We start from the raw sequence: 48,020 nt of genomic DNA, 5'->3' as shown, positions 1-48,020 counted from the left end.
GTGCGACACGAGATCTCGTGCTGAACGTGATCATTTCGACGAGGGTGGTGGGGGTTCAGACGGGGTGAGGGCGGCGAGTTCCTTCAGTGCGGAGGTGAAGCACTCGGGTGGCGGTTTGACGAGGCCGGCGCCGACCTGGCCGGTTCCGGCGACCCGGCCGGCGATCCCGGTGTTGATCTGCGGCAGGATTCCGGTCCGCGCCACGAGCGTCGCGTCGATGGCCGTCGGCGCGCCGCGGAACTCCAGGATGGGGAAGGCGTAGGCGGGGTTCTCGGCGAGCGTGATCTCGTACATGAGGCGGCTGGTGGCCAGCGCGTCGGGGACCGTGCCGCCGACGAAGCGGACGATGGCGGGCGCGGCCGCCATGGCGAACCCGCCCAGGCCGATGGTCTCGGTGATCGCGGAGTCGCCGATGTCGGGGTTGGCGTCGTCCGGGCCGTACGCGCCGAGGTAGAGGCCGGACGGGGTGTCGGCCGCCGCGGTGAACCACCGCGGGCCGGTGCCGGACAGCTGAATGCCGAAGTCGGTGCCGTTGCGGGCCATGACGGTGACGACGCTGGAGCCCGGGATAGCGGCGGCGGCCGCCGTCTGCAGCTTGCCGGCCGGCATGACGAGGTTGAGGAAGAAGTGGTCGTTGCCGGCGACGAACCGTGCCACGTCCGCGACCTGCGACGACGGTGTCCCGCTGTCCACCAGGTCGGGCAGGAGGTCGCGCAGCAGCATGAGGGTTCCGGCGCGGTTGCGGTTGTGGCCCTCGTCGCCCATCTGCACCATCTGCGCGACGATGCCCTTGACGTCGATACGTCCGCGCCGGCGCACCGCGGCCTGCAGCGCCGGCCCCAGCACGTCGGCCATCCAGCGCAGCCGCTCGATGACCTCCGGGCCATAGGCGCCGTAGCGAAGCACCGTCCCGAGGCCCTCGTTGAGCGAGCACCACGACGTGCCGCCGTGGACGTCGTCGCACAGTTCGAACAGCCACATGGACGGTGACACGACGCCGGCCATGGGGCCGACACCGCCGCGGTCGTGGCACGGCGTCAGCTCGATCCCGGTACCCGCCGCCAGCGCGGCCTCCGCCTCCGACGGCGAGCCGGCCAGGCCCTCGAACAGCATCGCCCCGATCAGCGCGCCGCGCATCGGACCGGACGCGCGCTCCCAGGTCAGCGGTGGTCCGGCGTGGAGGAACTCACCCGGGCGCAGGCCGAGCACCTCGCGGGCCGGCCGGACGTCGACGAGGTCGGCGGTGGCGGCGAGCATCCGCGACACCACCAGCGCGTTGGCGGCCGGCCGGCGTGGGTCGGCCAGGATCCGGGCCAGGTCGTGCTCGGTGCCGGGCAGCGGCGGGCGCCACTCCACCGTCGTGACCGGCACCGCCTGCGCTGCGAGCGCCGTAGCGAACAGGTCGACGCCGGCGGTGACGACCCGTGGCGGCGTCCCGAGCAGGTCAGTCATCGGTACCTCGCACGAGGTCGACGGCGGTCCGCGCGGCGTGTGCGTTGGACAGGTGGACCGACGCGCCGGCCTCGCGCAGCGCCTTCGCCTGCCGGGGGAGGTCCTGCGGGTCGTCGGCGGTGCCGATGAGTGCGACGACGACGGCGAGGTCGCGGCCGCGCGCCCCGGCGAGGTTGCGGGCCCGGACGATGGCCGGCGCCAGCTCGGCGGCCGGGTCGGGGTGGGCGGCGTGCCCCAGGACGACGTCGAGCAGGACGACGCCGCAGGTCGGGTCGGCGGCCTCGACGAACAGCCGCTCGATGCGCAGCGAGTTGTCGATCATGGGGTGCGGGCGGCCCTGGGTCAGGGTGTCGTCGCCGAAGTCGATCATCTGGTGGCCGGAGCCGCTGAGGTCTGGCTCGAGCACCCACGACGGGCGCAGCGGGATGTTGGACCGCACCGGCCCGAGCGCGGCGCTGGCGATGAGCATCGCCTCGTCGCAGAGGGTGCCGCCGGCGAACAGCCCGCGGACGGTCGGGTACGACCCGGTGCGCGGGACAGGGGCGGGCCACCAGCGCGGCGGCCGCCACGGCGCGCCAGCCGCGGTGACGACGGTCTCGGCGACGGCGGTGAGGTCCGGCTCGCCCGGGCCCAGCAGCGCCCGCACTACCGGCTTGTCCAGCTTGTCCGCCCGCAGCCGGACCGCCTCGGCCACCTCCGGCGCCGGCGGCTTGCTCACGACGACGATGACCTCGGTGGCCTCGTCGTCGGCCAGCAGGTCCAGCGCCGCCAGCGTGGACGCGCCGCCGACGACGGAGCTCAGGTCGCGGCCGCCGACCCCAAGGCAGTGGCTGATGCCGACCCCGGCGCCGTCGACCAGGCTCATCAGTTGCTGGGCGCCGGTGCCGGACGCGGCGACGATACCGACCGGGCCCGGCCGCACGACGTTGGCGAACCCGAAGCCGACGCCGCCCACCACGGCGGTGCCGCAGTCGGGTCCCATCACCAGCAGGGCGTGCTCGCGGGCCTCCTGCTTGAGCCGGACCTCCTGCTCGACCGGGACGTTGTCGGAGAACACGACGACATGGAGGTCGCTGTGCAGGGCGTCCATGGCCTCGGTGAAGGCATGCGGCCCGGGCGTGGAGATCAGCGCTACGGTGGCGCCGGCGCGCCGGGCTGCGGTGCCGACGGTGCGCGGCGCCGGCTCGGCGCCAGCACCGGCGGCTGGACCGGACCCGGACGGCGTGCGGTCGGTGAGCGCCGCCTCCAGCCGCGCCAGCGCCCGGGTCAGCGCGTCGTCGTCGCTGGCCTCGATGCCGACCAGCAGGTCGCCGGGGCCGGCGCCGTCCGGCCGGTCGAAGCCCATGCCGGTGAGCAGGTCGAGGTTGAGCTCCGTGGCCATCGCGACCAGCGCCGAGACCACCCCCGGTTCGGTCGCCACGGTGCGGCTGACCTGCATCAGCGTCACCGAGTCGTGGTAGGCGCCGGGACGGAGCTCGACGTGACGCGTCATGGCGCCCGGCCGGCTAGGGACAGGGCGGTCAGCACGCCGAGGTACAGCGCCGCACCCGAGGTGTGTCCGACGGCGAACAGCGCGCGCCGGGCGCCGTCGACATCGGCATCCGCGGTGCCGAGCGCGCGGACCAGGTCGGCGAGCTCGGGGACGGCCAGGCCGCGGGCGGCATGCGCGAACAGCCCGGCGGAGACCGCCGTCGTGCGGTCGAAAGGACGGGCGGCGCGGACGGCGGTGTCCAGCCGCTGCGCCTCGCCGAGCGCCGCCAGCGTCACCAGTGCCCCGGCCAGGACGTCGTCGCCGGCGGGGGTGAGGCCCGGGCCGAGCCCGAGCAGCCCGCGGACGGCGTGGTCGAGGTCACCGGCTGCCGACAGCGCTGTGCCCAGTCGGTCGGCGGCCGCGCCGACGACGGGGTCCAGGTGCGGGCGGCGCGCCCGCACGGCCCGTCCGGCGGCCAGCCAGGCGTCCGGGAGCCGAGCCGGCCGCGGCCGCCACCAGCGCACGGCGGTGACGATGACGCCGTCGTCGACGACGATCGACCCACCGCCGGCCGTGACCGGCGCGCCCACGCGGGCCGGCGGCGGCGGGGACACGGTTACGACCGAACAGGGCAGGCGGGCGGCCTCGGTACCGGTTACACTCACCAGCTCGCCGCCGACCACGGCGGCGAGCAGGCCGCGGGTGGAGGCCACGACCTCCCCGGCGAGCCGTGGCCCACCCACGAGCGAGGCGACGGCGGTGCTGGCCGCACCTGGCATCGGCGTCCGAACCGCTGGCGCGAGGTCCGGTGCCGTCGAGACCGGCACGGGTCACCTCCGTTCCACCAAGATCGTCGAACTGGGACTGCCACGAACGTAGTCCGGACGCTACGGTCTTCGCATGGGCAAACTTGCCAACGATCGGCCCCCGGCTTCGCTGGAGTTGCCAGCGACGGCTGACGGCAAGTGGCCGACGCACGCGGTGCCCGGGCTGACCGTGCGCAAGGCCATGGAGATCCCGGCGATGACCGGGGCGCGGCTGCTGGCCGGTGAGAAGGGCCTCGGCCGGGTGGTGCAGCGGGCCAACATCATGGAGGTCCCCGACATCCTGCCCTGGGTGAAGCCGCACGAGCTGCTGCTGACCACCGGATATCCGCTGCGCAACACACCGCAGGGGCTGCCGGAGCTGGTGACGGAGCTGGACGCGCGCGGGCTGGCCGCTCTGGGCGTGAAGCTGCACCGGTACCTTGACGCGCTGCCGGACGAGATGGTCGCCGAGGCCGACCGGCTCGGCATGCCGTTGCTGCTGCTGCCGGACGCGGTCGGGTTCGACGACATCCTCAACCAGGTGCTCACCGGGGTACTCAACCGGCAGGCCGCGGTGCTGGAGCGGTCGTGGGAGGTCCACCACGCGCTGCTGTCGGTGGTGCTGGAGGGCGGCGGGCTGACCGAGCTGGCTACCAAGACGTCGGCCGTGCTGGGCGTCGCGGTCTTCGTCACCACCGCCGACGGACGGGTGCTGGCCGAGGGCGGCAACGCCGACGACCTCGGGGCCTGGCGCCACACGCCGTCGTTCGACACCTCGGGCCGGTTTCGCACCGAGTACGAGCCCGGCGGCGTCCACCAGCACGCCGACGTGCCGGGCTGCCACGCCGTCGTCCCCATCGTCGCCGGGCGCGTCGATCACGGACGCATCGTGGCCTTCGCCCGGCACCGAGCCCTCGACGATGCCGACGTCAACGTCCTGGAGCGGGCCGCGACCGTGGCCGCGCTCGCCGTGAACAAGCAGCTCGCGGTGACCGCGGTCGAGGGCAAGTACCGCGGCGACTTCCTGCGCGACGTGTTGGCCGGCCGGGCCGGCGACCGGGCTCGGGTCGTCGCTCACTGCGAGTCGCTCGGCTGGGACGTCGACCGCCCGGTCGTCGTCGTGGTCGCCGAGCTCGACCCGGAGACCGGGCCGGCGCAGGTCACCGGGCTGCAGCTGCGGCCGGTGCAAGAGAGGTTCAGCGTCGCCTGGCACAGCGTCGTGACGCGCCGCGACAGCGCGGCCGCCGTCGTCGGCTTCACCCAGGAGGTCGTCGCGCTGGTGCCGGTGCCCGACGGGCAGGAGGTCGACGCCGTCGTGCACGAGCTGGTCCGCCAGGTGGCCGGGGACGGGGGCGGTGGCCGGCGGTCGTTCTCCTCCGGGGTGAGCCGGCTGGTCGACGATCCCGAACGGCTGCCGGTCGCCTACGAGCAGGCCCGCCGCGCCGTCGACGTCGGTCGGCAGATGAACGGATCGGGGTCGGTGGCGCACTTCGACAGCCTCGGGTCGTTTCGGCTGCTCAGCCAGATCGAAGACCGCCAGGAGCTGCGCGGCTTCGTCCGCGAGACGCTGCACGGCCTGGCCGCCGAGGACGACCCGGAGATGGAGGACCTGCGGCACACGCTCAAAGTGCTGCTGGACACCAACCTCAACGTCGCCGAGGCCGCCCGGCAGCTGCACTTCCACTACAACACGCTGCGGTACCGGATCACCAAGCTGGAACGCATCCTGGGCCCGTTCACCACCGACCCCGAGCTGCGCCTCGACCTCGCGCTGGCGCTCAAGGTGCTGCAGATGCGGGGCCTGAGCTGACGCTCCGGCGTGGTGATCCCGAAATGATCACGTTCAGCACGAGATCTCGTGTCACATCATGCTCGCAATCATGGTGACGCTCGGGGAATCCTGCTGAATCATTGCTGAATGGGGTGCTTGGATCGGGGCATGCCGAAACCTCCACTCCCCGACGACATCAGCGCCTTCCTCACCAAGCCCAACCCCGCGGTCATGGGGACCATCGGACCGGCCGGGCCGGTCACCGTCGCCACCTGGTACCTGTGGATCGACGGACGCATCCTGGTCAACCTCGACGAGTCGCGCAAGCGGCTGGAGCATCTGAGAGCCGACCCCCGCGTCAGCCTGACCGTCCTCGACGAGCGCAGCTGGTACACCCACGTGAGCCTGCAGGGCGGGGTCGCCGAGCTGGCGGACGACACCGACCTCGCCGACATCGACCGGCTCGCCCGGCACTACACCGGCAAGCCGTACCGCACCCGCGACCGCCGCCGCGTCAGCGCCTGGATCGACGTCGACCGCTGGCACGGTTGGGGCCGCCTGGCGAACACCGACGTGGACCACCACCGGTAGGCAACGGTGGCGCGGCCGGCCGGTCTCAGCGCAGGCCGACGGCGTCGTGCCGCCAGAAGATCTCGGTGTAGACGAGCGTGCCGGTCATCCACGGGCGGTACGCCGGCAACCGGTGCACCTGGAACGCCGCGTCCGGGATGCGCTGCGACGGCTTGCAGAACCCGAGCTCGCCGCCGGGCTCGAACCCGAGGCGGGAGTAGTAGCCGGGGTGCCCCTCAAGGAACACCAGCGGCACCCCGGTGCCGCGGAGGAGCTCGAGGCCGCGCCGCACCAGCGCCGTCCCGACGCCGCGCCCCTGCCGGCCGGGAAGCACCCCGAGCGGACTCAGCACGAGCACGTCGACCAGCCGCTTGGGCGCATCCAGCAGCGAGCGCGTGAACATCACGTGCCCCACGACGCGTCCGCCGTCGACCGCGACCAGCGACAACCCGGCCGCGGCGCCGCCGTCTGACAGTTCGCCCGGCGCGCCGTGCCGTGCCTCGTCCGCGCTGCCCGGCATGGGCGAGCCGGCCGGCGGGAGGAGTGACCGGAGATCGTCGGTGAGGTCGGCGACCAGGCGCCCGGTGTCGCCGAAGGCGGCGAGATGCACGTCTCGCACGGCGTCGTGGTCGGTCGGCAGCTCGGGTCGCAGCTCCATGCCCGCACCGTAGGTGGGCTCTGCGATGCGTCGCACTCCAATTTCGCCCGCCGTCCGGGGCCGGATCGATCAATCGCCGGAGGCGCCGGCCCAGCACTCAGCCGGGGTGAGGATGGCCCACGAAGGCACGGACTCGCTGGTACGATCATCGCCGATCAGGTTTTGGTACTCAAAACTCTTGATTCGAGTGGCGACACCACTCACAATGATGTCTATACGTAGCCGCCGAGGGGAGACCGATGCACGCCGCCGAGCCGATCATCACGCCGGAGCACATCCGCGACCTGTGGGACGCCGGCCTCAACCGCGGCCAGCGCCCGGACCAGCCGGCACTCTGCCTCACCGCCGAAGGGCGCGTGGTCGTGTCCGACCGGGCCGCGGTACAGGCGTCCGGGACGGTGGTCATCACCGCGGCCGAGCTGCGCAACTTCACCCGCGGCCGGTTCACCGCGCAGGACGCCCGGGAGGTCGCGTGGGCGCTCACCGAGGAGCTGCGCCTCGGCCTGCCCGCGTGACGGTTCCGCCGGCCACCAGCCACCAGCGCCGGGACCCGCCACGGGTCCGTCACGACCCCACCGCCACACAGGCATGTCCAGACACGACCCCAGCGCCCTCAACAGGCCCACGACCTCGCGACCCCAGAGGTTGCCGATGATCGAGTGATCACCTCGGCACTTCGTGCCCATGCTCCCAGCGCGCCGGGTGCCTAAGTTGCCCCCATCGTGTCCCCCGGGGTGATCACAGGTCACCGCCGTCCTCGAGGAGGCGTTCGTGGCACTGGGCTGGAAGGTGGTCTACGAAGGGAAGACGCCGCCACCGGGTGAGGTGGTCCGACCGGACGAGCGGTTGTCGTGGGGGCGCACGGTCGGGCTCGGCGCGCAGCACGTCGTGGCGATGTTCGGCGCCACGTTCGTGTTCCCGCTGATCATGGGGCTGAACGCACAGCTGGCCATCATGATGAGCGGCATCGCCACCATCTGCTTCCTGCTCATCGTGCGTGGCGTGGTCCCGAGCTACCTGGGCACCAGCGCGTCGTTCGTCGGCGGCGTGGTCGCGATCCGGGAGCAGGGCGGCGACTCGCCCGACGTCACCGGCGCGATCCTGGTGGCCGGCGCGGTGCTGGCGGCTGTCGGTGTCGTCATCCACTACCTGGGCGCCGGGGTGCTGCACCGGGTGCTGCCGCCGGTGGTCACCGGTGCGGTGGTCATGCTCATCGGATTCAACCTGGCGCCCGTGGTGGCGGACACGTACTGGCCGCAGGACCAGTGGATCGCGCTGATCGTGATGACGCTGGTCATCGTCATGGCGGTGGGGCTGCGCGGGTTCCTCGGCCGCATCGCCATCTTCGTCGGGCTCGTGATCGGTTACGCGCTGTCGTGGGTGTTCGACCGGGTGTTCGGCCAGATCACGTCGTTCGACGCGGCAGCAGGCGAGGTCACCACGCACGACCGCGTGAACTTCGACGGTGTCCGCGAGGCGGACTGGTTCGGGTTCCCCGACGAGACGTTCGTCGACGCCCAGGGGCTCGAGGTCCCGGGCTGGCACCTGCCGAGCTTCAGCGTCACGTTCATCCTGCTGGTGCTGCCGGCCGTCATCGCGCTGATCGCCGAGAACGCCGGCCACGTCAAGGCCGTTGCCGAGATCACCGAGCGCGACCTCGACCCCGTCATGGGCAAGGCGATCGCGGCCGACGGCGTCGGCACGGTCATCGCGTCCTCGGTCGGCGGCTCGCCCACCACGACGTACGCGGAGAACATCGGCGTCATGGCGGCTACCAGGGTGTACTCGACGGCGGCGTACTACGTGGCCGCGGTGGTGGCCATCCTGTTCGGGTTCTCGCCGAAGTTCGGCGCGCTGATCTCGGCCACCCCGGGCGGCGTGCTCGGCGGCATCACCGTCGTGCTGTACGGCATGATCGGCCTGCTCGGCGCCCGAATCTGGATCGAGAACCGGGTCGACTTCGCGAATCCGGTCAACCTGGTGCCGGTGTCGGCCGGCATCATCATCGCCATCGGCGACACGTCGCTGGAGATCACCGACGACTTCGTGCTCTCCGGCATCGCGCTCGGCACGCTGGTCACGATCATCGCCTACCATCTGGCCCGCGCGGTCGCCCCGGCGCACCTGCGCCAGGGCGCCGTCCTCACCGTCGGGCCGCCGGGGGTGCACCGAACCGACGGCGACGAAGCCGATCCGGCGGCCGAACCACCCGACGCGGCGCCGCCGGGCGAGAGAGGATGAGCGGGTGAAGCCATCGGGGTTCGCCTACCACCGGCCGTCCACCGTCGCCGAGGCGGTCGACGTGCTGGCCGAGGTGAGCCCCGCGGGCAAGGTGCTGGCCGGCGGCCAGAGCCTGGTGCCGATGCTCAACATGCGGCTGGCCGCGCCGGCCCACCTCGTCGACGTCAACCGGCTCACCGAGCTCGCCTACGTCCGCGTCGACGACGACGGCGGCCGGCGCACCGTCGTCGTCGGTGCGCTGGCCCGGCACACCGACGTCGAGCACGACGCCGCGGCCCACGCGGCACTGCCGCTGCTGCGCGAGGCGCTGCGCACGGTCGCGCACCCGACCATCCGCAACCGCGGCACCACCGTTGGCAGCATCGCGCACGCCGACCCGTCCGGTGAGATGGGCGCGGTGCTCGCGCTGCTGGGCGGCACGGTCGAGCTGAGGTCGGCCCGCGGCACCAGGACGGTCGCCGCCGCCGAGTTCACGACGGGGCCGATGGAGACGTCCGCCGCTCCGGACGAGCTGGTCACGTCCGTGGCGTTCCCGGTGCCGGAGGGCCGTACCGGGACCGCCTGGACGGAGTTGGCTCGCCGGAACGGCGACTATGCGGTGTGCGGGGTCGGGGTCCTGGTCAGGCTCGGCGACGACCATCGGGTGGTCGCCGCGCGGGCGGTCTACGTGTCGATGGGGCCGGTGCCGACGGTGCTCGACCTCACCGAGCCGGTGGCCGGCCAGGACCCCAGGGCCGACGACGACGGCTGGGCGGCCGCGGGGCGGCTGGCGGCCTGGCGCCTGGACCCCGACGACGACATCCACGCGACGGCCGGCTACCGTCGGCAGCTCGCGGCCGTGCTCACCGAGCGGGCCCTGCGCACCGCGGCGCGCCGCGCCACGGAGGTGGCTGTGTGAGCGAGCAGCTCTACGAGGTTACGCTGCTGGTCAACGGCGTGCACCGGTCGGCGACGGTGCCGGCGCGCCGGCTGCTGTCGGACTTCCTCCGGCACGACCTCGAACTGACCGGCACCCACGTCGGCTGCGAGCACGGAGTCTGCGGCGCCTGTACGGTGCTCGTCGGCGGCCGGCCAATCCGCTCCTGCCTGCAGTTCGCCGTCACCGTCGACGGCGAGGAGGTCACCACCGTGGAGGGCTGCACCCGGCCCGACGGCGAGCTCGGCCCGGTCCAGCAGGCGTTCCGCGACTGCCACGGCCTGCAGTGCGGCTTCTGCACGCCCGGTTTCGTCACCACCATCACGGCCTACCTGCACGAGAACCCGGAGCCGACGGCCGACGAGGCGCGCGAGGCCATCGCCGGCAACCTGTGCCGCTGCACCGGCTACCAGAACATCGTGGCCTCGGTGCTGCGGGCGGCGCAGCTCCGCACTGGCAGCACGGAAGCCGCCGCGGAGGCCGCGCCGTGACGACGTCCATGCTCGGTGAGCCGATCGCCCGACGCGAGGACCCCCGGCTGCTGACCGGACAGGGTCGCTACCTCGACGACATCGGGCACCGCGCGCTGGCCGCGGCGTTCGTGCGCAGCCCGCACGCGCACGCCCGGATCGTCGACGTCGACGTCACCGAGGCACTCGACGTGGACGGCCTGGTCGCCATCTACACGCACGACGACCTGGAGGGGCGGGTCGGTGAGCCGTTGCCGCTGCTCATCCCGCACGAGGCGCTCACGCACGGCCGCACGCCGTACGCGCTGGCCAAGGACGAGGTGAACCACGTCGGCGAGGCCGTCGTCATGGTGGTGGCCACCGACAGGTACGTCGCGGAGGACGCCTGCGAGCGCATCCGGGTCCGGTACGACTTCCTGCCCCCGGTGGTCGGGATCGAGGCGGCCCGCGACGCGGCACTGCTGGTCCACGACGACGTCCCCGGCAACGTCTCCGCCCACCTGGTGCAGGAGAACGGCGACGCCCGCTCGGCCATCGATGCCGCACCGAACGTCCTGGAGCTCGATCTGGCCATCGAGCGCAGCGCGTCCACGCCGCTGGAGGGCCGCGGCGTGCACGCGCGGTGGGACGCCGACGACCACAGCCTGCGCGTATACACGTCCACCCAGGCCTCTACCTCGGTCCGGGCGGCGCTGGCGGCCAAGCTCGGCCTCCCGCCGGACCGCGTCGAGGTCATCGCGCCCGACGTCGGCGGCGGCTTCGGGGTGAAGATCATGCACCCGTGGCCGGAGGAGGTGCTGGTGCCGTGGGCGGCGATCCGCCTCGGCCGCGAGGTCAAGTGGACCGAGGACCGTCGCGAGCACTTCGTCTCGGCCACCCACGAGCGCGGCCAGCTCCAGCACGTCCGGGTCGGGTTCGACGACGAAGGGCGGCTGCTCGGCCTCGACGTCACGGTGTGGCACGACAACGGCGCCTACACGCCGTACGGCATCATCGTCCCGATCATCACGACGACGCAGCTGCTCGGGCCGTACAAGCCCGGGGCGTACCGTGCCGAGTTCTTCAGCCTCTACACCAACACCGTCACGGTCACGCCGTACCGCGGCGCCGGCCGGCCGCAGGGCTGTTTCGCGATGGAGCGGACCATGGACGCCATCGCCGAGCACCTCGGCGTGGACCGCACGGTGGTGCGCGAGCGCAACTTCATCCAGCCCGACGAGATGCCTTTCGACCACGGCCTGACCTTCCAGGACGGCCGGCCGCTCATCTACGACTCCGGCGACTACCCGGCCACGCTGGAGAAGATCAAGAAGCTGGTCGGCTGGGACGACTTCGCGGCGTTCCGGTCCGAGGCGCGGGCCGCCGGCCGGCGGGTCGGCATCGGCATCGGCTGCTATGTCGAGGGCACCGGCGTCGGTCCGTACGAGGGTGGCTTCGTCAAGGTCGAGACCGACGGCACGGTCGTCGTCGCCACCGGGCTGACCACCCAGGGCCAGGGCCACCAGACGGTGTTCGCGCAGGTCGTGGCGGCCGAACTGGGGGTGCCGATCGAGCGGGTCGCAGTGACCACCGGCGACACCCGGCGCTTCGGCTACGCCGTGGGCACCTTCGCCTCCCGCGCGGCGGTCATGAGCGGCAACGCCATCGCCATCGCCGCGCGCAAGGTGCGCGACAAGGCGCTGCGGGTGGCTGGCGAGGCGCTGGAGGCCGACGCGCGCGACCTGGAGATCGTCGACGGGACGGTGCGCGTGGTGGGCTCGCCGCCGGGCGCGCCCGGCACGAGCATCCCGCTGGCCACCGTCGCCGTCCTCGCCAACCCGCTGCGCTACGCCTTCGACCGCGAGGCCGAGCGGGCCACCCAGTTCGGCGGGCCGGTCGACGTCAGCAAGCCGCCGGTGGCCGAGGGCGACTCGCCGGGGCTGGAGGAGACGGGGTACTACTCGCCGCCGCGTTCGACATTCGCCAACGGCATGCACGCCGCGATCGTCGAGACCGACCCGGACACCGCCGAGATCTCCATCCTGCGTTACTGCGTCGTGCACGACTGCGGCACGCTGATCAACCCGCGCATCGTCGAGGGGCAGATCCACGGCGGGGTCGCCCAGGGCGTCGGGGGAGCACTGTACGAGCGGATGGTCTACGACGACGCCGGCCAGCTGCTCAACGCGTCGTTCATGGACTTCCTGATGCCGTACTCGACCGAGGTCCCGGTCGTCGAGACCGATCACCAACAGACTCCGTCGCCGCTCAACCCGCTGGGCATCAAGGGCGCCGGCGAGGCGGGCGTGATCCCGGTGTCCGCGGTGATCGCGTCGGCCGTCTCCGACGCCGAGGGGTTCGCGGTCACGCGCATGCCGATCTCGCCGTCGGACCTGCACGAGCTGCGTCTGCGGCACTCGAGTGAGGGAGGTCCCGCCCGATGAAGGTGACCGGTTCCGCCGTCCTGCACGCGCCGCGCGACGCGGTGTGGGAGGCGCTCAACGATCCCGCGATCCTGGTGCGGACCATCCCCGGCTGCCAGCGGCTCGACGCGGACGGCCCGGACCGCTACCGGATGACGGTCACCGCGGGCGTCGGCTCGATCAAGGGCACCTACGCCGGGGACGTCGCCCTGCACGACCGGCACGAGCCGGCGTCGTTCGTCATGTCGGCGTCGGGCTCCGGCGCGCCCGGGACGGTGAGCGCGGACGTCCTGGTCCGGCTCTCCGACGACGGCGACGGCGCCACCCGCCTGGAGTACGACGCGGACGCGATCGTCGGCGGGATGATCGGCGGGGTCGGGCAGCGCATGCTCGCCGGGGTGGCCAAGAAGACCGCGGGGGAGTTTTTCGCCGCCGTCGACGACATCCTGACCGGCCGCGTCGCAGAGGCGGTGCCCGCCGAGCCGGTCGAAGCGGCTGGTCGTGCCGCGATGCCCGGCGTCTACTACGACGCCCCGCCCGCGGCGGCGACGTCGTCGGGCGACTTCGTCCGCGGCGTGCTCGTCGGTGCCGCCGTCGCGCTGGCCGGCGTCGCCGTCGGCGGCTGGCTGGGGGCGCGTTCGCGGAGGTGAGGTCGGAACTGGCGGACTAAGCTAACTTAGCTAAACTGGTGCCATGGGAGAGCAGGCAGCGGTGCAGTACAACATCCACGAGGCCAAGACCCAGCTGTCGCGGATCATCGAGCGGGTCGAACGGGGCGAGCAGGTGGTCATCAGCCGGGCCGGAGTTCCGGTGGCCAAGGTGGTGCCGCTGCCCGCCAATGCGCGGCGGCGGCAGCGCGGTTCGCTGGCCGGCCGGATCGAGCTGGCCGACGACTGGGACTCCGACGAGGTCAATGACGCCATCGGCGCCGACTTCGGGCCGCGGCCATGACAGCACGCGCCAGGCTATTGCTCGACACCCACGTGGTGCTGTGGTGGCTGGCTGACGATCCGACCCTCGCCGACGACCTCAAAGCGGCGATCGACGAGGAGCTCGAGGTCTACGTGAGCGCGGTGACCGGGTGGGAGGTCGCGATCAAGCAGAGCATCGGCAAGCTGACGTCTCCGGTCGACCTCGCCGAAGAGATTCGCGACAGTGACCTGCACCAGCTGCCCGTCAGATTCGACCACGCGATCGAGGCGGGGCGACTCCCACCGCACCATCGTGACCCGTTCGACCGGATGCTGGTCGCTCAGGCGCGGGTGGAACGCCTGACCCTGGTAAGCCGCGACACCGCCATACACGGCTACGACGTGCCCGTTCTCAAGGCCTAACGCCGGACTGGGAGCCGATCGCCGCTGGCGGCGGCACGACGAACCCGGCTAGAATTGGACTAAGTCCTATGACTTAGTCCAATCGGAGGGGTAGCCAGATGAGCCCGGTCGTCAACGTTCACGAGGCCAAGACCAACTTCTCCAAGTTGCTGGAGCAGGCGCATGCTGGGCAGGAGATCATCGTCGCCAAGGCCGGTAAGCCGTACGCCCGGCTCATGCCGCTCGCAACAGCGCCGGCGAATCGTCAGCCCGGGCGACTCTCCGGACGCGTCGGCGATGAGTTCTTCGAACCGCTCCCCGCCGATGAACTCGACGCCTGGGATCACGCCTGATGCAGCTTCTTCTCGACACACATACCTTGTTGTGGTGGTTCACCGACGACGACCGATTGTCGCCGAAGGCTCGTGCGGCCATCGGTGACGAAGTGAACGAGGTCTTCGTCAGCGCGGCATCGGCCTGGGAGATTGCCACGAAGCAGCGGCTGGGCAAGCTCGACGACGTGCCGCAAGCGGCCGCGCGGTACGTGGAGCTGGTCGCGGCCGACGGTTTCGCCAACCTGCCGGTCACGCATCTGCACAGTCTGCGCGCTGGCGGGTACGAGGTCGCTCATCGCGACCCGTTCGACCGTATGCTGGCCGCCCAGAGTGAGCTCGAGATTCTGCGGCTGGTGACGCTGGACGACGCTTTCGAGCAGTTCGGTGTGGCTACCTTGTGGTAAGGCGCGTTGCGTCGACACGGGAGGACTGATCATGCGGAGCTTCACCGCGGCGGCGGTCCAGGTGCGGCCGCTGGCCGAGCCCCTGACCGCGCAGAGCGTCAAGGCGAACATCGAGCACGCCATCGACTACGTCGAACGCTGCGTCGCCGACACCGGCGCGGAGCTGGTGGTGCTGCCGGAGTCCGTCACGACCGGATTCACACCCGGCGGCCTCGACCCCGCGCGCCTGTGGGACCTGGTCGACGACGTGCCTGGCCCGCTGAACGAGCCGTTCCGGGAGGTCGCCCGCCGACTCGGCGTGCACCTGGTCTGGGGCACGTACGAACGCGGCGCCGAGCGGGGGATCGTTTACAACTGCGCCGTGCTGGCCGGCCCGGACGGCGAGGTCCGCGGGGTCTATCGCAAGACCCACCCGTTCTGTACCGAGCTGGCCTCGAAAGGCGGCTGGGTGACCCCGGGCACCGACCCGTGCGTCGTCGACACCGAGCTCGGCCGCGTCGGCATGATCATCTGCTTCGACGGCGACTTCCCGGAGCTCTCGCGCATCACGGCCGTGCGCGGCGCGGAGGTCATCGTGCGACCGTCGGCGCTGCTGCGCTCGGCGGACCTGTGGGAGCTGACCAACCGGGCCCGCGCGTACGACAACCACGTGTACGTCGTCGGCGCCAACTGCACCGGCACCGACCCGGCCGGCGTGCTGTACTTCGGTAACTCGATGATCGTCACCCCGGTGGCCGAGGTGGTCGCACGGGCGGCCAGCCACGAGTGTTGGGTCTCCGCGCGCCTGGACCCCGACGCGGCACTGCGCTCACTCACCCCCGGGTCGAGCGTCGAGCAGCGTTTCGACCACCTCGCCGACCGCAACCTCGAGCTGATCAGCCGGTACGCCGACGACCTCGCGGCACCCGCCCGGACCACCTTCCCCCACGCCTGACGAGCTGAGAGCCAGATGATCATGGGACTGGCTGGCGGTCGGTGTGGTGTATATTGTGGTGTATGCACCGCACCAACCTCTACCTGACCGAGCAGCAGACGTCAGCGCTCGACCGACTGGCGGCCCAGGAAGGTACGTCGCGGGCCGAGATCGTCCGGCGGCTGCTCGACCGGGCGCTGGCCGGGGAGGACGACGATCTGGTCGCCGACCTGGCAGCTATCGACTCGGCCTTCGGGGCGTACCGCGACGCGGAAGTCGCCCCGCGAGAGCCCGGCCAGCGTGAGGACCACCTGGCTGGGCTGTGGGAGCGCACCGGGTGATCCTCGTCGACACCGACGTTCTCATCGCCCACCTTCGAGGAGTCGTGCCGGCGCGCGACTGGCTGCGCCACATGCGGACGAACGGTCCGCTCCTCGTCAGCGCGGTTACGGTGACCGAGCTCACCGGTGGCATGCTGTCGGCCGAGCGTCGCGAGGTGTGGGGCTTGCTGTCGGCACTGCGGGTCGAGCCGGTCACCGAAGTGATCGCCAGGGTGGCCGGCGAGCTGATGCGCCGGTACCGCCGCAGCCACAGCGGAATCGGCCTCGGCGACTACCTCGTCGCCGCGACCGCGGGTGTCCGGGGTGTGCCGCTCGCCACCTTGAACGTGCGGCACTTCCCGATGTTCGACGGTCTGGCCGCGCCCTTCGAGCTTCCTCGGTGAGGGCGCGTCCAGGTGGCGACTACGCAGACCGGACCGGCCAGATGATCTCGGTCTCGAGCTTGGACGGGTCGTTCACCTGGGCAGGGTCGTTGAGGTAGACGTCGTACGGCGCGCCGGCCGACGTCAACCCGTGCGCGTCGAGCCACGACTCGACCTCGCGGTAGGCGATGCCCAGCTCCTCGTACGGGCCGATGTGGCGGGTGACCGCGGCCCGGCCGCCGTCGATGCGGTGCAGGCTGAACCCGCCGGGTGCCGCGGACAGCCCGGCCACCGGTACACACGCCTCGATCGTCCAGGTGTCGTCGGCCAGGTCCAGGTAGACCATGCGCGGCGGGCCGGCCGGGGTCGCACCGGCCGCCGTGATCGCCTCGTACAGCCGGTGGTAGGCGACCTGGCTGGTCTCCGACAGCGAGTCCAGCGTCGCCGGATAGGTGGTGCCGAGGACGTCGGCGGGTGCGATGTCGCGGGTGGTGATCTCGTAGGCCATGACGGCTCCCTTCCGGATGAAGGTCTCGACACGCTGGAGCATGTGCCGATGACGGTCGATGCGCTGCTCGAGCACCAGCCGGTAGGAGTCGAGGAGGTCGCGGACGCGGTCCGGATCGGACTGCGTCACCACCTCCTGGATCGACGCCAGCGGCATGTCGAGCGAGCGCAGGGTGGCGATGACGCGAGCCGTGGCCGCTTGCGACGGGCGGTAGTACCGATAGCCCGACGCCGGGTCGACGTAGGCCGGGTGCAGCAGGCCGGTTTCGTCGTAGATGCGCAGTGCCTTGATGCTCAGCCAGCACATCCGCGAGAACCGGCCGATCGGCATCAGCTCGTTCATCGCCACCTCCTCTCGGAAGGGAGCCTCCAGTCTTCCCCAGGGGACGAGTCAACCGCGAGACGTCAGCGAAGTTTGGGGATGATCGTCGTGGCGAGATGTTCGAACCGACCGTAGTCCTCGTCCCGGTCCGGCCAGCAGATCACGAACTCGTCGATCCCGACAGCCGTGTAGCGCTCGACCAGCTCCTCCAGCGGGGTCGAGCCCGTGACGGCGTCGGTGTTCGCCCACAGCAACACCGACCGGCGCAGCGTGCCCGGATCGCGTCCGCCTTGTTCGGTCAGCACGTCCAGGCGGCGGTTGTGCTCGGCGGCCAGCGCCACGTTCTCCTCGACGCTGGCATCGGGGCGGCCGTTGGTGTTCCACACGTCGGCCCGTCGCGCCGTCACCCGCAGGATGGTGGGCGCCTGGCCCCCGACGACGATGGGCGGGCGCGGGCGCTGGAGGGTCGCCGGACCGGTCGGCAGGTCGCGGACGGCATACCACTCGCCGTCGAACGAGTACGGCGTGCCGTCGGCGCGCAGCACCTCGTCGAGGACCTGGACGTACTCGCCGAAGCGGGCCACCCGCTCCTTCACCGACCACGGCGCCGTGCCGGTGCCGTGATGGTCGGACTCCACGATGCCGGCGCCGATGCCGAGCTCCAGCCGGCCGCCGGAGAGCCGGTCGATGGTGAGCGCCTCCTTGGCCAGCACTGCCGGCGGCCGCAGGATCGGGTTGCTGACCAGAGTGCCGACGGTGATTCGCGACGTGGCCATGACCGCGGCCGTCGTCATGGTCCAGCCGTCCAGCCAGGGCGGTTCGGTGGCGAAGATGTTGGCGATGTGGTCGGGCAGGAAGAGCTGGTCGAAGCCGAACTCCTCGACCCGGCGGAAGCGCTCCAGCAGCGCCGGCGCGTCGGCATCGGGCAGGACCAGCACGCCGAACCGGCGGTCGTGCGCGTTCATGCGTCACCTCTCGTCGTCCAGGGGGGTGTCTCCTCGATCCTCGGTTGGTACTTGCGCATGATCAAGTACTGACAATAAAGTCAGGTACTCACCAATTGGTAAGGGAAGGGGCTCGGACATGGCCCGCAACCGGCCATACACCTGCGGTCTCGACGCCGCCATCGACGTGGTCGGCGGCAAGTGGAAGGCGGTGCTCGTCTGGACGCTGGAGGACCAGGGGCCGCTGCGCTTCGGCGAGCTGAAACGGCGCATCCCGGCCGTCACCGAGAAGATGCTCATCCAGCAGCTGCGCGAGCTGGAGGCCGACGGCGTCGTGCATCGGGAGGTCTTCCAGCAGGTGCCACCGAAGGTGGAGTACTCGCTCACCGACTTCGGCCGGTCGCTGGAGGTCGCGCTGCGGCCGCTGGGCGACTGGGGCCACGAGAACATGACGCGCATCGAGGAGACCCGGCCCGCCTGACCGCGGCGCGGCGCGCCGCACAAGCCCGGCGCGGAACCGTTGGCAGCAGTTGCCGACGCCGGACGCCGTCGCCGGCGGGTTGAATCGGCGGCACAGCCCCCAGCGCGAGGAGCCGCATGCCCGCCACGTCGCCAGGCATCCGAATCGGCATCGACACCGGCGGGACGTTCACCGACGTCGTCGCGGTCGACCAGCGGACCGGCCGGGTCGTCACGACGAAGACGCCGTCCACGCCCCCCGACCCGGCCGAGGGGTTCATGACCGGCGTGCACAAGGTGCTCGGCGCGATCGGCGCCGAGCCGGACGCCGTCGCCGCCGTCTGCCACGGCACCACGGTGGCGACGAACCGGCTGCTGGAGGGCAAGGTCGACGACCTCGGCTTCATCACCACCGAGGGCTACGAGCACGTCCTGGAGATCGCCAGGCAGTCGGTGCCCGACGGCTACGGGAACAGCTACTTCTGGGTGAAGCCGCCGCGCATCGTCCCGGCCGACCGGGTCCGCACCGTCCGCGGCCGGCTCGCGTTCGACGGCGGTGAGATCCGGCCGTTCGACGATGACGACGCGGTCGCCGCGGCCCGCTTCTTCCGCGACCGCGGCATCACCACCATCGGCGTCTGCTTCCTGCACTCCTACGCCAACCCCGAGCACGAGCTGCGGATGCGTGACGTGCTCAGGCGCGAGCACCCGGACGCCGTGGTCTCGATCTCGGCGGAGGTGCTGCGGGAGTACCGCGAGTACGAGCGCAGCGTCACGACGCTCGTCGACGCCGCGGTGAAGCCCAGCATCGGTCGCTATGTACGCACCATCGCCGCCCGGCTGGCCGCGCTCGCCGGGGGAGAGCCGCCGCCGTTCTACGTCATGAAGTCCAACGGCGGGGTGCTGTCGGCCGACGAGGTGGTGCACCAGCCGATCTCGACGGTGCTGTCCGGGCCCGCGGCCGGTGCGCTCGGTGCCGCCGTCGTGGCGGGAGCGGCCGGGTTCGACAGCGTCCTCACCCTTGACGGCGGCGGCACCTCGACCGACGTCACCGTCGTCGTCGACGGCCACCCGGCGCTGACGACGGAGGGCAGCGTCGGCGCCTACCCGAGCAAGATCCCGATGATCGACGTCGTCACGGTCGGTGCCGGCGGCGGGTCGATCGCCTGGCTCAGCCCGGAAGGCACCCTCAAGGTCGGGCCGCGCTCGGCCGGCGCCGACCCGGGCCCGCTGTGCTACGGCACCGGCGGCACCGAGCCGACCGTCACCGACGCGCACCTGCTGCTCGGGCGCATCCCGCCGCATCTGCTGGGCGGCGAGATCCCGCTGGACGCCAACGCCGCCCGCGCCGGCATCGCGCGGCTGGCCGGGGAGCTCGGCCTGTCGATGCGGCGCTGTGCGGCCGGCATCCTGGAGATCTCCGCCTGGAACCAGGCCAACGCGTTGCGCCGCATCACCGTCAGCCGGGGCCTGGACGTGCGCGACTTCCACCTCGTCTCGTTCGGCGGCTCGGGTCCGCTGCTGGCCTGCCGGCTGGTGGACGTGCTGGGACTGTCCGGGGTGCTCGTGCCGCCCAACCCGGGCAACCTGTCCGCGTACGGGCTGCTCACCGTCGACGTCCGCAACGACTACGTCCGCACCGCGGTGGCCCGGCACGCGGGGTTCGACCTCGACGCCGTCGCCAAGACGCTCGACGACCTCACGGCCGAAGCGGACGCGGCGCTGACTCGCGAGGGGTTCGAGCGGTCGGTTCGGCAATTCACCAGGACCGCGGACCTCCGCTACGTCGGGCAGGCCTACGAGGTGCGGGTCGAGGTGCCGGCCGGTCCGGTGACGGTGCAACTGGCCGACGCCGTCGCCGCGGCCTTCCACGCCGAGCACCGCCGGCTCTACGGCTACGACTTCGCCCTGGACGGCCGGCAGGAGGTCGAGTGGGTGAATCTGCGCGTCACCGGGATCGGCCCGATCGAACGCCCGCCGGTGGAACGCGTGCGCGCCGGCGACGGTGCTCGGCCGTGCGACTCGCGGCCGGTGTGCTTCGACGACTGGGCCGACACGCCGGTGTACGACCGATCGGCGCTGGGCGCCGGCGACGTCGTCGACGGGCCGGCGGTCGTCGAGGAGTTCGGCTCGACCGTCCCGGTCCATCCAGGCTTCCGCGCCGTCGTCGACCCGTTCGGCAACCTGCTGATCACCCGGGAGGTGGCCGCATGAGCGTCGACCCGGTGCTCGTCGAGATCGTCCAGGGGTACCTCGCGTCGGTGGAGAAAGAGGTCGAGACGGCGATCGGCCGGACCGCCCGCTCGCCGATGATCCGCGATGCTCACGACTACCGCGCCGGCATCCACGACCGGCGGCTGCGCAAGCTCACCGGGCGGTCGTACTCGGCGCTGGTGCACCCGGTGGTGCGCGACCACCCGATCGAGTCGATGCGGCCCGGCGACGTGTTCTTCCACAACGACGTCTACCTCTCCGAGGGCGGCATCGGGCACCTGCCGGACCTGTGCGTCACCGCGCCGGTCTTCATCGAAGACACAGCCGGTGACCCCGAGGTTGTTGCTTTTGTCCAGGCGTTCGGCCACCACGACGACATCGGCGGCACCGTCCCCGGCTCCATGCCCTCGCACGCGACCAGCGTGTTCGAGGAGGGTCTGATGGTCCCGCCGATCAAGCTGTGGGACCAGGGCGTCCCGAACGAGGCGGCGCTCACGATCATGACGCGCAACTCGCGGATGCCGGAGTCGCTCGCCGCCGACCTGGACGCCGAGTGCGCGGCCTGCCTCATGGGGGCGCGCCGGCTGGCCGAGCTGTTCCAGCGCTACGGCCGCGCCGATGTCGAGGCGTGCTTCGACGCGATCCTGGACCAGACCACCGAGACGTTCCGGCGCGAGGTGCTGGCGAAGATCCCGCCCGGCACCTACACGTGGGAGGACTACGCCGAGCACGACGGCGTCGACGAACCGAGGCTGCACACCCAGCGCATCACGCTCGTTCGCCAGACCGATCCGGACCGGCTGGTCATCGACTTCACCGGCACGGGACCACAGGCCAGAGGCCCGATCAACCACTGCGGCGACTACGCCGACGGCGTGTTCCTCAAGAAGTGGCTTGCGCCGATCCTGCGTAACCTCGCCGACTCGCCGGAACGGATGGCCGAGCTGGACGTCAACGAGGGCGTCGTACCGCTGATCGAGCTGCGCTTCCCGCCGCCGGGCACATTGCTCACCCCGGTCTTCCCGGCGCCGACCAACGCCCGCACGTTCGTCATCCTGCGGCTGCTCGGCGTGCTCGCGGGTGCGGTCGCGAAGGCCGTCGACGGCTACATGCCCGCGGACCAGGAGACCATCCGCTACACCGGCGTGTACGGGCAGGGCCTGGACGGCCGGCCGTACCTGATGCGCGAGGTGCTCGGCGGCGGCTCCGGCGGGCGGTACTACGCCGACGGCGAGGACACCATCCACGTCGTGCCGGACTCGCGCAACCTGCCGACGGAGTTCAGCGAGGCGCGGTTCCCGTTCGTCGTCGAGCGGCTGGGCCTGGCCGTCGACTCCGGCGGCCCCGGCCGGTTCCGCGGTGGTCTCGGCTACGAGAAGCACCTGCGGATGCTGCGCGACGGGCACTTCATGTCCATCGCGGACCGGTCGATCCTGTCGTGCTGGGGAGTGCGCGGCGGTCGCGCCGGGCGGCCGTTCTCGGTGACCATCGACCCCGGTGGACCGAGCGAGCGAAAGGTCGACGCGCTGGCCGACGCCGAGCCGGTGCGCGCCGGCGAGGTCGTCCGCATCCGCACCACCGGCGGCGGAGGCTGGGGCGACCCGCTGGACCGCCCGGTCGACGAGGTGGTGCGCGACCTGCGCTGGCGGAAGGTGTCCTTCGACGGCGCCCGCACGGACTACGGCGTGGTGGCGACGGGGACGCCGGACGAGCCGGCCGTGGACGAGGTGGCGACGGCGGCCCTGCGCGACTCGATGCGTGCTTCCCGAGGCGGCGACGAACCGTTCTTCGACCGCGGCCCCGGCTACGCCCGGCTGGCCGGCGGCCGGGCGGCGGCGGACGTCGACTGGCTCTGATGGTCGCGTTCGCGCAGGTCAGAGATGTTCCCCGGCGTGGCGGATCAGAGGCGGGTCACTCGGGCGGACGCGAGGTCATAGACCGCCGCGACGACGCTCGTGCGGCCGGCGGCGACCGCCTCGTGCACGATCGGCGACGCCTCGGCCAGCGCGTCCGCGGCCGCCTGGGCTTGCGCCGCGACGCAGGCGGCCAGGTAGGCGTCGTCATCGATGGTGGTGGCTACGGCGCGAACGGCCGGCTCGATGGCCGTCACCAGGGCGGCGATGCTGCCGTCCGGGGTCGGCGCGCCGCGCACGACGTCGACGGTGGCCTGGACCGCGCCGCAGCCGGCGTGGCCCAGCACCACCACCAGCGGCACCGCGACGTGCTCGACGGCGTACTCGATGCTGCCGACGACGGCGTCGTCGAGCACCTCGCCGGCGGAGCGGACGGTGAACAGGTCGCCCAGGCCCTGGTCGAAGACGAGCTCCGGGGCGACCCGCGAGTCCGCGCAGCTCAGGACGCAGGCGATAGGGTGCTGACCGGCCACCAGCGACGCCCGGTGGTCCTCGTCCTCGTGCGGGTGCCGGGGCGTGCCGGCGGCGAACCGGTCGTTGCCGTCGACCAGCCGGGCCCAGGCGTCCTCGGCGGAGGTCAGCGCGGGGTCCTGGGTTGCGCTCGACGACGGAGCGCCGCGCGGCTCGCCGTCGTCGGGCGAGCCGCCGGCCGAGGACGAACAGCCGGCGACGACCGCCGCCGCGACACCGAACAGGCCGAGGGCACTACGCCGGGACAGCCGGCGGTCGTTGATCACGAAGCCCACCGTACGTCGGGCCGAGGACGGGACGGGGGCGGACTCCGGAACTCGCGAGGCCGTAACCTGCCCACAACGGGCAATCCGCGGACGACACCTGGAGGTGACGGTGACCGACACCGATGAGTCCGCCGTGAGCGCGCCGCTGACCGGCTACGTCGTCGTCGATCTGAGCCGCGCGCTGGCCGGGCCGCACGCCGGCATGATGCTCGGCGACCTGGGCGCGCGCGTCATCAAGGTCGAGGTTCCCGAGCACGGTGACGAGTCCCGCGGCTGGGGCCCGCCGTTCATCGGCCCACCGGAGCAGGCGGTGTCCACGTACTTCCTGTCCGCCAACCGCAACAAGGAGTCGGTCACCGCTGACCTGAAGTCCCCGGACGGCGGCCACCTGTTGACCCGGCTGGTGCGCCACGCCGACGTGCTCATCGAGAACTTCCGCAGCGGCGTGCTCGACCGCCTCGGCTTCGGCATGGAGCGGCTGCACGAGCTCAACCCGCGGCTGGTCGTGCTGTCCATCACCGGGTTCGGCCCGGACGGACCCGAGGCGGGCCGGGCCGGCTACGACCAGATCGCCCAGGGAGAGGCCGGCCTGATGAGCCTCACCGGCGAACCGGACGAGCCGACGAAGGTGGGCGTGCCGATCGCGGACCTGCTCGCCGGCGTCCACGGCGTGGCGGGAGTGCTGGCCGCGCTGCTCGAGCGCGAGCGCACCGGCCGCGGCCGGGTGGTGCGCACGTCGCTGCTGTCGTCGGTCGTCGGCGTACACGCGTTCCAGGGGACCCGGTGGACGGTGGCCGGCGAGGTGCCGCACGGCATCGGCAACCACCATCCGTCCATCGCGCCGTACGGGCTGTTCCATGCCGCCGACGGTTTCCTGCAGGTCGCGGTCGGCAGCGAGGGGCAGTGGCGCGGCTTCGCCGCCGTCGTCGGCCTCGACCCGGACGAGCCGCGGTTCGCGTCCAACCGGCTGCGGGTCCAGCACCGCGCGGAGCTCGTCGTCGCGGTGGAGGAGGTGCTCACCACGCGGCCGCGCGACCACTGGCTGGCCCGGCTGGACGAGGTGGGCATCGCCAGTGGCAAGGTGCGCACCCTCGACGAGGTGTACACGTGGGAGCAGACAAGGTCGCAGGGGCTGCTCGTGGAGGTCGAGCATCCGGTGCTGGGCACCGTCCAGCTGCCCGGCCCGGCGGTCCGCTTCGACGGCGCGGCGCCGCGGGAGCACGCCGCGCCGCCGTTGCTCGGCGAGCACGACAAGTCCGTGCGGGCCTGGCTCGACGAGCTGGACGGAACCGACGACGGCGACGGCGGGTGACCGCCGGCGGCTGACCGCTCAGCGGGGTGACCGTCAGCGTTCCGCGAGCGCCCGCGAGAGGCCGGCCAGCTGCTCCAGCCGCGACGGCAGCGACGGGTGCGTGGCCAGCACCCGGTCCACGGCGCCGGGCGGGCGCGGCTTGCCGTCCTGGTCGACGTAGCGGGGCAGCGCGACGATGGACACCGCCGACAGTGCGGACAGCTCACGCAGGTCCTTGCGCGGAATGGCCGTGCCCTCCCCGCCGAGCGCGGTCAGCGCGGCCGCGAGCGCCGCCGGCCGACCGGTCAACGCGGACGCGGCCCGGTCCGCGGCCAGCTCGCGGTATCGGCCGAGCCGGGCCGCCGTCGCGGCGCCGGGGATCATCAGCGCCAGCATGATCGGGACGAGGAAGATGGCCAGGCCGAACAGCACCACGTAGAGCGCCACCCGCAGCACCGTCACCACGGGCATGACGGTCGCGGTGAGCAGTACGCGTCGACCGGCAGGCGCCGAGCGGACCTCGACGGCGTCGGCGTCCTCGCCGCTGCTGGCCGGCACCCACCGCCAGCCGCACTGCCGGGCCACCCAGCACAGTGGCGACTCGATCGCCATCAGCGGGGCCAGGACCAGGACTGGTACCAGCGCGACCGACGTCGACAGGTACGCCGCGACCGTCATCGCGCTGGCGTCACGATGCGCCAGGTGCGCCAGCTCGTGTGCGAGGACGGCGTCGAGCTGCTCGCCGTCGCAGCGCTCCAGCAACCCGCGGGTGACCGCGACGGTGGGTCGGCGCCAGGGCAGCTTGAACGCCAGGGCGTTGGCCCACTGCGCCTCGATGACCTTGAGCTTGGGCGGCCGGATTCCGGCCAGCGCGCACAGGCGGTCCATGGCGGCGTGCAGGTCCGGCTCGCGGCCGGCGTCGACGTCGACGACCTCGAGCCCTTTCGGCAGCACCATGGAGCGCCCGTCGAGGGCGTAGACCAGCACCGCCGCCAGCAGTGGTGCGCCCAGCCCCACCCACCACGGCCAGCCCAGGACGCCGTAGAGGACCAGCCCGACCGCCAGCCCCGATCCCACCGTGATGACGAGCAGCAGCAGCCAGGTCTCGGTCACGCGCAGGGTGAGCCGGTGGTCCGCGGGGAACCCGTCGTCGGCCATGGCCGAACTCTACGAGGTCGGGCAACCCGTGGGCGATTGCTGCTGAACGCGGCCCGCCGATTGGGCGAAGATCACCGTCGTCGGAGCCCGCGGGGGTCCGTAGGCTCACTCGCATCGAGCGCGGTTCAGGGGAGGACGTCGACGGCGTGAGGGTGCTCATCGCGTTGGGCGGCAACGCCATGACGTCGGCCGACGGGAAGGCGCGACCGGCCGACCAGATCGCCGCGGTCGCCACCGCCATGGAGCCGGTGGCCGACCTCGTGGCCGTCGGGCTCGACGTCGTCATCACTCACGGCAACGGCCCGCAGGTGGGCAACCTCCTGGTCAAGAACGAGCTGGCCGCGTCGGTCGTGCCGCCGGTGACGATTGACTGGTGCGGCGCGCAGACCCAGGGGACCATCGGGTTCATCGTGCTCAACGCGCTCGAGCGAGCGCTGGCCGCGCGTGGCGTGCGGCGCCGGGTGGCCGCCGTCGTCACCCGGACGCTGGTCGACGCGTCCGACCCCGGGTTCGGCCGGCCCACCAAGCCGATCGGGCGCTACCTGCCGCCGCCGGAGGCGAAGGTGCTGATCGAGCACGGCCAGGTCTGGGAGGACCGCGGCCCGCGCGGCTGGCGGCGCGTGGTCGCCAGCCCGGAGCCGGTGGAGGTGCTCGACGCGGCGGCGGTCGCCGCCCTGCTCGCGGCCGGGTTCGTCGTCGTGGCCAACGGCGGTGGCGGCATCCCGGTGGTGCGCCAGCCCGACGGGTCCGTCGTCGGCGTCGAGGCCGTCGTCGACAAGGACCTCGGCGCCGCTCTGCTCGGCCGGGCGCTCGGCGTCGAGATGCTCGTCATCGCCACCGACGTCGACGGCGCCGTCCTCGGCTTCGGCACCCCCGGCGAGCGTCCGGTCGGCACCGTCGACGCCGCCACCCTGCGCGGCTACGCGGCACAGGGCCACTTCGCCGGCGGCAGCATGGGGCCGAAGGTCGAGGCCGCCTGCCAGTTCGTCGAGCACGGTGGGCGGCGCGCCGTCATCACCACCCTCGGCCGCATCGCCGAGGCCGTCCGCGACGACGTCGGGACGACCGTTCTGCCAGTAGACATCACACGAGAGGTGGCCGGGCATGGCTGAGCCGATCGAGGTACGCAAGGTGCCGATCAAGCACGTCAGCGACGCGTCCGGGCTCGCGGAGCTGATCGACGCCGGCGTCGTGGAGGCGGACCGGGTGATCGCCGTCGTCGGCAAGACCGAGGGCAACGGCGGGGTCAACGACTACACCCGCATCATCGCCGACCGCGCGTTCCGCGAGGTGCTGGTCGCCAGGGGCACCCGCACCGACGACGAGGTGCGCCAGGTCCCGATCGTGTGGTCCGGCGGCACCGACGGCGTCATCAGCCCGCACGCGACGGTGTTCGCGACGCTGCCCGCGTCGGACGTCGAGGCCGTCGACGAGCCACGGCTGACGGTGGGGTTCGCCATGAGCGACGCGATCCTGCCGGAGGAGATCGGCCGCCGCGGCATGATCGAGAAGGTCGCGGCCGCGGTCGGGGTCGGCATGGAGCGCGCCGGCATCGCCGACCCCGCCGACGTGCACTACGTGCAGACCAAGACGCCGCTGCTGACCATCCACACGATCCGCGACGCCAAGGCCCGGGGCAAGACCGTCTGGACCGAGAACACGCACGAGTCGATGGACCTGTCCAACGGCTGCACCGCGCTGGGCGTGGCGGTGGCGCTCGGCGAGATCGGGATGCCCTCCGACGACGACGTCATGCATCGCCGCGAACTGTACTCGTCGGTCGCCTCCTGCTCGTCCGGCGTCGAGCTGGACCGGGCGCAGGTGGTGGTGGTCGGCAACGCCCGCGGCGTCGGCGGCCGCTACCGCATCGGCCACGCCGTCATGGAGGATGCCATCGACGCCGACGGCATCTGGGCCGCCGTCCGCGACGCCGGCCTCAAGCTGCCCGACCGTCCGCACCACAGCGACCTCGACGGGCGCCTGGTCAACGTGTTCCTCAAGTGCGAGGCCAGCCAGGACGGTATGGTCCGCGGCCGCCGCAACGCCATGCTCGACGACTCCGACGTCCACTGGCACCGCCAGATCAAGGCCGCGGTCGGCGGCGTGACCGCGGCGGTGACCGGCGACCCGGCGGTGTTCGTCTCGGTGTCGGCGGCCCACCAAGGCCCCGACGGCGGCGGCCCGGTCGCCGCGATCGTCGACCTCGGCCCCTGACGACACCCGCGCCGCCAACCGCCCGTCGCTCTGGGACTGTGGATCTCCCACACCACCAGGCGTTCCCGCGCTTCACCATGCCTACGAGCATGGTGAAGCACACACGATCCTCGTGATGTCAGCGATCGTTGGTGAAAGGGGGAGTGTCACTGTTTGACGGCTCCGGCGACGGCGTCGACGAAGTAGCGCTGCAGGAAGACGAAGACGACGATGATGGGCACGAGGCTGATGGTGGCCGCGGCCGCCATGCCGGACCAGTCGTTGAAGTACTGGCCCTGGAACGCCGTCATGCCCACTGAGAGCGTGCGCAGCTCCGGGCGCGAGAGCGTCAGCACCAGCGGCAGCAGGTAGGCGTTCCACGCCTGCATGAACTGCAGGATGATCGCCGTCGCGATCACCGGCTTGGCCAGCGGCAGCATGACCTTCCAGAAGACCCGCACGAAGCCGGCGCCGTCGATGACGGCGGCCTCCTCCAGCTCCTTGGGCAGCTGGTTGAAGAACCCGGCGAACAGCAGCACGACGATCACGTTGGCGCCGCCGCTGACGGCGAGGGTGACGCCGAGCAGCGACTCGGCCAGGCCGAGGGTGTTGACCAGGTCGAAGATCGGGATGACGGTGTAGCCCTCGGGCACGAACACGGTGGCGATGTAGGCGACCAGGATGATCCGCTTGCCGGGGAAGCTGTAGCGGCCCAGGGCGTAGCCGATCATCGCCGCGGACATCACCACCAGCGCGATCGAGCCGCCGGTGATGAGCACCGTGTTGACGAAGTACTGACCCATGTTGGCGTCGTTCCACGCCCGGGCGAAGTTGTCCCACTGCGGGTCCGACGGGATCAGCCCGAGCCCGGAGAAGATCTCCGCGTCGGTCTTCAGCGCCGCGGACACCATCCAGAGGAACGGGTAGATCCAGATCACGCAGATCGGCAGCAGTAGGATCGTGGTGACCTTGCCGCGGGAGTTGCGCCGCAGCAGCCTGGTGAGCCGCGAGGCCCTGGGCGGCCGGGACTGACCTGCGCCACCCGCCGCCGCGTCCGGCCGACGTGTCGTCGTGGTGGTGGACGTACTCGTCACGATCGCGCACCCCCGCCCTGCAGGTCGCGGCGCATCGCGGCCACCCGTCGGGCGGCCAGGCCCTGCAGGAGGGCGATCAGCATGACGCAGATGCCGAACCACACACCGGCCGCGGAGGCGTAACCCAGCCGGGGCGCGGTGGCACCTTCGACGCCGAACGCCGTGCGGTAGATGTAGATCTCCATCACCTCCGTGGCGAAGAACGGGCCGCCGCCGGTCAGCGTCTGGATCAGCGGGAAGACGTTGAGCGCGCCGATGGCGCCGATCAGCGTGATGATGGCCGCGAACGGCATGATCAGCGGCATCGTGATCCGCCAGTGGGTCTGCCAGCGGTTGGCGCCGTCGACCCGGGCGGCCTCGTAGACGTCGGCGGGCACGACCTGAAGGGCGGCCAGCCAGTAGATCATGGTCAGGCCCATCCACTTCCACACGAACACCCCGATGACCGTCGGCAGGGCGAGGTCGGGGTTGCCGAGGAAGTCCACCGGCTGATCGATGAGGCCGAGGTCCATAAGGGCGGTGTTGACCGGGCCGTTGTGCTGCGCGAGCACGAAGGTCATGACGATGCCGACGATGGCGGCCGTCGTCACCACCGGGATGAAGAACATGGTGCGGAAGAACGGCGCCATGCGCAGCTTGCTGTCGTTGAGCACGATCGCGACGATCAGCGAGATGCCCAACTGCAGCGGCACCGCGGCGAACATGAAGATGAACGAGCGGCGGAACGCGCCCCAGAAGTACTCGTCGCCGAGGACCTCGCGGAAGTTGTCCAGGCCGGTGTAGACCGGCACCGACGAGAAGCCGGACCAGTCCAGCAGCGAGATCCACCACGACGCCACGGCCGGATAGAACGTGAACAGGATCGACAGGGTCAGGCTCGGCAGCACGAACAGGTAGCACCAGCGGGCGCGCACGATGCGCCGCCCCAGCGAGCCGGCCGCGGCGGACCGCGCCGACCTTGCCAGCTCCTGGTACCGATCAGACTGCAACGTCACGATGGGGTCTCCCGTCGCCCGGCGCGGGGCCGGCGTCCGCCGCGCGGGCGCCTAGAGCTGGGCGTAGTCGTCGGTGGTGTAGTCACGCGTGGGGTCCCAGTTGGAGAAGACGAAGTCGTCACGGGACACCTCGGCGGCGGCCGAGCTGGCCGCCTCGATGGCCCGGTCCAGCTCGGCGTTGTAGCGGTCCTGCGCCTCCTGGAGGGCCTGGCGGGGGTCGTCGAGCTGGCCGGTGAAGATGCCCTGGAGGGTCTCCCCGAACGTCGGGGTGAGGCCCTGCCCCCACTGCGTCAAGACATCGGCCGCCCCGATGTTGCGGACCACCGGCTCCGGTCCCACCCGCAGCTGCTCGCCGAACAGGTCCCAGGCGCGCTGGGAGCGCTCGTCGAGCTCGGCGTCGTCCATCGCGCTGCTCAGCGCCGGCGGGTCGGAGACGCCGACGATGCGGGCCCACTCCCGCTGGCCCTCCTCGCTGCCGAGGTAGGCGAACATGTCACCGGCGACGCGCTGGTACTCGCTGCCGGCGAAGACCCACAGCGTGTTGCCGTCGTCGTTGTTGATCTGCATGGGCGTCGGCGACCCGCCGTCGGGCACCGGCTGGCTGGCCACGCCGAAGTCGAAGTCGGGGTACGTGTCCTGCCAGATCGGGATGTTCCAGGGCCCCTGCAGGATCATCGCGGCGACGCCCTGCGGCACCATCTCGCGGGCCTGCGGCGCGGTGATGCCCGCGGAGTCGGGGAAGATGCTGCCGTCGGCCTTCATCGCCAGCAGCAGCTCGATCGCGCCGATGTGCTGGTCGGTGGTGAAGACGAACTCGCCGGTGGTCCAGTCGAACGGGACCACCTGCCAGGTGCCGGTGCCCGAGCCGGCCATCTCCGCCAGCCCGCTGACGACGTAGGCCCACCGCTCCACCTGGCCGCCGCCGATGACGTACCCGTAGTAGTCGCCGCCACCGGCCTGGGTGACCCGGCGCGCCGCGTCGCGGAAGGTCTCCCAGGTCAGCGGCTCGCTCTCGGGGTCGTACCCGGCGGCGTCGAGGTACTGCCGGTTGTAGAGCAGCATGGTGCCGTAGCGGCGTCCCGAGCCGAGCCGGAACCCGTAGAGCTTGCCGTCGACCTCGTGGCTGCCCTGGAGGAAGTGGCCCTCCGGGAACCGCGACTTCCAGGTCTCGAAGTCGGGGACGATGTCGTTCAGCGGCGCGACCCAGTTCTCGCGGATGGCTTGGGCGCCGGTGACGCCGGGAGGCAGCTGGAACACGTCGTGCGCGTTGCCGTTCTGCACGCCCAGCGGCACCACCTGGGCGATCTCGTCGCGGGGGAGCGGGTCGTACTGGATGGTGATGTTGGGGTGTTCCTGGCTGTACCGCTCGAAGTACTGCTCGAGATAGGTCGCCTTCTGGTCACCGCTGTCGACCCAGCGGAACGTGACGTCGCCGGTCGGGAAGTCGCCCGGACTGGACGCGCCGGACTGGTTCGGCTCGCTGTGGCCGCCGCAGCCGCCGAGCAGCACCGCGGCACCGCTGCCGCCGAGCATGGCCAGGAGGGTGCGGCGGGAGAGCTGCGGCCCGCCTCGCGGTGCGGATTCGGTCATTGTCCCTGCTCCTTTGCATGGCGACGGGGCGATGAGGCGATGCGGTGGTGACGATTGGCGCCAGTGTGGTGGCGGCGCCAGATTCTGTCAATAGGTTGAACAAAATGATCGGCAAGTGCCCCTCTGGCATGGGCTCTCTTACTGAAAGAGCAACAATAAGTTGGAACGTTGACAAAAAAAATCGGCCATGCCACAGTCATCGCGTGGTCGAGACCCCGCGCAATGCCCTCCGGCTGCTCCGTGAACGTCACGAGGACCGTGTCATCGAGCTGCTGCGTTCGCACGGCGCCCTGAGCCGGGCCGAGCTGGCGCGCCGCACCGGGCTGTCCCGCGCCACGCTGTCGTCGATCATCGAGCGGCTGCTGTCCGCCGGCGCCGTCGTCGAGACGACGGGGGAGCCGGCCACCGGCACCCGCCGGCGAGGCCGCCCGCCCACGCTGCTCAACCTCAACCCGGCCGGCGGGCTGGCCCTCGGCATCGACGTGGGACGCCGACGCATCCACGTCAGCGTCGCCAACGTCGCACACGACGTCATCGCCGCCACCAGCGCGAGCTGCTCGGAGACGGCGTCGTGGCAGGAGCGCACGTCCGCGGCGCTCGAGCTGGTCGAGTCGCTGTGCGCGCGGTACCACATCTCCCTCGCCGCGCTCGAGGCCGTGGGCGTCGGCGTCGTCGGGCCGGTGGCCGAGACCGGCTTCGTCGCCGAGGCCGGGGTCGCGCCGAGGACGGACGACGACGGCGCGCCGGACCCCGCGCGCGTCGTCCACGAGCTCGTCGAGGAGCGCTTCGGCGTGCCGGCCTACGTCGACAACAACACCCGCCTCGCGGCGCTGGCCGAGGCCATCTGGGGCAGCGGCGCGGGCTCGGACAACGTGCTCTACGTCCACCTGTCCTACGGCGTCGGCGGCGGGCTCGTCCTGGGCGGGCACCTGTTCTCCGGCGCGTTCGGCGGCGCGGCCGAGTTCGGCCACGTGTCGGTCGACCCGGACGGCCCGGAGTGCCCCTGCGGCGGCCGCGGCTGCCTGGAGCGCTACGTCTGCATGGACGCCATCCTGGACTGCTGCGGCGCCGACGATCTCGACCACCTGATCGAGCAGCTCCAGCGCGCCGACGCCGACCCGGACGGCCGCGCGCACCAGGCGGTGCGCGAGGCCGGCCAACGGCTGGGCCGGGTGGTCGCCGCGGCCTGCAACGTCGTGAACCCCGAGGTGGTCGTGGTCGGCGGGCCGGTGGCGCGGATCGGCGAGCCGCTGCTGGCCTCGGTGCGCGAGACCATCGCCGCCTACTCGCACCGCAGCGTGCACCGCGCGCTCACCGTCCGTGGCGCGCACTTCACCGAGGACGCCGCGGCCCTGGGCGGCATCGCCCTGGTCCTGCGCCGATCCGCACTGCTGGCCGGCTACCCGGCCACGCACGTGGGCCCGCCCGCCGGCGGCCGCACGTCGACCGTCAACGAGGAGGAAGAGTGGCGGACCGGCTCCGACCAGTGACCGCACCCGAGGGCGACCTGGATGCCGTGCTCGCCGACGACGGCGCCGCCGGGTTGAGCCTGCTGGTGCGGCACCGGCAGCGCGAGGTGCTCCGGATGGGCCCGGTGGGGATCATCTTGACCGGCACGGCGCCGCCAGGTGCGGTCCCGGTGGTCGCCGGGCGAACCGACCGCGTCGTCGACGAGTCCTACACCACGCCCACCGGTAAGCGGCTCGCTCACCGCCATCACGCCGCCGAGGCGACGTTCACGCTGGCCGTGGGGGAGCACGAGGTCGAGCTCGATGTCCGGGTCGCCCGCGACGGGGTCGCCTACCGCCACCGCCTGGCCGCGCCCGACGGCCCGGCCGACGCCGTGACCATCACCGGCGAGCCCGCCGTCTTCACCCCGGCGCACGGTGGTGGGGACGACGGCGATCGATTGGGTGAGGCGCGGGTGTGGCTGGCGCCGTACCGCGACAACTACGAGGGGTTGTGGCGTGGCGGGCTCCCACTGCGCGACCTGGCCGGCGGCGGCAGCTACGGCTTCCCGGTGCTGGTCGGGTGGGGCGACGACCTGTGGTGCCTGCTGACCGAGGCCGCCGTCGACGGTTCCTATGCGGCGTCGCGGATGACCTGGTCGCCGCCGGGCGTGACCGGCTTCCGGCTGACGTTGCCGCAGGAGAGCGTCTTGTCGAGCCTGCCGTTGACCACGCCGTGGCGGGTGGCGGTCGTCGGCGACCTCGCCGCCGTCGTCGAGTCCGATCTCGTCACCGACCTCAACCCGCCCTCCCGCGTCGACGACACGTCGTGGATCCGGCCAGGCCGGGTGGCGTGGTCGTGGTGGGCGGAGAAGTTCAGCCCCACCGACCCGGAGCGCCAGCGCGCCCACGTCGACTACGCCGCCAAGCACGGCTGGGAGTTCGTGCTGGTCGACGCGCGGTGGGACCCCTCGTGGCTGCCCGAGCTGGTGCGCTACGCGTCCGGCCTGGGCGTCGGGGTGCTGATCTGGTCGCACTGGACCGGCCTGGAGACGCAGGAGCAGCGTGACGAGCTGCTGCCGCGGTGGCGCGACTGGGGCATCGCGGGCATCAAGGTCGACTTCATGGACTCCGACACGCAAGAGCGGATGGCTTGGTACGAGGCGCTCGCCCGTGACGCCGCCGAGCACCGGCTCATGGTCAACTTCCACGGCTCGACGGTGCCGAAGGGCCGCGGCCGCACCTGGCCGCACGTCATGACGTACGAGGCCGTCCTGGGCGCCGAGCACTACGTGCGCCGGGCCGAGCGCGACGGCGGCTACCTCGTCATGCCCGACCACGGCCCGGACTCCGAGCACAACACCGTCGTCCCGTTCACGCGCAACGTTGTCGGCCCGATGGACTACACCCCGGTCACCTGGTCCCACGAGCGCCGCACCACCAGCCTCGCCCATGAGCTCGCGCTCTCCGTCGTCTTCGAGTCCGGCTGGCAGCACTTCGCCGACAGCATCGAGACCTACGCCGGCGAGCCGCTCGCCGAGGCGTTCCTCGACCTGGTGCCCACGGTGTGGGACGAGACGCGGCTGGTGACCGGGTTCCCGGGCCGGCTGGTCGTCATCGCGCGGCGGACCGGTGCGCGGTGGTTCGTCGGTGGCATCGCGTCCGGGCCGCCGCGACGGGTCCGGTTCGGTCTCGACGTCCTGGGTGCCGGCCAGCGCTATGACGCGCGGCTGCTCGTCGACGGCGCCGGCGGACGCCCGGCCGAGAGGTCGCTGCAGCTCGCCACGGGCGACGAGGTCGCCGTCGACCTCGCCGCCGACGGTGGTTTCGTCGCCGAGCTCGTGCCCACCACGCCGGCCGAGTGAGGGCGGGACCACGGTGAACTTCCTCTTCCTGATGACCGACCAGCACCGGGTCGACACTTTGGGCTGCTACGGCAACCCGCACGTGGAGACCCCGCACCTGGACCGGCTCGCCGCTACCGGGACGCGGTTCGACCGCTTCTACACCCCGACGGCAATCTGCACCCCGGCCAGGGCCAGCCTGCTCACCGGGTACGCCCCGTTCCGGCACCGCCTGCTGGCCAACTACGAGCGCAACGTCGGCTACATCGAGGACCTCCACGACGAGCAGTTCACGTTCGCCCGGTCACTGCGCGACGAGGGATACGCGCTGGGGCTCATCGGCAAGTGGCATGTCGGCACCCACAAGACCGCGGGCGACTTCGGCTTCGAGGGCCCGCACCTGCCCGGCTGGCACAATCCCGTCGACCATCCCGACTACCTGGAGTTCCTGCGCGAGAAGGACCTGCCCCCGTACGCCATCACCGACCTGATCCGGGGCACCACGCCCAACGGCAACCCGGGCAACCTGCTGGCGGCCAGGCTCGCGCAGCCGGTCGAGGCGACGTTCGAGCACTACCTGGCCACCCGGACCGTCGAGGCGCTCGAGCGCTACGCCGAACGCCAGCGCGGTAGCGGCGCACCGTTCTACCTGGCCACCCACTTCTTCGGCCCGCACCTACCGTACCTGCTGCCCGACGAGTACTTCGACCGCTACGACCCCGAGCTGGTCGAGCTGCCGCCGTCGGTGATGGAGACGTTCGCGGGCAAGCCGCCGGTGCAGCGCAACTACAGCGCGCACTGGGGCTTCGACACGATGCCCATCGAGACCACCCGCAAGCTGATCGCCGTCTACTGGGGCTACGTCACGCTCATCGACGAGCAGATCGGGCGCATCCTCGGTGCCCTGGACGACCTCGGCCTGTCCGACCGCACGTCGGTCTTCTTCACCGCCGACCACGGGGAGTTCACCGGCGCGCACCGGCTGCACGACAAGGGGCCGGCCATGTACGAGGACGTGTACCGCATCCCGGGGATCGCGCGGGTTCCCGGCGGCCCGGCCGGCCAGGTGCGCGACGAGTTCGTCAGCCTCACCGACTGCACAGCCACCATCCTCGACCTCGCCGGTGCCGACACCGCACCCGCCGTCGACAGCCGCAGCCTGGTGCCGCTGCTGCGCGGCGAGCGGCCGGAGTGGCCGGCGGAGCTGGTCGCGGAGTTCCACGGCCACCACTTCCCGCACGCACAGCGCATGATCCGCGACGAGCGGTACAAGCTGGTCGTCAACCCCGAGTCGTGCAACGAGCTCTACGACCTCGTCACCGACCCGCACGAGCTGCACAACCGCCACCAGCAGCCCGAGATGGCACCGGTGCGGGCCCGGCTCAGCAAGCGGCTCTACGACCTGCTCCGCGCGCGGGGTGACAACTTCTACCACTGGATGACGCCGATGTACGACGTCGGCGTGAGCGACTACGACCCTACCCTGAGCGCCTTCGAGACGTGACCCCAGCGCGTCCGGGGAGTCGGATATGGTCGCGTGCATGCGCGTGCTGTTCGCCGGAACCCCTGACGTCGCCGTCCCGTCGCTGCGGGCGGTGCTGGAGTCCCGGCACGAAGTGGTGGCGGTCCTGACCCGCCCGGACGCGCCGGCCGGGCGGGGCCGCAGGCTGACCCCGTCGCCGGTGGCGCGGCTGGCCGAGGAAGCCGGGGTCGAGACCTTCAAGCCGGTGCGCCCGCGCGACCCGGACTTTCTGGCCCGGCTGGGCGAGCTCGCGCCGGACTGCGCGCCCATCGTGGCCTACGGCGGGCTGATCCCGCCGACCGCGCTCGACGTGCCCAAGCACGGCTGGGTCAACCTGCACTTCTCGCTGCTGCCGGCCTGGCGAGGCGCGGCACCGGTGCAGCACGCGGTCATGGCCGGCGACGACGTCACCGGTGCCTGCACGTTCAAGCTCGAGGAGGGCCTCGACACCGGTCCGGTGTACGGCCTGGTCACCGAGGAGATCCGAGCCAGCGACACCAGCGGCGACCTGCTGCACCGACTCTCGCTCTCCGGCGCCGAGCTGCTGGTGCGCACCCTCGACGGCATCGAGGACGGCAGCCTGAGCGCCCAGCCGCAGCCGGCCGCCGGGGTCTCGCTCGCGCCGAAGATCACCGTCGACGACGCCCGGGTCGACTGGGCCGCCCCCGCCATCCGGGTCGACCGGGTGGTGCGCGCCTGCACGCCCGCGCCGGGCGCGTGGACGACGTTCCGCGGCGAACGGCTCAAGCTGCGACCGATCACCCTCGAACGCGGCCGCGGCGACCTCGCGCCCGGCGAGATCGCGGTGGAGAAGTCCGGGGTCCGGATCGGCACCGGCAGCCACGCCGTCGTCCTCGGCGAGGTCCAGCCGCAGGGCAAGAAGGCGATGCCGGCCACCGACTGGGCTCGCGGCGTGCGCCCGGCCGCGGGGGAGCGGCTCGGCACGTGACCGACCGGTCTCCCGACGATCGACGGGGCCGGCGCCGCGCCCCGCGCCGAACCGACCCGCCCGGACGGCGCCGCGACGCCCGGGCGCCCAGCCGCCAGACGCCGCCGCGCCGCGACCCAGCCCGCGAGGCCGCGTTCGAGGTGCTCCGCGCGGTGGCCGCCGACGACGCCTACGCCAACCTCGTCATGCCGACGACGCTGCGCCGGCACGACCTGACCGGCCGCGATGCCGCCCTGGCCACCGAGCTTGCCTACGGCGCCCTGCGCGGCCAGGGCACCTACGACGCCGTGATCGGTGCCTGCGTCACCCGGCCGCTGGCCGGGCTCGACCCACCCCTGCTCGACGCGCTGCGGCTGGGCGCGCACCAGCTGCTTTCCACCCGGGTCCCGCCGCACGCCGCCGTCTCCACCACCGTCGACCTGGTGCGGGCCCACGTCAACGTCGGTGCGGCCCGGCTGGCCAACGCCGTCCTGCGCCGGGTCGGCGAGCACGACCTCGACGATTGGGCGGCCCGGCTGGCGCCGCGACGCGGCGACACCGACGCCGTCGACCACCTCGCCTTCCGTCACGCCCACCCGGCGTGGATCGTCCGGGCGCTGCGCGACGCGCTGCCCGGCGACGACGAGCTGGAGGCCTGCCTGGCCGCCGACAACGCACCGGCCGAGGTCCACCTCGCGGCGAGACCCGGCCGGGCCACCGTCGACGAGCTGCTCGCTGCCGGCGCCCGGCCGGCCCAGTGGTCGCCGTACGGCGTCGTGGTCGAGGCGGGTATGCCGGCCCGGTTCGCCGCCGTGCGCGAGGGCCGCGCCGGGGTGCAGGACGAAGGTAGCCAGCTCGTCGCGCTGGCGCTGGCCGCCGCGCCGCTGGACGGCCCGGACGAGCGCTGGCTCGACCTGTGCGCCGGACCGGGCGGCAAGGCGGCGCTGCTGGCGGGCCTGGCCACCGAGCGCGGCGCCCGGCTGCTCGCCGTCGAGCAGCACGAGCACCGGGCCCGGCTGGTGGCGCAGGCGCTGGCCGGCGACCCCGGCGAGCACGAGGTGCTCGTCGGCGACGCCACCGAGCCGGCGTGGCCGGAGGCCGACTTCGACCGGGTTCTGCTGGACGCGCCGTGCACCGGCCTGGGCGCGCTGCGCCGCCGGCCCGAGGCACGCTGGCGCCGCCGCCCGGACGACCTCGCGCGGCTGCGGGAGCTGCAGGTCGCGCTGCTGGGCTCGGCGATCCGGTCGGTACGGCCAGGCGGGCTGGTCGCGTACGTCACCTGCTCGCCGCACCTGGCCGAGACGGCCACCGTCGTCGACGACGTCCTGGGTGCGCGGGCCGACGCCGAGCGGGTCGACGCCCGGCCCTACCTGCCCGGGGTACCGGACCTGGGCGCCGGGCCGGACGTCCAGCTGTGGCCGCACCGCCACGGCACCGACGCGATGTACCTGGCGCTGCTGCGCCGGACGGGGTGAGGTGACAGGGTGACGTTCACGTACGAGCCGGCCCGCGACGACGAGGCCGCGGCGATCGCGGCGCTGCACGCGCGGAGCTGGCGCGTGGCCTACCGCGGGCACGTGCCCGACGCCTTCCTCGACGGCGACCTGGACGGTGAGCGCCTCGCCGAGTGGACCGAGCGGTTCGCCGACCGCGCCGGCACGTTGACGGTGGTCGCCCGCGACGCCGGCGGTGAGCTGGCCGGCTTCGCACACACCATGCTCGACCATCACCCGGAGTGGGGTGCCTTCCTGGACAACCTGCACGTCCGGCCGGAGCTGCGCCGCCACGGCATCGGGCGGCGGCTGCTGACAGAGACCGCAACCCGGCTGCGTGCGGCCGACCCCGACGCGCGGCTGTACCTGCGGGTGCTCGAGGCCAACGAGCCGGCCCGCCGCTTCTATCGTGCGCTGGGCGCCAACGAGACCGGTGGCGAGGTGTCGCACCTGGGCGGCGGCGAGCTGCCGGTGCTGCGCTGCACCTGGGAACGCGTCGACACCCTGGCCGCCGCGGGGATGACCGAGGATCGCACCTCGTGACGGCGCGCCCCGACATCGACCTGGTCGTCTTCGACATCCTCGGGACCATGGTCGACGAGCCCGGCGGGATCCGCCGCGGCCTGCGGACCGCGCTCCCGGACATCGACGACGCGAGGACCACTGAGCTCGTCGAGGCGTGGCAGCGACACGTCGAGGAGCAGCGGCAGCAGATTCTCGCGGGCCGGCGTCTCTACGCCAACGGCACGGTGATCGACCTCGAGGCCGCGACCAGGGTCGCCGCCGATGCCGGCATCAGCGACCCCGACGCGATCCGCGCGCTGGCCGCCGCCGGGCAACGGCTGGAGCCGTGGCCGGACACGGTCCGGGCGCTGGACCGGATCGCCGCGCACTTCCCGGTGGTCGGCCTGTCGAACGCCAGCCACTCGGCGCTGACCCGCATCAGCGCGTATGCCGGGCTCCGCTGGCACCAGGTGCTCTCGGCGGAGGACGCGCAGGCCTACAAGCCGCACCCCGACGTCTACGGGCTCGCGATCGCCAACGCGGGCAGCTCCCCGGACCGCCTGCTCATGGTCGCCGCCCACGCGTGGGACCTTCGCGGGGCACAGGCCACGGGCATGAGGACGGCCTACGTCGAACGTCCCGTCGGCGACCCGCCCACCGCGACGGACTCCTTCGACCTGGCCGCCACGAGCCTCGACGACCTGGCCGCGACGCTCACGGCGCTCTGACCCATCCCGCGCCCGGACACGACCTGGCCGGCCACCGCGCTCGACGTGCACGTGCGTCGGTACTGGATCCGGGGCTGGTCGGGTGACGGTCGGAGTCGGTGTAGACCCACTGATTGGAGATGCGAATCGAACGGGTGTCCGATAGAGTTAAGGTATGGTCGCGCAGCTTTCGTCTTCCCCGGTGCCCGATGGACTGACGCTGCCGGTGGGAGCGGAGCTCGCGGTCGCCCTCGAGGAGGTCGATCTCGGCGTTCTGGACGACTCGCCGGTCGTCGATGTGGTGATCGCGGTGGAGCGGCAGGTCGCACATCTGCGGGCGCTCCAGCTGCGAGCGATGGCGGAGCTGGCGGCCCGTGAGAACTATGCCTCGTGCGGCGGAGGTGACGACGGCGACGCTCAGGTGCCGCGTCACAGTCACGATCCGGTGCGCGCGGCCGGGTCCGAGGTGTCCGCGGCGTTGGCCTGGACGCCTGGGCACGCCGATGCTCGAGTGGCCCTGGGGGTCGAGCTCGTCGAGGACCTTCCCGCCACGTTGCGGGCGCTGGCCGCGGGGTCGATCGACGAGCGCCGAGCCGAGCTCATCGCGACCAGGACGCGGGTGCTCGATCCGGACGCGCGGAGCCGGGTGGAGGCGCTGGTGTTGCCGGCTGCTGGTGGGCGGACGCTCCGGCAACTGTCGCGCGACCTCGACCGGCTGGTCATCGAAGCCGACGCGGGCGCGGCCGAGGAACGCCGCTGCCAGGGGCGGGAGCAGCGGCGGGTGCAGAGGCCGGCTCCGTACGGTGAGGCCGACGGCACGGGCATGATGTGCCTGACTGGTCCGGTCGAGGACCTCACCGCCTTGTGGAGGGCGTTGGACGCCGCTGCTCGCGCCGCCCGTGTCGATGGCGACTCGCGCACTTTGGACCAGCTGCGGTTCGACATCGCCACGTCGCTGGGTTGGACCGCTCTTGCCACCGGGCGCCTGGGCGGCTGCGGCGTCACGCCTGACTCCGGAGCCGGTGCGGAGGCTGGGGTGGCTGCCGGACAACGGCTGGCGGCCAGGCAGGGCCGACCCGCGACGGTGAACGTCACCCTGTCGCTCGACACGCTCGTCGGGACGAATGACGACCCAGCATGGCTGGATGGGCATGGCTGGGTCACCGCGCAGGTGGGCCGGCTCATCGCAGCCGACGCCACCCTGCGAAGACTGGTGACCGACCCGGTCGACGGGCGTCTGCTGGACTACGGCCGCACGACGTACGAGCCGCCGCAGGCGTTGGTCGACTTCGTCATCGCTCGCGACCGCACCTGCCGGTTCCCCACGTCGGACACTCCGGCTCAGGCCTGTGACCTCGACCACCGCGTTTCCTACGACGACGGCGGAGTCACCAGCGAGGAGAACCTCGAGCCCCTCGTCCGCCGGTTTCACATCGACAAGACCCTGCACGGTTGGCGGCTCGAGAGCCCCGGACTTGGCGCGCTGGTCTGGACGAGCCCGGCCGGCCGCACATACAGCGTCGCACCGGAGGCCATCGGGTCACCCGACAAACCTCCGCCCACGCGATTTCCACCAGCCGCGGACCCCGACCCGCCGCCGTTCTGAACACACGATCACCAAAGAGCCGACAGGCACGCGGCGCCACGAACACCAGGACTCAAGCTGGTTGGACCCTTGAAGATCACGAGCTGCGCCTTGTGCCGCGAGCAAGGACGTGGGCATCCTCCTGGTCGGCGAAGCTAGGGTGGCCGGGTGGACAATCCCCTTCGCGACCAGCCGCTGAGCTGGCCGGTCACTACGTCCGAGGTCGCCTTCACCGGGCGGGTCGTATCGGTGCGCAGCGACACCGTCCGGTCGCCGGTCGACGGCTCGCGGTTCGTCCGCGACGTCGTCGAGCATCCCGGCGCGGTCGCCGTCGTCGCCGTCGACGACGCCGAGCGGGTCCTCGTCGTGCGGCAGTACCGGCACCCGGTGCGGCTGCGGCCGGTCGAGCTGCCGGCCGGGCTGCGCGACGTCGACGGCGAGCCGCCGCACCAGAGCGCCGCTCGCGAGCTGTACGAGGAGGGCCACGTCCGCGCGGGGAGGTGGCACGTGCTGGTCGACCTGCTGACATCACCTGGCATGACCGACGAGGCGATCCGCGTCTACCTGGCCCGTGACGTCGACCGCGTGCCCGACGACGAGCGGTTCGCCGGCGAGCACGAGGAGGCCGACCTGGGGGTCGCGTGGGTGCCGCTCCCGGAGCTGGTCGACGCGGTGCTGGCCGGCGAGGTGCAGAACGCCACCCTGTGCGCCGGCGTGCTGGCGGCCTGGGCGGCCCGGCACGGTTCCGGCTGGGACGCGCTGCGCCCGGTCGGCGCGCCCTGGCCAGCCGGCGTGAAGCCGGAGCGCTGACCAGGGCGCCCGTGACCTACGACGCTCCGGGCGGCAGGCCGCGCACCTCGACCTCGGCCAGTGACAGCGGGTCGCTGGCCGACTCCAGCTGGATGCGGACGTAGCGGCCCTGCGTGCCCTCGGGTAGCTCCACCACCGACGGGCGGCCGGCCGTCCCCTCGACATGCACCGCGGTGACGCCCGGTGCGGTGCGGGCCTCCTCCAGGGAGTCGGTCGTGAACGGCTCCGTGCCGACCATGACCCAGAAGTCGCTGAGCCGCTGGGCGCAGCAGTCCGTCCGGTTGTAGATGTCGACGGTGTCGATGGCCGCCGAGGCGCCCAGGTCGACCTGCCACCAGGCCTGGTTCGACGGCTCGGCGGTGTGGGTGACCGAGTTGCCGCCGTAGACGCCGTCGCGGTTGCCGTCGACGGCGCGTTCGGGCACACCGCCCCAGGCCAGCGACGCCTGTTCGGTGGGTTTGCCGCGCGACAGGTTGGGCAGGGCGACCGTGACGCCGGCGTGTGCGGCCGTCGTGAGCCCGTCGACGGTCGTGCTGACGGTCAGGTCGTACTCGGCCGAGACGGCGCCGTCGGGGACGGCGAGGGTGATCGGCACCGTGTACGACTCGCCGGGCTCCAGGCTTGGCAGGTCGTGCGCGTCCGGCTGGACGGTCCAGCCCTCCGGCGCCGTGACGCTCACCGCGCCGGCGCCGGTGGCCTGTGCCGACGGGTTGGTCACGGTGGCGCTGATCGTCGTCGTGGCTCCGGCCGGGACCTCCGCGGGGGCGGCGATCGTCGTGCGCGGCATGGCGCCCACCCCGGGGGTCTCGATCTTGAAGACGTACGCGTGCTCGCTGCTGGTGGCGTCCGCCCCGGCGGCGGGCATGTCGATCGCGACGATGCCGTCGTCGGTCCGGCTCCACGGCAGCGCGGCGCCGCCGGAGCCCAGCAGCGTCACCCGGGTGTCGTCGCCGAAGGGCAGGTCGCCGCCGAGCGTGAGCGTGTCGCCGGGCCACTCCAGCGCGGTGGCGTACAGTGCGCCGTCCTTGACGGTGTAGCGGATCGGCACCGACGAGGCGGGTTCCTCGGCCCGGTTGAAGTACGTCGTGCCGTAGATGGCCTCGCCGTTGACGTCGAGCCAGGCGCCGATGTCGCGCAGTCGCTCCTGCTGCAGCGCCGGAATGGTGCCGTCGGCCTGCGGACCGACGTTGAGCAGCAGGTTGCCGTTCTTGGACACGATGTCGACGAGCGAGTCGACCAGCTCGTCGGAGGTGAGGTAGTCCTCGACCGGCTCGTTCTGGTTGTAGCCGTACGAGTGCGCGATGCCGCGGCTGGACTCCCACTTGTTCGGGTCGATGTCCGGTTTGACCGTGTACTCCGGTGTCTGGAAGTCCAGCTCCAGCGAGTCCAGCGCGCCGCTCTGGATCTTGCACCGGTTGGCGACGACGACCTCCTTGGGGTCGGGCCGGTTCTTGGCGCCGTTGTAGAACTCCGCCAGCACCGGGGCGACGCGCCAGTAGTCCGCCGGCTTCTCCCACTGGCCGTCGCACCACAGGATGTCCGGGTCGTACTGGTCGATCAGCTCGCGCATCTGCGGGAGCATGTAGTCGCCGACGTAGTCGTCCACCACGGGCGCGCCGGTGTAGGGGACCTCCTCGCCGGTGTACGGGTTCGTGACCGGGCGGCCGGTGTAGGACGGGTTGAACCATTCGTAGAGGGAGTAATAGAAGCCGGCCCGCAGGTCCGTGTGCTCGCGCGCGGCGGCGAAGAGGTCGCCGGCGAGGTCGCGGCCCGGCCCCAGGTCCACCGCGTCGCGGCCGCTGACCTGCGAGTCGTACAGCGCGACACCCTCGTGGTGCTTGCTGGTGAGCACGAAGTAATTCGCGCCGGCGTCCTCGAACAGCCGCACCCAGGCCTCGGGGTCGAAGTTCTCCGCCTGCCACTGGCCGATGAACTGGTCGTAGGCGAAGTCCTCGCCGTAGGTGTCGCGGTGGTAGGTGTTCGTCGGGCTGCCGGGGTTGTTCTGGTAGTTCCAGTACCACTCGGCGTAGGAACCGCGCGGACCCCACGCCGGCACCGAGTAGGCACCCCAGTGGATGAAGATGCCGAACTTGTCGTCGTGGAACCACTGTGGTGTCTCGTGGCTGTTCAGCGACGCGACGGTCGGCTGGAAGTCCCAGGCCGGCCGCTCGTACCGCCCGAAGTGGCCGGCCACCTGCTCGGCGCTCAGTGCCTCGTCCCAGGTGACCAGGTCGTCCAAGTCGCCGAAGAACGAGGCCGACGGCGTGCCGATCGAGCGCAGCGGCAGCGGGATGGACGCGGCGACCGTCCCGACGTGCTGGCCGTCGGCGTAGAGGGTGGTCTCGCCGGGCGTCGCGACCCACGTCAGCTGCACCCACCGGCCGGCCGGGAGGGTGAACTCGAACGAGTAGTCCGCCACCCCGTACCGGGTGAAGCCGACCCGGCCGGTGCCGGCCTGGCGAAGCTTCAGCGCACCGTCCTTCGACGCGAGCAGCACCTGGTCCGTGCTGTCGGCCGAGAGGTTCACCCACGTCGAGACGGTCCACGGCTCGGCCACGTCGACACCGCCGAACCCGACGCCGTCGCGCCGGTGGTCGAACCGGAACGCGTCGCCGGCGACGTCGCTGGGCACCACCGTGGGATTGTTGATGATGTAGCTGGTGCCCGGCAGGTCACCGGCGACGTCCTCGACCATGATCGTGTTGCCGGCGCTGCCGGCCCAGGTCCACCCGGCGGGGTAGTCGGCGTCGTCGAAGGTCCAGTGGTGGCTGGGCCGGCCGTCGTCGACGCGCGGGGTTCCAGGCCGCGGCCGCACGCCGACCGGATCGGCCAGCGCCTCGAAGCGGCGGGTGAACTCGGCGACGGTGTCCGACGCGGCCGAGCCGTTCCAGGACCGGTCGGCCAGGGCGGCCCGGCCCAGCGCCATCAGGTCCTCGAAGTAGTGGTCGTCGGCCCAGAAGTTGTAGTCGGCCCAGCTCGGCATGCCGGAGCCGAGCATGTCCGACGCGGCGCTCGGCGCCCAGGTCTCGTAGATCCAGGGCACGTCCGGGTACAGGTTGTGGTAGTTGTTCGGGGTCAGGTAGAAGGGCCCGATGGCGATCTCGTCGTGCCCGGGTATCTCCGGCTCCGGGTTGTCGTTCTCCCAGGTGAGGTGGACGACGGAGGCGTTGACGTCCTGCTTGGGGGAGTCCATGTTCTCCACGCCGCTGAAGATCGCGGTGCGGGCGCCGTTCGCCGTGATGACGTCGTCGAGGGTGTTGATGTAGCGGCTGAGCATATCGCCGAGCGTGTCCAGCTGCGGGTCCGCGGCGATGGCCTGCTGGACCTTCGGGCACGACGCGAGCTGCCCGGGCAGCTCGTCGGCGCCGACGGAGAACAGCGGCGCGTCGAACCAGCCGGAGAACTCCGCCACGATCTCCTTGGTCTTCTCCACGGCCGCCTCGCTGGTCATGTCGATGATCCAGTTCGCGGTCAGGTGCGAGTGGGTGTGCGCGCCGGTGCACGCGTCGTCGCCCGCGCCCATGCCGATGCCGAACGTCTCGCTGATGTGCGTGGCATGCCCCGGCACGTCGATGCCGCCCATGATCTGGACGTGGTGCTGCGCGCCGAGCGCCTTGAGCCGCTCGATGTCGGCACGGTCGTAGGAACTGTCGGGGTCGGCCAGGCCGGGGAAGCGCTCGCTGTCGAGCCGGAACCCCTCGGACTCGGAGAGGTGCAGGAAGAGCGTGTTGAGCTTCAACTGACCCATGCGCCGGATCAGGTTCTCCAGGTACTCCATGGACCAGTACCGGCGCCCGGCGTCGAGCTGCACCATGCGCACGGCCTGCGTCGGCGTGTCCGTCGCGGTCCCCGCCGGCACGTCGCGATGGTCCGGGTCGGCGCTCAGCAGCTGGAGCAGGGTGCGCGACCCGTAGTAGAGACCGTTGGTGGTAGCCGCCTCGATCACCAACGTCCCGGCCGAGCTGTCCCACCGGTAGCCCTCGGCGCCGAGGGCGGGCTCGTCGACCAGCCGCAGCAGCACGTCGCCCGGCCGCGGGTGCTTGACCGCCCGAGTGACCGGCAACGTGATCCCGGTGACCTCTGCGAGCTCGGCCTGGAGCAGCAGGGCCAAATCCTGGGTCGTCTGCGTCACCGGGCCGGGAAACTCCGCCTCGCCGCCGGGCAGCCCGGTCAGGGCCCGCGAGGAGGGGTCGATGAGCAGGCGGGACCGATCGTGGAGCCGCACGGTGCCCGCCTCGGCGGTCCAGCCGATCGGGCGTGGGATCACCGCGTCGATGCCCGTCGGCGGCGGCGCCGCGTCGGTGGACGTGGTGCCGGCGGAGGCAGGTTTCGCGGATGCGGGGCCCGACGAGGCGGGCGCACCCGCGGCGGCCGACGCAACCAGGACACAGACGAACGTGGTCGCGACGGCGACCAGCAATCTCAGGCGCGGCATCGGCCCGTCCCCTCTGTGCGTGCGGTGACGGGCGGCTCGGCGAATGGTCGGAGCTTTCTCGGCATCTCGCGTCTCCTCGGGCTGGCACGTAGGTGGGCGTCATAGTGGGGCGACCAGAGTGCTCGTGATGCGCGAAACTGCGTGATGTGAGGCTAAATCGTGCGATACCGCACTGTCTAGGGTCGGCTTTCCGTCGTGACAGAGGAGACGCCGAGCGGGATAGAGATCTGATGTATTTCCCTGCGTCGTCGCTGCCGTGCGAGATGTTCGCGACGTCGTGGCGCGGACGGGTGGTGCCCGCGCGTCAGGGCGCGTTGACTTGTCATGACAGGACCGAGACGTCGTGACATGGCGCGGTTAGACTCAGCGCCGCCGCCCAGCGGGGGCGGTGCGCCCGACAATGTCGTCGGGAGTTCCGAGAGGGTGGACAACGCGTGCTGGTCGGCATACCAACCGAGGTCAAGAACAACGAGTACCGGGTGGCGATCACGCCGGCGGGGGTGCACGAGCTCGTGCTCAACGGGCACGACGTGCTCGTGCAGGCCGGTGCGGGGGAGGGCTCGTCGGTACGAGACGAGGAGTACCAGGCCGCGGGCGCGCGCATAGCGCCCGATGCCGACGCCGTCTGGGAAGCGGCCGAGCTGGTCTGCAAGGTGAAGGAGCCGGTGGCCGAGGAGTACCACCGGATGCGCAAGGGCCAGATCCTTTTCACCTACCTGCACCTGGCGGCGTCGCGGGAGTGCACCGACGCGCTGATGGAGTCCGGCATCACCGCCATCGCCTACGAGACCGTGGAGTCCGCCGACGGCCACCTGCCGCTGCTGGCCCCGATGAGCGAGGTCGCCGGGCGGATGGCCACCCAGGTCGGCGCCCACGTGCTCGAGCGGGCGCAGGGCGGGCGG

At 72.1% G+C, this 48,020-nt stretch carries 43 protein-coding genes; 31 read left to right on the top strand and 12 right to left on the bottom strand.

The genetic code is table 11. The features are described 5' to 3' along the window. Positions 1-30: 30 nt before the first annotated feature. The 3 genes from E1269_RS26090 to E1269_RS26080 are packed head-to-tail and all read right to left on the bottom strand — an operon-like array spanning position 31 to position 3,750. Positions 31-1,452: a YlbE family protein gene (locus E1269_RS26090; RefSeq protein ID WP_131900096.1), complete on the bottom strand. Its 1,422-nt coding sequence runs from the start codon at positions 1,450-1,452 to the stop codon at positions 31-33. Continuing rightward, a complete protein-coding gene (locus tag E1269_RS26085; RefSeq protein WP_131900094.1) occupies positions 1,445-2,944 on the bottom strand; it encodes an FdrA family protein in 1,500 nt (499 codons plus the stop codon). Before E1269_RS26085 ends, E1269_RS26090 begins: the two co-directional genes overlap by 8 nt. Further along, positions 2,941-3,750, bottom strand: coding sequence for an oxamate carbamoyltransferase subunit AllH family protein (locus tag E1269_RS26080; RefSeq protein ID WP_131900092.1), 810 nt, complete (start codon positions 3,748-3,750; stop codon positions 2,941-2,943). Before E1269_RS26080 ends, E1269_RS26085 begins: the two co-directional genes overlap by 4 nt. A gap of 73 nt (positions 3,751-3,823) precedes the next feature. Here E1269_RS26080 and E1269_RS26075 point away from each other — a divergent pair, with 73 nt between their 5' ends. Together E1269_RS26075 and E1269_RS26070 are read left to right on the top strand one after the other, a co-directional pair. Further along, positions 3,824-5,539 (top strand): PucR family transcriptional regulator, encoded by a 1,716-nt coding sequence (locus tag E1269_RS26075; protein WP_131900090.1) that lies wholly within the window; start codon positions 3,824-3,826, stop codon positions 5,537-5,539. 129 nt (positions 5,540-5,668) lie between these two features. Then, positions 5,669-6,091 carry a PPOX class F420-dependent oxidoreductase gene (locus tag E1269_RS26070; protein ID WP_131900088.1) on the top strand — a complete coding sequence of 141 codons (423 nt, stop codon included), beginning with the start codon at positions 5,669-5,671 and terminating at the stop codon, positions 6,089-6,091. 25 nt (positions 6,092-6,116) lie between these two features. On the opposite strand, the gene E1269_RS26065 is transcribed toward E1269_RS26070, so the two are convergent. Beyond that, positions 6,117-6,728 (bottom strand): GNAT family N-acetyltransferase, encoded by a 612-nt coding sequence (locus E1269_RS26065; RefSeq protein ID WP_131900086.1) that lies wholly within the window; start codon positions 6,726-6,728, stop codon positions 6,117-6,119. Between the two features lie 239 nt (positions 6,729-6,967). On the opposite strand from E1269_RS26065, the gene E1269_RS26060 reads away from it, so the two are divergent. The 13 genes from E1269_RS26060 (at position 6,968) to E1269_RS26000 (ending at position 16,446) form a co-directional block, all read left to right on the top strand. After that, positions 6,968-7,243, top strand: coding sequence for a hypothetical protein (locus tag E1269_RS26060; protein WP_131900084.1), 276 nt, complete (start codon positions 6,968-6,970; stop codon positions 7,241-7,243). Between the two features lie 256 nt (positions 7,244-7,499). Continuing rightward, positions 7,500-8,969, top strand: coding sequence for a uracil-xanthine permease family protein (locus E1269_RS26055; RefSeq protein ID WP_131900082.1), 1,470 nt, complete (start codon positions 7,500-7,502; stop codon positions 8,967-8,969). A 4-nt stretch (positions 8,970-8,973) separates the two neighbouring features. Then, complete coding sequence (locus E1269_RS26050) at positions 8,974-9,867, top strand: FAD binding domain-containing protein (RefSeq protein WP_131900080.1); 894 nt, start codon at positions 8,974-8,976, stop codon at positions 9,865-9,867. Beyond that, on the top strand, positions 9,864-10,376 hold the full coding sequence (locus tag E1269_RS26045) for a (2Fe-2S)-binding protein (protein WP_131900078.1): 513 nt from the start codon (positions 9,864-9,866) through the stop codon (positions 10,374-10,376). Before E1269_RS26050 ends, E1269_RS26045 begins: the two co-directional genes overlap by 4 nt. Continuing rightward, complete coding sequence (gene cutA / locus E1269_RS26040; RefSeq protein WP_131900076.1) at positions 10,373-12,778, top strand: aerobic carbon-monoxide dehydrogenase large subunit; 2,406 nt, start codon at positions 10,373-10,375, stop codon at positions 12,776-12,778. Before E1269_RS26045 ends, cutA begins: the two co-directional genes overlap by 4 nt. Further along, positions 12,775-13,407, top strand: coding sequence for an SRPBCC family protein (locus E1269_RS26035; protein ID WP_131900074.1), 633 nt, complete (start codon positions 12,775-12,777; stop codon positions 13,405-13,407). The genes cutA and E1269_RS26035 overlap by 4 nt, the downstream gene beginning before the upstream one ends. A 43-nt stretch (positions 13,408-13,450) precedes the next feature. Next, positions 13,451-13,708 (top strand): type II toxin-antitoxin system Phd/YefM family antitoxin, encoded by a 258-nt coding sequence (locus E1269_RS26030; protein WP_131900072.1) that lies wholly within the window; start codon positions 13,451-13,453, stop codon positions 13,706-13,708. After that, complete coding sequence (locus E1269_RS26025; protein WP_131900070.1) at positions 13,705-14,091, top strand: type II toxin-antitoxin system VapC family toxin; 387 nt, start codon at positions 13,705-13,707, stop codon at positions 14,089-14,091. The genes E1269_RS26030 and E1269_RS26025 overlap by 4 nt, the downstream gene beginning before the upstream one ends. 98 nt (positions 14,092-14,189) lie before the next feature. Beyond that, entirely contained in the window at positions 14,190-14,423 is a 234-nt protein-coding gene (locus tag E1269_RS26020; RefSeq protein WP_131900068.1) for a type II toxin-antitoxin system Phd/YefM family antitoxin, read from the top strand. Then, positions 14,423-14,809, top strand: a complete 387-nt coding sequence (locus tag E1269_RS26015) for a type II toxin-antitoxin system VapC family toxin (protein ID WP_131900066.1) — start codon at positions 14,423-14,425, stop codon at positions 14,807-14,809. The genes E1269_RS26020 and E1269_RS26015 overlap by 1 nt, the downstream gene beginning before the upstream one ends. 31 nt (positions 14,810-14,840) lie before the next feature. Next, complete coding sequence (locus E1269_RS26010; RefSeq protein ID WP_131900064.1) at positions 14,841-15,743, top strand: carbon-nitrogen hydrolase family protein; 903 nt, start codon at positions 14,841-14,843, stop codon at positions 15,741-15,743. Between the two features lie 62 nt (positions 15,744-15,805). Next, a complete protein-coding gene (locus tag E1269_RS26005; RefSeq protein ID WP_131900062.1) occupies positions 15,806-16,063 on the top strand; it encodes a ribbon-helix-helix domain-containing protein in 258 nt (85 codons plus the stop codon). After that, positions 16,060-16,446, top strand: a complete 387-nt coding sequence (locus tag E1269_RS26000) for a type II toxin-antitoxin system VapC family toxin (RefSeq protein ID WP_131900060.1) — start codon at positions 16,060-16,062, stop codon at positions 16,444-16,446. Before E1269_RS26005 ends, E1269_RS26000 begins: the two co-directional genes overlap by 4 nt. Before the next feature lie 19 nt (positions 16,447-16,465). Here E1269_RS26000 and E1269_RS33085 read toward each other — a convergent pair whose 3' ends face one another. Both E1269_RS33085 and E1269_RS25990 read right to left on the bottom strand, forming a co-directional pair. Continuing rightward, complete coding sequence (locus E1269_RS33085; RefSeq protein ID WP_131900058.1) at positions 16,466-17,275, bottom strand: MerR family transcriptional regulator; 810 nt, start codon at positions 17,273-17,275, stop codon at positions 16,466-16,468. 62 nt (positions 17,276-17,337) lie between these two features. After that, positions 17,338-18,219 carry an LLM class flavin-dependent oxidoreductase gene (locus E1269_RS25990; RefSeq protein ID WP_131900056.1) on the bottom strand — a complete coding sequence of 294 codons (882 nt, stop codon included), beginning with the start codon at positions 18,217-18,219 and terminating at the stop codon, positions 17,338-17,340. 118 nt (positions 18,220-18,337) lie between these two features. On the opposite strand from E1269_RS25990, the gene E1269_RS25985 reads away from it, so the two are divergent. The 3 genes from E1269_RS25985 (at position 18,338) to E1269_RS25975 (ending at position 22,727) form a co-directional block, all read left to right on the top strand. Next, positions 18,338-18,679 (top strand): winged helix-turn-helix transcriptional regulator, encoded by a 342-nt coding sequence (locus tag E1269_RS25985; protein WP_131900054.1) that lies wholly within the window; start codon positions 18,338-18,340, stop codon positions 18,677-18,679. Between the two features lie 116 nt (positions 18,680-18,795). After that, the gene (locus tag E1269_RS25980; protein WP_131900052.1) at positions 18,796-20,871 is read left to right on the top strand and encodes a hydantoinase/oxoprolinase family protein; all 2,076 of its coding nucleotides are present in this window, start codon (positions 18,796-18,798) and stop codon (positions 20,869-20,871) included. Continuing rightward, a complete protein-coding gene (locus tag E1269_RS25975; RefSeq protein ID WP_131900050.1) occupies positions 20,868-22,727 on the top strand; it encodes a hydantoinase B/oxoprolinase family protein in 1,860 nt (619 codons plus the stop codon). The genes E1269_RS25980 and E1269_RS25975 overlap by 4 nt, the downstream gene beginning before the upstream one ends. Positions 22,728-22,771: 44 nt before the next feature. Here the strand turns inward: E1269_RS25975 and E1269_RS33940 are convergent, their stop codons facing one another. Then, positions 22,772-23,521, bottom strand: a complete 750-nt coding sequence (locus tag E1269_RS33940) for a carbonic anhydrase (protein ID WP_203434085.1) — start codon at positions 23,519-23,521, stop codon at positions 22,772-22,774. Between the two features lie 202 nt (positions 23,522-23,723). On the opposite strand from E1269_RS33940, the gene E1269_RS25965 reads away from it, so the two are divergent. Further along, a complete protein-coding gene (locus tag E1269_RS25965) occupies positions 23,724-24,833 on the top strand; it encodes a CaiB/BaiF CoA transferase family protein (RefSeq protein ID WP_420810672.1) in 1,110 nt (369 codons plus the stop codon). A 33-nt stretch (positions 24,834-24,866) separates the two neighbouring features. On the opposite strand, the gene E1269_RS25960 is transcribed toward E1269_RS25965, so the two are convergent. After that, entirely contained in the window at positions 24,867-25,970 is a 1,104-nt protein-coding gene (locus tag E1269_RS25960) for a M48 family metalloprotease (RefSeq protein WP_131900048.1), read from the bottom strand. Positions 25,971-26,116: 146 nt separating this feature from the next. Here E1269_RS25960 and E1269_RS25955 point away from each other — a divergent pair, with 146 nt between their 5' ends. Both E1269_RS25955 and bar read left to right on the top strand, forming a co-directional pair. Further along, positions 26,117-27,082: a carbamate kinase gene (locus E1269_RS25955; protein WP_131900046.1), complete on the top strand. Its 966-nt coding sequence runs from the start codon at positions 26,117-26,119 to the stop codon at positions 27,080-27,082. Further along, positions 27,075-28,184, top strand: a complete 1,110-nt coding sequence (bar, locus tag E1269_RS25950; protein ID WP_131900044.1) for a barbiturase — start codon at positions 27,075-27,077, stop codon at positions 28,182-28,184. The genes E1269_RS25955 and bar overlap by 8 nt, the downstream gene beginning before the upstream one ends. 146 nt (positions 28,185-28,330) lie before the next feature. On the opposite strand, the gene E1269_RS25945 is transcribed toward bar, so the two are convergent. Genes E1269_RS25945 through E1269_RS25935 form a run of 3 tightly spaced genes read right to left on the bottom strand, consistent with a single transcriptional unit; the run spans position 28,331 to position 31,842 of the window. Further along, on the bottom strand, positions 28,331-29,257 hold the full coding sequence (locus E1269_RS25945) for a carbohydrate ABC transporter permease (protein WP_203434083.1): 927 nt from the start codon (positions 29,255-29,257) through the stop codon (positions 28,331-28,333). Beyond that, a complete protein-coding gene (locus E1269_RS25940; protein WP_203434082.1) occupies positions 29,254-30,252 on the bottom strand; it encodes a carbohydrate ABC transporter permease in 999 nt (332 codons plus the stop codon). Before E1269_RS25940 ends, E1269_RS25945 begins: the two co-directional genes overlap by 4 nt. Before the next feature lie 51 nt (positions 30,253-30,303). After that, the gene (locus E1269_RS25935) at positions 30,304-31,842 is read right to left on the bottom strand and encodes an ABC transporter substrate-binding protein (protein WP_131900042.1); all 1,539 of its coding nucleotides are present in this window, start codon (positions 31,840-31,842) and stop codon (positions 30,304-30,306) included. Between the two features lie 203 nt (positions 31,843-32,045). Here E1269_RS25935 and E1269_RS25930 point away from each other — a divergent pair, with 203 nt between their 5' ends. From E1269_RS25930 to E1269_RS25890, 9 genes are all read left to right on the top strand, one after another. After that, positions 32,046-33,332 (top strand): ROK family transcriptional regulator, encoded by a 1,287-nt coding sequence (locus E1269_RS25930; RefSeq protein WP_203434081.1) that lies wholly within the window; start codon positions 32,046-32,048, stop codon positions 33,330-33,332. Further along, positions 33,308-35,155 carry a glycoside hydrolase family 97 protein gene (locus tag E1269_RS25925; RefSeq protein ID WP_162606631.1) on the top strand — a complete coding sequence of 616 codons (1,848 nt, stop codon included), beginning with the start codon at positions 33,308-33,310 and terminating at the stop codon, positions 35,153-35,155. The genes E1269_RS25930 and E1269_RS25925 overlap by 25 nt, the downstream gene beginning before the upstream one ends. 13 nt (positions 35,156-35,168) lie before the next feature. Next, positions 35,169-36,638, top strand: a complete 1,470-nt coding sequence (locus E1269_RS25920; RefSeq protein ID WP_131900038.1) for a sulfatase family protein — start codon at positions 35,169-35,171, stop codon at positions 36,636-36,638. A 37-nt stretch (positions 36,639-36,675) separates the two neighbouring features. Beyond that, positions 36,676-37,605 (top strand): methionyl-tRNA formyltransferase, encoded by a 930-nt coding sequence (fmt, locus tag E1269_RS25915; RefSeq protein WP_131900036.1) that lies wholly within the window; start codon positions 36,676-36,678, stop codon positions 37,603-37,605. Beyond that, the gene (locus E1269_RS25910; RefSeq protein WP_131900034.1) at positions 37,602-39,059 is read left to right on the top strand and encodes an RsmB/NOP family class I SAM-dependent RNA methyltransferase; all 1,458 of its coding nucleotides are present in this window, start codon (positions 37,602-37,604) and stop codon (positions 39,057-39,059) included. Before fmt ends, E1269_RS25910 begins: the two co-directional genes overlap by 4 nt. Before the next feature lie 9 nt (positions 39,060-39,068). Then, entirely contained in the window at positions 39,069-39,620 is a 552-nt protein-coding gene (locus E1269_RS25905) for a GNAT family N-acetyltransferase (RefSeq protein WP_131900032.1), read from the top strand. Continuing rightward, the gene (locus tag E1269_RS25900; protein WP_131900030.1) at positions 39,617-40,309 is read left to right on the top strand and encodes a haloacid dehalogenase type II; all 693 of its coding nucleotides are present in this window, start codon (positions 39,617-39,619) and stop codon (positions 40,307-40,309) included. Before E1269_RS25905 ends, E1269_RS25900 begins: the two co-directional genes overlap by 4 nt. A 154-nt stretch (positions 40,310-40,463) precedes the next feature. Beyond that, positions 40,464-41,894, top strand: coding sequence for an HNH endonuclease signature motif containing protein (locus tag E1269_RS25895; RefSeq protein WP_131900028.1), 1,431 nt, complete (start codon positions 40,464-40,466; stop codon positions 41,892-41,894). Between the two features lie 147 nt (positions 41,895-42,041). Beyond that, complete coding sequence (locus E1269_RS25890; protein WP_131900026.1) at positions 42,042-42,683, top strand: NUDIX domain-containing protein; 642 nt, start codon at positions 42,042-42,044, stop codon at positions 42,681-42,683. Between the two features lie 16 nt (positions 42,684-42,699). Here the strand turns inward: E1269_RS25890 and E1269_RS25885 are convergent, their stop codons facing one another. Further along, positions 42,700-47,118, bottom strand: coding sequence for an alpha-L-fucosidase (locus E1269_RS25885; protein ID WP_131900024.1), 4,419 nt, complete (start codon positions 47,116-47,118; stop codon positions 42,700-42,702). Positions 47,119-47,552: 434 nt separating this feature from the next. Between E1269_RS25885 and E1269_RS25880 the strand changes: the two genes are divergently transcribed. Further along, positions 47,553-48,020: alanine dehydrogenase (locus tag E1269_RS25880; RefSeq protein ID WP_275264640.1), on the top strand; the 468-nt coding region annotated here is incomplete at its 3' end.

The organism is Jiangella asiatica, from assembly GCF_004349065.1.
GTDB classification, from domain to species: Bacteria; Actinomycetota; Actinomycetes; order Jiangellales; family Jiangellaceae; genus Jiangella; species Jiangella asiatica.
Note: the sequence above shows the minus strand (reverse complement) of the source record. Positions and strands in the feature narration are given on the sequence as shown.

Bases quoted from the DNA above. Each gene is read 5' to 3' on its own strand.
- E1269_RS26030 (WP_131900072.1), top strand. From the start codon at position 13,451: ATGGGAGAGCAGGCAGCGGTGCAGTACAACATCCACGAGGCCAAGACC.
- E1269_RS25935 (WP_131900042.1), bottom strand. From the start codon at position 31,842: ATGACCGAATCCGCACCGCGAGGCGGGCCGCAGCTCTCCCGCCGCACC.
- E1269_RS25985 (WP_131900054.1), top strand. From the start codon at position 18,338: ATGGCCCGCAACCGGCCATACACCTGCGGTCTCGACGCCGCCATCGAC.
- E1269_RS25980 (WP_131900052.1), top strand. From the start codon at position 18,796: ATGCCCGCCACGTCGCCAGGCATCCGAATCGGCATCGACACCGGCGGG.
- E1269_RS33085 (WP_131900058.1), bottom strand. From the start codon at position 17,275: ATGAACGAGCTGATGCCGATCGGCCGGTTCTCGCGGATGTGCTGGCTG.
- fmt (WP_131900036.1), top strand. From the start codon at position 36,676: ATGCGCGTGCTGTTCGCCGGAACCCCTGACGTCGCCGTCCCGTCGCTG.
- E1269_RS26075 (WP_131900090.1), top strand. From the start codon at position 3,824: ATGGGCAAACTTGCCAACGATCGGCCCCCGGCTTCGCTGGAGTTGCCA.
- E1269_RS26090 (WP_131900096.1), bottom strand. From the start codon at position 1,452: ATGACTGACCTGCTCGGGACGCCGCCACGGGTCGTCACCGCCGGCGTC.
- E1269_RS25895 (WP_131900028.1), top strand. From the start codon at position 40,464: ATGGTCGCGCAGCTTTCGTCTTCCCCGGTGCCCGATGGACTGACGCTG.
- E1269_RS26020 (WP_131900068.1), top strand. From the start codon at position 14,190: ATGAGCCCGGTCGTCAACGTTCACGAGGCCAAGACCAACTTCTCCAAG.
- E1269_RS26005 (WP_131900062.1), top strand. From the start codon at position 15,806: ATGCACCGCACCAACCTCTACCTGACCGAGCAGCAGACGTCAGCGCTC.
- E1269_RS26025 (WP_131900070.1), top strand. From the start codon at position 13,705: ATGACAGCACGCGCCAGGCTATTGCTCGACACCCACGTGGTGCTGTGG.
- E1269_RS25960 (WP_131900048.1), bottom strand. From the start codon at position 25,970: ATGGCCGACGACGGGTTCCCCGCGGACCACCGGCTCACCCTGCGCGTG.
- E1269_RS26060 (WP_131900084.1), top strand. From the start codon at position 6,968: ATGCACGCCGCCGAGCCGATCATCACGCCGGAGCACATCCGCGACCTG.
- E1269_RS25885 (WP_131900024.1), bottom strand. From the start codon at position 47,118: ATGCCGCGCCTGAGATTGCTGGTCGCCGTCGCGACCACGTTCGTCTGT.
- E1269_RS26035 (WP_131900074.1), top strand. From the start codon at position 12,775: ATGAAGGTGACCGGTTCCGCCGTCCTGCACGCGCCGCGCGACGCGGTG.
- E1269_RS26070 (WP_131900088.1), top strand. From the start codon at position 5,669: ATGCCGAAACCTCCACTCCCCGACGACATCAGCGCCTTCCTCACCAAG.
- E1269_RS25990 (WP_131900056.1), bottom strand. From the start codon at position 18,219: ATGAACGCGCACGACCGCCGGTTCGGCGTGCTGGTCCTGCCCGATGCC.
- E1269_RS26015 (WP_131900066.1), top strand. From the start codon at position 14,423: ATGCAGCTTCTTCTCGACACACATACCTTGTTGTGGTGGTTCACCGAC.
- E1269_RS26085 (WP_131900094.1), bottom strand. From the start codon at position 2,944: ATGACGCGTCACGTCGAGCTCCGTCCCGGCGCCTACCACGACTCGGTG.
- E1269_RS25975 (WP_131900050.1), top strand. From the start codon at position 20,868: ATGAGCGTCGACCCGGTGCTCGTCGAGATCGTCCAGGGGTACCTCGCG.
- E1269_RS26010 (WP_131900064.1), top strand. From the start codon at position 14,841: ATGCGGAGCTTCACCGCGGCGGCGGTCCAGGTGCGGCCGCTGGCCGAG.
- bar (WP_131900044.1), top strand. From the start codon at position 27,075: ATGGCTGAGCCGATCGAGGTACGCAAGGTGCCGATCAAGCACGTCAGC.
- E1269_RS25965 (WP_420810672.1), top strand. From the start codon at position 23,724: ATGATGCTCGGCGACCTGGGCGCGCGCGTCATCAAGGTCGAGGTTCCC.
- E1269_RS26065 (WP_131900086.1), bottom strand. From the start codon at position 6,728: ATGGAGCTGCGACCCGAGCTGCCGACCGACCACGACGCCGTGCGAGAC.